This window comes from Psychrobacter sp. SCQQ22 (assembly GCF_015864605.1).
GTDB classification, from domain to species: domain Bacteria; phylum Pseudomonadota; class Gammaproteobacteria; order Pseudomonadales; family Moraxellaceae; genus Psychrobacter; species Psychrobacter fozii.
Window position 1 is genome coordinate 173014 of the sequence record NZ_JADYWZ010000004.1, and the last position, 57671, is coordinate 230684.

The window sequence follows — 57671 nt, forward strand, 5'->3', positions numbered from 1 at the left end:
TAAAGGGCAAGAGGTGAATAACATTAAGCTGGGCAATACCTTGTCTAGTGATCAGCTGGTCGCTGAGAAGTTTGACTACATGCTGTCGAATCCACCGTTTGGGGTAGATTGGAAAAAGATATCAGGTGAGATCAAAGACGAGCACGAGCAAAAAGGATTTGACGGCCGATTTGGGGCTGGCTTGCCGCGTGTGTCTGATGGCTCGCTATTGTTCCTCATGCATCTGATTAGCAAGATGCGTCCGATCACTACTGATGACCAAGAAGCTAGTAATGGTCAATATAGCAATCAGGGCAGCCGTATCGGTATTATCTTAAATGGCTCGCCGCTATTCACAGGCGGCGCAGGCAGTGGCGAGAGTGAGATTCGTCGCTACATCTTAGAGGCCGACCTACTAGAGGCCATCATCGCCCTGCCTACTGATATGTTCTACAACACGGGTATCGCTACCTATGTATGGGTATTAAGCAATAAGAAAGCGCCTGAGCGTAAAGGTCACGTGCAATTGATCGATGGTAGCAATCTATACAGTAAGATGCGTAAATCACTGGGCTCTAAGCGTAATGAGATGAGTGAAGACGATATCAAAACCATCACCAAAAGCTTTGGTAACTTTGAAGTGGTTGATGCGCGTGTGCTAGATAAGCCTGAAGAGGTGAAGTCTAACCGTGGCCGTCAGTCTGCTAATCCTAAAGCTGAGCCTGCTAAGACCTTTGCCAGTAAGATATTTAAAACCCATGAGTTTGGCTATCGCCGTATCACCATTGAGCGTCCGCTACGTCTATCCGCTCAGCTATCTGACGATGCCATCGAAACCTTACGTTATGCCTCTAAACCGTTTGATATGGTCATGCCAGCGCTGTATGAGGCATTTGGTCGTAACTGGACGGCTGATAGCGACACCGATTCTGATACAAGCAACTATGGTGACTTATCAGCGGTCACCCTAGAAGCACGTGCGATGATTAAGGCGGACTTTAGCGAGCTAAAAGAAAAGCAAATCAAAGACGTGCTGGCGGCTAAGCTATGGCAAACGCAACTTACCCTAATGAATAAAGCCAAAGCCTTACAAGCGGCTATCGGTGAAAACCAGTTTGATGATTTCAATGAGTTTGAAAAAGTGCTCAAACAAGCGTTAAAAGAGGCTGATGTGAATCTTGATGCTAAAGAAAAGAAACAGCTGATGGATGCTATCACTTGGAAAAACCCTGAAGCAGAACCCGTCATCAAAAAAGCGGTCAAGGTTGAAAGTCCGCTCTATGGTGCGTTTAGTTATACCGATCCTTCCAGCAAGACCAAAATCGTTGAGTTCCAAACAGACAGCGATTTACGTGATTATGAAAACGTACCGCTTAACCCTGACGTGACGACCACTGAGCTGATCGAAAGTTACTTCGCCCGTGAAGTACAGCCGCATGTGCTTGATGCGTGGATCAATAGCGATAAGACAGATGCTATCGATGAAGAGATCGGCATTGTGGGCTTTGAGATACCGTTTAACCGTCATTTCTATGTGTATGAGCCGCCGCGCGCGCTTGCTGAGATTGATGCAGACTTGGATGCGGTCAGTAGCGAGATTATGCAGTTGTTGGGTGAGGTGCATTCGTAATGGCGAAGTATCAACAATATGAAGAGTATAAGGACTCTGGGGTTGAGTGGTTGGGTCAAGTTCCTAGCGAGTGGAGTGTTTCACCACTTAAGCTTTATCTAAATACACGAAAAGGAGTTGCTTTTAAGTCAGCTGATTTCACTGATATAGGTATAAGGGTAGTAAAAGCAAGTGATATTAAAGATAAGACTATTCGTCAGTCAGAAGTATTTTTGCCATCTTCTTTTTCCGAGATATATCCTAAATCTGTACTGAAGGAAGGAGAGATAATAATAAGTACTGTAGGAAGTACTCCAGATGTTAAAAATAGTGCCGTTGGGCAGATTGGTATATTGCCATTCGAGCTTGATGGTAGTCTGTTAAATCAAAATACGGTAGTGCTTTCACCTAAGAATAATGTCCTAAGTAATTTATTTCTATTCTATCTTATACAAACTGATGTTTATAGAGAGCATTTGGATTTAAACGCTCATGGTACAGCCAACCAAGCTAGTTTAAATATTTCGGATATACTGAATTTCACTTTTGCGCGTCCTACTATTCAAGATCAAGCTCAAATCGCCAACTTCCTCGACCACGAAACTGACCAAATCGATACCCTAATCGAAAAGCAGCAAACCCTTATCCAACTGTTAAAAGAAAAGCGCCAAGCCGTCATCAGCCATGCCGTGACTAAAGGCTTAAACCCTGACGCGCCGATGAAAGATTCTGGGGTGGAATGGTTAGGGGATGTGCCGGAGCATTGGGAAGTAACCAGAATAAAATATATTACCTCTATGTTTGAACAGGGTTGGAGTCCTCAATGTGATTCTCATCCAGCGACAAGTGATGAATATGGCGTTTTGAAAGTAGGCTGTGTTAACTATGGCAGTTTTCACTCAATTGAGAATAAAGCTTTGCCGCCTGAGTTGCAGCCAAGATTACAGTACTTGATAGAAAAGCGTGACTTATTGATTTCACGTGCAAACACGAAAGAACTTGTTGGAAGTGCGGCAGTAGTTAATCAAGACTACAACAATCTACTTCTATGCGATAAGTTATATCGTTTGCGATTCAATTCGAATATACAGCCTGAGCTCATAGCACTATACCTTTCTATTGAGCCTGTCAGAGAACAGATTGAGCTACAAGCTTCAGGGGCTAGCTCTTCTATGCAAAATATTAGCCAAGATGTTATTAAAGAGCTGCCATGCTTCTTATTACCAAATGAAGAAGCCTATGAGCTATTGAGTTATTTTAGTGAAAAAATGAAGGTTTTTGATAACCTAGTTTCAAAAGCACAAAAAGCCATCCAACTTATGCAAGAACGGCGTACCGCCTTAATATCTGCCGCTGTCACGGGCAAGATTGATGTAAGGGGTTGGGTTGCGTCTGATAGTAAGTGATAAAACGCTTTACAATATTAACAATAAAAATTAACATTTGTAAGCTTTTAACAACTCTACTAAATAATCATGGATTAACCGAAGGATTCTATTTATGAAAAAAACCATAGCGATACTCATGATGAGTGCCGTAAGTCTATCAGGTTGTGCAGTAATGAATGCGATAGATGCGTCTAATGAACGTTCGCAAAATAGAGCCTTAGATACTATTTATCCTACTCATGCAGAACGTGATGCCATACTCAAACGCGCCGCTACTGAGAGTGTCGTGGATAAAAACATCATCGGTAATACTTGGCTGCAAGTCAGTGTAGATGACAAAGGCAGAACGTACTTTGTCGATACTAGCGTTAGAAATACTAAAAATACGGCCACATCAGAGGTCAAAGTGCTCGATGTTGACCAAAGCTATAAAATTGCGACTTATCAGTTTTTTTGTTATCAAGGCTATGGACGTAAACTATTCGGTGACAGCTACACAGCCGACCATCAAAAGAAATTTCAGCTGATTGGTTTTGGTCCTGGTGAAGACTATGATAGAAGGCCTTATTCTTTTGAAGAACCTTATGCCAAAGCTCTTTGCGCCCTTGGCGGGTTTTCACGTGATGCGACTTAAGCCCTCGTATCGAGCATGTCATTTACTATAACTTTTATTATTAAACAGTCGGCAGGTGCATTCTATGCACCTTTAATTTAACGATATTCGATTGACGCTTGAAAATCACCCTATAGATTCAATGGCTATCAAAATAATTAAAGGGCATTAATTTATGAAAGCAATGACTGTAGCAGCTGTGCTGACCCTAATGGCAGTCACCACTAGCACCCAAGCTGAAGTCTATCAATGGCAAGATGATTTATGCGATATGAAAGGCGAGTTCAATAATAGAAAGTATAGCGCCAAGCAAATCGAGAACTCTCATTTCATGTTAAACAATTTGACTAGCGTACAGCTTAGTAGTTCTTCTCCTCTGTACCCTAGAGACATAGACCAAATATCAAAGTCAGACCTAGACAACTTAAATCAAGAGTATCAGGCACGCAAGCGTAAGGTTGAGCAATTAGAAGTCGTACCACAAGCGCAAACCTACAAGCGTGAGCTGTTAAAGTCCATCGATGGCGAATATGTCCTTAATAAATTAACCATTCTGGCTTATTTAGATCCCTTGCAAGCGATGAGGCTGAGTCCGCCGATGTGTAAGCAGTATCTTGCGCCCTTTTTCAAAGATGAAGCCGCTGTGCAGAATAAATGGCAGGAGTTCGTCGAAGAGCAAATTCAGGAGCAAACACTCTTTAGTAATGATGACGGTAAATATTCACGCAATTTGATTACAGAGCGTTATCAGCGACAACAAGCCAGCGACCCCGAAAACTATGCCAAAATAAACTTACTGACCTATGGCTTTAGTAATTGCGTGAATGATCAGATCTATCATGCTGACTCTGAAAAAGTCTTTAAAGACTCTCAAAAACTGAATGAAACGTTATTTGGTAAGAGCCTAAAGATGGTGTGTGAAGAGCCGTAGCGGTTGATTTAAGTGTGCAAAGATAGAGACTTTAGGTTTGACCATTATTAGTGATAATTGAAAGGTAATAAGTGAGTTTATGAGAAAGTTAATATTAATGTTATCAATATTTGGAATATGTGCATCCCAAATGAGTGGTGCGGCCGAAACTGCTTCTTCAAAATATAGTTCTAGTCATAATATCTATAGTACGAACAGTGGGGCTCATATATACAGCAACGAAGAAACTTCTAAAGCGATTGATAATTTAAGTGCTCATGCAAAGCAAAAAGACTATCAATTTGCCTTAAATAGCCGCGTATCTGATGAGAATAAATACTCTGACTCTAAGGATAGTTTGGCTGATATGAAAAAATGGGCAAACCAAGGCAATGTAGAATATCAAGCTAAGGTTGGCTGGATATATTACAAAGGTGAAGGCGTTCGTCAGGATCTAGTATTATCAAGAAAAATGTTCCAAAAAGCAGCGTATCAAGGAAGTATCCAAGGTCAAGGAATGCTTGGTTTTTTTTATGAAAAAGGCTTAGGTGGACTTCGCCAAAACCGAGCTACAGCAAAGGAATGGTATGGAAAAACTTGTGATGTGGGTTATCAATATGGCTGCAATCAATATAAACGATTAAATGAACGCGGTTATTAGTGGACAATTGTTTTATTTTTATGCTAGCATCGTCCAGCATGCTTTTATACCAAAGATGCTAGATGATATAGCAACTATACATAGTATTGGTTTTTTAAAAATAGACTGTATAAAAAGGTTAGATGATGTTTGGGTTTTTAAAATCTAAATCTGCCAAAATGGCAGGAAATGTTCAAAAACTTTTTCTTAAAGATAGTTATCATGAGGCTATTGAGTTGGCTGATAACTTATATTGTCAATACATTGATAGCGAAGATTCACAAGAGCGCGCCCATGCCAAAGCTGCTTTAACATGGAAAACAACAAGCCTTATTATGCTTGAAGAATATCAAAATCCTATATCAGTTTGTGAAAAAATTATTGATATTTATACTCATGGGAATCTTCCTGAAGATATTCATGATGGCTATAATAAAAAAATTATAAGAGCGGCATATACTGATAAAGCCAGAGCACTATATGGATTGAAAGAATACAATAAATCTTTAAAAATTATAGACTCGGTAGTGGATGAAGGGATTGATTGTACCGATGAATTGACAGAGGTTGCAGTACTTGAAGCATTATTATTAAAGTATGAGATTCTTCAAATGGATCCGAATCTTTCTAATAGATTGATAGTACTAAATAAAATATCTTTTCGTTTTCAGCTGAGTGATAACCCTAAAATTTTGGAGCAAGTTATTCCTGTCGTTAGAGACATGATGCTTATATTTATAACACTTAAGGATATTAAAAACCTACTCATTGTCCGTCGTATTCTTGAAAATATTAGTATCAGATCAAAATCTGAAGAGGTTCCAGCTTTTCTATCATACATAGATAAATTTGAAGAATCGTTTAAAGAATAGAAATAGCAGTTATCGGCTATATATAATATATGGAACATACAAAAGGTTTTGCCAGCGCTAGCTGTATATTGCTGATATTTTGTCTGCTATATTTATATACCGTTTAACAAAAGTAAAAATAAGAAAATGCCATGAGCCGCGACGTCACCTAAGAATCTGTACTCCAAACTGATGATGTCTGTTATACCGCGCAAGGCTAGCAGTTGAATCAGTTCTCAAAAGATATTTCACGCGCTACCAATATTAAATTTAGCGGATAGAAAGGCCTAATCTTATCAATCATGATGAGGTTAGGCCTTTTTTGCTTAATAACTAAGGATAGCTTTCTATGTATCTCGTCAATTGTGCGTTATTTTGATACTATTGCTAAAGCTAATTTTATATCAACTATAGTTAGGAAAATAATATTTTTCTAGCGCTTAATTGCTGATGTAATGATCTGAAGATTTCTTTAATTCGTGAAGGATGTTTTACATTCTAAAGAATATTTCTGCATCAATAAGGATAAATAATGTTTTGGTCTGCAAAATCTAAAGCTTTAAGAATGGCAAAAAAATTATTAAAACTAAATAGACTTTGTAAGCTTGAAGCTGCTATTGAAGTAGCTGATAAGCTGTATAGCCAATATATTAATAGTGAAGATCAACAAGAACGTAGTCATGCTAGACTTGCTCTAGTAGGAAAAACGCCAGGTTTGTTCTTGCTTGGTAGATATAGAGAAGTCATAGTACACGCTGACCACACTATCAAAGTTTTTACAGATAGCAAACTATCTGAAGATATAGAAGGAGAGGTTGTATCTGATTATTATATTAGAGAGCTCAACAGAAGTAAGATAAAAGCACTCCATGCTTTAGAAGAATATGATAAAGCACTCTTACTTATAGACTCAGTTTTAGATGACTTTATCACTCACACACATCATGGTACAGAGTATATAACCACTGAGATTCTATTATTAAAAGCCGATATTTTTAAAACAAAAAAATATAATATCAATGATAGGCTGGCTGTGTTTAATCAAATCATTGATCGCTATCGTAAAAGCAAAGACTTTAATGTTTTAGAAAATGTTCTGCATGCCCTTACTGAAATTCTGATTGTATGTGTTGAACTTGATGACCATGAAACGGCGCTTACTATTAGTCAAACAGCTAAAGAGCTTGATAGTAGAGCTGATGAGGTTAAAGTTCAAAGAATAATAACAGGTGTGGAACAGTTTGAAGTGTTATTGAATGAGGATAAAAAAGAATCAACGAGCTAAGTTGTAGCATTAAAATGATTATGTACACCTATAAACTCAAAAAATCGCCTTTTAAAGAAAAAGAATGAAAATATCAATCCTAAAACTAAAGTCTACCTTGAAGATAGTGCTATTCAGCATAGTACTTGCAAGCTTCTCGCCATTAGCGCAGGCAAGTAACTCGGCTGCAAGTCAGGTACTCATCGATGATGGCTCTATTGCCACTCAATATGAGATAGGTGCGATGTATGCCGCAGGTGAAAAGGTGCCTCAAGATTATGCCAAAGCTGCTGAATGGTTTCATAAGGCTGCCGACCAAGGGGATGCAGTGGCACAATGGAATCTAGGTGCTATGTATAATTCAGGTGTGGGAGTGAAGCAGAATAGTTTCAAAGCGTTTCAATGGTATAAAAAAGCGGCTAATCAAGGCGAGCTGATGTCACAGTACTTCTTGGGAGTTATGTACGAACATGGCCGAGGTACGGAGCGGGACTATGATAAGGCTTATGAGTGGTATCAAAAAACAGCCGTCCAAATAAAAGCAACCCTTCAAGATAACTTTGACTACTATTATGACAACGATACCGCAACCAGCTACGCTAATATTGCAGCGCTCAACTTATTAAAAAAATCAACCAGTCAAAACAATCTAGGGGTGATGTACTTAAAAGGTAATGGTGTGCCACAAGACTACGATAAAGAGTTTAAGCTGCTACAAAAATCAGCGATTCAAAATAACAGTTATGCTCAGCGTAATATGGGAATGCTTTATATGAGCGGTGATGGTGTTGATCAAGATCGCGAACAAGCCATGAAATGGTTTCATGAAGCATGCGGTAATGACGATCCTATGAGCTGTAATATTTATGAAGCTTTATTTTTGATGGATTATGAGGTTATAGCTTCCTTAGTGATGTCACTAGAGAATTAAAAGCCATTGTATATGAGATTGATGATTTTATAAGGAAGTTGCTATCACTTTACAAAGCCCCTATCCAGTTACAAAGCGCTATAAGCAGCTATTTTTGGCGCTGATTTACAGCCCTGTAGCTGCCTATATTTTCACTGCTTATACGACTTATCAGTCTTATGAAAAGCAGGATAAAGATTTAACAATTTCTGTAGCATTTTTTACGGGTATTGCTGGTGATATGTTTAGTGATATAAAGTTTATATTCTTGATATATGGGGTAATCCCCTTATTTTCGTTACTACCTATATTATATCTAGTGGTCCCTTACAAGGTTTTAAGCTCAGAGAGAGAAATCGTTGGAAAATATAGAACGCTGTTATTGACATTATCGCTATTGGCATTTTACTTATTCTCTAGGCAATTTGCATATTTTATAGCTATTTCATCTTGAGCTTAATTCTAGAATAATCTTTAAAAACAATAAACCTAAACGGACTCAACATGACCAACGCGCATAATGTCACTTACGAATCTGTATTCCAAGCCGATATTGTCACTCAGATGCACGCGCACGGCTGGCAAGTAGGTCATGCCAGCGGCTATACGGCAGAGACCGCGCTATATGAACAAGACGTGCTCGACTTTGTGCAGAAGACCCAGCTAAAGGAGTGGGAGAAGTTTTGCCGTACCTTTCCTATCGACTCTGATCGCCACTTTATCACTGCATTGGTTAAGCAGCTTAATAAAGCAGATGAGCACTCTACCGATCAATCCTCACGCACTTATGGCACACTTGGCGTATTGCGTCATGGTCTGAAGATTCGTAACGCGCGTTTTGACCTATGTCAGTTTAAGCCTGAGCACAGCCTTAACCCTGAGATCATGGCACGCTACGAGGCCAATATCTGCCGTGTGGTTCCTGAGGTGGTCTATAGCTCTCATACCAGTATAAAAGACAAGACAGACGGCAAGGTCGCTAAGCGTAACCGTATCGATGTGGTGCTGTTCGTCAATGGCTTGCCCGTCATAACGATGGAGCTAAAGTCGGAGTTTAAGCAAGCGGTACAAAATGCTATCACTCAGTATAAGCGCACCCGCCTGCCTAAAGACCCAGATACTAAAAAGCCTGAGCCGCTGCTGACGTTTAAGCGTGGCGCACTGGTTCACTTTGCTGTCAGTCAATATGAAGTCTATATGACGACTAAGCTGGCAGGAGACAGTACTTATTTCTTACCGTTTAACAAAGGCACCAGTGACGGCGGCGCAGGTAATGATACGCCTAAGGATCTCAGCCAATATGCCACTGACTATCTATGGAATGAAGTGCTCACGCCAGAGAACCTGCTTGCCATCCTCGGTCACTTCATGCACTTGCAGATCGATGAGGAAGAGGACGCTATTGGGCGAAAGTCCAAAAAAGAGACCATGATGTTCCCGCGCTACCATCAGTGGGATGTGGTGACCAAACTGGTCAATGCCGCCATTGATGAAGGCGCGGGTCAAAAGTACCTCATTCAGCATAGTGCAGGATCGGGCAAGTCTAACTCTATCGCATGGACTGCCCATCAGCTATCCACCTTATATAACAGTGACGGCGATAAGCAATTTCATTCAGTCATCGTTATCACCGACCGTACCGTGCTTGATGACCAGTTGCAGGACACTATCTATCAGTTTGAACATGCCGATGGCGTGGTCGGTAAGATCAATAGAAAAGAAGGTGACGGCTCAAAGTCTGAGCAGCTTGCCAGCGCATTGGTCAACTCACAGCCGATCATTATCGTGACCATTCAAACTTTCCCGTTTGTACTCAAAGCCATTGAAGACTCAAGTGTGCTCAAGTCGCGCCGTTATGCCATCATCGCCGATGAGGCGCATTCCTCACAAACAGGCTCTACCGCCCGCCAGCTCAAAGAAGTGTTGGTCTCAGGTGATATAGAGAACAGCAATACTGAGAATGATGCATCGCTATCGAGCGAAGACATATTGGAAGCCACACTTGCCGCCCGCCGTAGCAGTCCCAACCTCAGCTACTATGCCTTTACTGCTACCCCTAAGCCAAAAACCATTGAGCTGTTTGGACGCTTACCTAACCCTGACTTGCCAGCCTCTAAAGATAACCTGCCAGCCGCTTATCATGTCTATTCCATGCGTCAAGCCATTGAAGAAGGCTTTATCCTAGATGTGCTTAAAAACTACACCAACTACAAAGTGGTCTATCAGCTTAAGCAAAAGCTGGCCGCCGCTGATGATGAAGTCGATGCACGTCGCGCCAAGATTAAGCTCAATAACTGGGTGCGCTTGCATGAGCATAATATCGCGCAGAAGGTTAAGATCATTATTGAGCACTTTAATGACAATATTAAAGGCTTATTGGGCGGGCAAGCCAAAGCGATGGTAGTGACAGGTTCCCGTAAAGAAGCGGTACGCTACAAGCTAGCCTTTGATAACTATATTGCTGATTACGGTTATAGAAATATCAATGCCATGGTCGCCTTCTCAGGGGAAGTCACCTTTAACGATAATGACCCTGACAGCGGCGCATTACTTGGCGAGAAGTTCACTGAGCACAATATGAATATCGGGTTAAAAGGCCGCGATCTACGAAAAGCTTTTGACAGTGATGACTATCAAGTGATGTTGGTGGCTAACAAGTTCCAGACAGGCTTTGACCAGCCCAAGCTGTGCGCGATGTATGTTGATAAAAAACTGACGGGTGTGGATTGCGTACAGACCTTATCGCGACTTAACCGTACCTATAAAGGCAAGGCAGAAAGCGGCACGTTTGTACTCGACTTTTTTAATGATCCTGACGATATTCTTGAAGCCTTCCAGCCATACTATGAGACCGCAACCTTAGCGGATGTGTCTGACCCTGATCAGGTGTTTGACCTTTATGAGAAGCTGCGTGCATCTCAAATTTTCTTATGGCATGAGGTCGAGCAATTTGTTGAGGCCTTCTATAGTAAGAACAAGTCTAACGCGGCCATTAGCAATATCTGCAAGCCAGCAGTTGAGCGTTGGCAGAAGAAATACAAGCTGGCACGTGAGCAAGCACAGCACGCCAAAGTGATGCTTGAGCGTACCAAAGCAACGGGCGATGTGGTACTGATGACCAATGCTGAGAATGACTACAAAGGTTTTAAGGCCGATCAAGATGCGCTAGAAATATTCAAAAAGGATTTAGGGACATTTACCCGCCAGTATGAGTTTATGTCACAAATCGTGGACTATGATGACAAAGAGTTAGAGAAACTGAGCCTATATGCGCGTAACTTACAGCCGCTACTACGTGAAAGCGTGGACAGTGAAGATGACGTTGATCTAAGTAACATCGTCATGAGTCATTATCGCGTCTCAAAGCTGCATCAGCAGGACTTAAAGCTACAAGAGGGCAAGTCTGAGTATCAATTAGATGGTGGCAGTGGAGCGGGTACAGCAACACCCAAAGATAAACAAGAGGCGCTATTGTCTCAGATTATTGATAGATTAAACGAGGTTTTTGCTGGTGAGGACTTTACCGATAAGGACAAAGTGAACTTTATGAATACCATTTGGGATAAGGTCACGGAGAACGAGATTGTGGTCAAGCAGTTCACCAATAACAGTGTTGATCAGATTATGCTGGGTGGTTATCCCAATGCTGCCGAGGACGCTATGTTTGATGCCAAAGGTACGTTTGAAGACATGACCATGCATCTACTGTCTAACCCGAATCAGTTTAAGCAATTCATTCGATTGATGCTTGATACGAAGTTGGGTGCTGAGGCAGCGATGTAATATCTCAGATTCTTTTTAAGAAGCGTTCTCTCGCTATAATCGTACCAAGGTGGTTCCATTTTTCCAGCTTTTTTTTGGTTCCAAAATTATTTCTGGTTCTGAGCTGAATCATTTTCCATGACTGGGCTAAGAGTGGTTTTTTATGTTGGAACCAAAGAGAAAACAGGCGTGTTTTGGTTCCAGATTTCCACAATTTGACTGTTTTGGTTCCAATATTTTGTAGCGAATAATGTCACTTCACAGCAAGATTAATAGTACGGACATGCTGGCTAGTTGGCGTAATATCGACATAATTATCAAATGAAACTGCTTCCATTTCTATGATTTTTTTTGCTTCCACAAGATTTTTTGCTTCCAAGCCAAACTGCCCTATATGATTGGTCTAAGCGTGGTTTTTTTATGTTGGAAGCAGTTTATTTTAGGGTCTTTTTGCTTCCACTTTTTTATGTTTATGCTATTTTTGCTTCCAATATTTTTCACTAATACCATGAGAGTACAAACAGTAAAAAAGGCAGACGATAAACGCCTACCTTTGATTATTTTTGCTGTGACCTAGTTTTTTGTATGGGACAGACGGGACAAGCGGGACAGCCCCCATAGTCATTAGCTTTCAGTCGTCCCGTTTATGTTTTTCACTACGGGACAGAACGGGACGGGATTGTTACAATATGACACCCTGTCCCGTTTGTCCCGTTTCCGTTTTTGCTTTCGGGACAGCTCTACCCCTTACTGTGTAATGGCTGTTCCGTCTGTCCCGCTTGTCCCATCGGTTTTTAAGGTTCACAACAAAGTATGTTAGCAGTAACCGCGTAAACAGACGGGCGAACCTTGCCACTAAATAGAGTATTAGGGGTTTTATAAATTTTACGGTCACCCTGATTTGAAAGTAACAAGCCTGCTTCATCTAACACCTGCAATACTTTTCTTTTACTAAATGGCGCACATACGCTGTTGAAAGTTTCTTTAGAAAAATAATAGTCCCCTGTGTCCTCGTTGCGATAGCCCACACGGTTGGGTGTTCTTTCCTCAAAGTTGGGGCGGGTGCCGGTGGTCTGGAAACAAGCCTGAAAGCGACTTGACCCATGCTGTTCAATAAACGCCTTGATATGGTCTATGATTTGGCGCTGCTCATACTCACCGTCACGCCCATAGTTATCAAGCCAATTATCCAAGCACGTCATAACGGCTGTGGTTGCTTGTCCTACTTGCCAGCCTGTGATGTCTGCCTGAGTTGCCATCTCGCCAGCGGCAGCCACAATAGCGAATCGTTTAGCCACTCTATGCGCTTGTGGAGCAAGGTCGCTATACTTACTCACAAAGTCTGTTACAAGCTGCTTAGCGGTGGCTGTGGTCGCTGCCTTATCAGTGGTGATATGTTCAAGCCATGCTATGCCAGCTGTTCCATAGTAGCTATGTGATAGCTCGTTGATCTTATCGGCTTGGGCTGCGCCTGTGGGTGCCAATACCAAACTATCAAACGTCTTTAAGCCTTTACCAGCATCAGCATCGATATGAGCCACTCGAACCTCAATACCTGCATTAGTCTTTTGTCCTGCTTGCGCCATGATGTTTTGCAGCGACTCCTCACCATTGGATAAAAAGATAATGCGCCATTCTTTGGCTATGCGGTTGTGTCCTGTAGTCGTGCTACGTCCTTTACCTTGACCATTACCTAGCATATAAACGGCTTTGCCTACTATTTTGGGGGCACATTCGCTCATCTCATCGAGAGGCAAGAAGCTGTCGTTATGCTCGCTGGCTGTGCCCTCAAGTGCGTTATCAGTGCTGCGCCATGTCTTAACATACTTATCAGGATTACCCCATACACTAGCAGCCAACTTAAGCGACAATGACTTGCCCATGCTTGATGAGCCTAAAAGGTGAAAACCACCCCCGTCAGATTCTAATAGCGCGAGTAATTGACCTGCAAAAGCGCAAGCAATAGAGAAAACAAAACGGCTTTGCTCTGCTAGTGGTCTGCATAACTCATCACGCCATTGAGCTAATGTCCCTTGCTGGGCTAGGGTGCTGTTAATGCTATTTGCAGACTGATAGACAATAAGTTCTTTACCATCACCACCGATAGCGCCATTAGGTAAGATATATTGCTCACCATCCCAGCCTAGTCTATCGACACACCGCGCGCGTTTGTAGATTGGATAATCTTGTAAGTAAGCGTCTAAGTAGCTGCGCTGTTTGGGGTTGGTAGTAATGTTCAAGCCTTGACTGGCTAATTCTTTGCGGTATTCACGGGCATCACCTTGCAATAAAGATAACGGCATTGCCCATTTATGCAGCTCGTTATCATCATCAGGCCACTGTAATAACCGCCCCCATGTACCGCTGCTTATGTCCCGTGTCTTAGCGATAATCTCAATGGGTGAACAAACAAACGCCTTAAACTTAAAGGTTATATTTGCTGGGTCGTCATCGTTATACTTCACGAAAAACAGCCCATCGTGGTAGAGCTCAAAACGCCCATCACTGTAGGTCATCGGTTCATTCAGCTGGGGATCATCGCGCCATTCAGGATAATAGGCAGTGTCTTGTAAGTTGATTAGCTGGGTGTCATCGGCTGCCAGTATTGCTTCATAGCTGTCAGCTTGCAGCATAGTGACGATATGAGCCACAGTAACCAATGCCCTAGCATTCACGCCTGCCAGTAGAGTTATCATCCCTTTGTTATCTATGGTCATCGGTATGGTGACCTGTGATCCGCTGCTCCAATGCTGCACCATCTTTTTAAGGCATTGCTTTGTTTTATGAGGGCTAATGATGATCGTTTTATCACTAGCCATTAGGTGCATATAAATATCAATACCATCATCTAGGTTATCAAGTGCTATCACCTCATTGGCTGTGTTTGGCTCACCAATGACGATAGCGCCATACCCTGTAGGATCAATAACAATAGGCTTTGCTTTGCTGTTTGGTGTGTAGAATACTGCGCCTACTGTATTACCTTGTTTGTCGGTGATTGCTAGTGCTATCGTGCCAGCTGTCGCTTCGGTTTTGCCAATTTGTTCACCATGATATATAGTGGTGTTGTCTGTAGAAAATAGCAGCCGTTCAGGTTCTATCATGCTGTATAGCTTGGTTAGAAATGGACAGTTTGCTAGCTGTCCTTCTGTAGGTGGCTTGCAACCTTGTAATAGAGTATGAGCGCCTATGTTGTCAGCATGGGCTTTTTTATTTTCTATCGTTTGTGGTGTAGTGGTCATCTTTTACCCCTTTCTGGCAACTGGTTCGGCTTGCGTGTAGCTTGATATTTCTTGTAGTAGCTCTTACGCTTGGCATACTTGCGGCTTTGCTTTGGTGGATAGCTTCTCACTGTGCTACCTCCTTGCCGTAACGAGTCAGTGCTAAGATTTGATTGGTTTTCTCTAATCTTGCATTTAATAGATTTATCCATGTATTGACAGAGTCATTTGTTAAACGTGACATGGTTACAACGGTATGTGGTGGTATCTTGGCGTAGTGAACAAGTGCTAGCAGATGCCCAATATCATTCAATACAGTGACCACGCCTTCGATATCACAGGCAATATCTGATAGATCGTGTGCTGATATCACAACGACCTCTGTGTCGTTGTCGGTAGTTGTATCGATTATTTCACGCTGGCTATTTTGACCGATAGACAAGGTATTATCAGGTAAGTTGCTGAGAGCTTCTAGCTTATTTTTATAGTCATTGCTACTCATGGTTTGACTCCTCCACTGCAGGTCGTGAGATAAGCTGTACTATGATCTCCGCGCTTAAATCGCTGGCGTGTTCGCTGATAATGAATAAGGCAGATCTTATAGCTACTATTACAGCCTTTGACTCTGGATCATCCACTTTAATGAGATTCAGTGTATCGGCTAGCCTGTCACAATCGTTGGAATAGTCTTGAATGTGGTCGTTTGCTACTGACAGCATTTGACCATGGCGTGTGAGGAGGTGGGATTCTAATACTTTAAGAGATTGACTCATACTGTCACCTCGTCATTACTAATCGCGGCGTGAGAATCTATCCAGCCGTTAATATCAGATAAAAGCCATAGGCTAGCACGGCCAATTTTAATGGGTGCTGGAAATTGATTTTGACTGATTAAGTGGTAGATATGTTTAGCAGAGAAACCGACGATACCGCGTGTCGCGTTTTTAGCAGACACAGTTCGCTGTTGTCCTGATTGAGTCGTATAGGTCTTCGCAATGCGTTCCGATTGGTTAGCAAGGTCTGCCATTCTTAGATATTGATCGGTGAGTTTCATAATATTTACCTCATAGCGGTTAAGGGAATGGGCGGTAATGCCCTGCTATGAAGTGAATGTTAAAGGGTGGGATATGGTGGCGGGCAATGGTGCCTAGTTAAGGCAGTGGTATCTGGTCAAGGTGCTATCTTGTTTAATCTTGACTTAATTTATCAGTATGAATAATATTAATACTTCTCAATGCTTGAATAAGCGCTGGTGCTCGAGCCTTTGGCTCTAAAGGCGTTAGAAGAGTTCTGATCCTATCTTTCAAGTTACCGTCTCTTAATTTCAAGCTGTTAGTTATCTTATTGAATTTCCCAGTATTGAACTGTGTAATGTGTTCGATATCGTGAACCTGATAGTATTCTTTCCATATACCCATCGCTAAATGTAGTTCGGGAGGATATTGGTTTTTATTCATTGCTTGCCAGTCATACAAGTGTTTATCAGTTGGTATGGCTGTTTGCTCATTTAACTGGTCATTAAGCTTATTTATATCTTGCTCTTGTTGTTTGATTTTAGTGTTGGAGGCTGCCAACTCTTTGATAAGTTCGTCATTGGTCTTAGGTTCACTATGCGCTACCGTTGGGTGGCCAGATGTTCCTATATCTATTGATAGCATTGATTTGCTCAACTCATTAGGTAAGCTTAAAATATCATTGCTTAAATCAAGGAGCTTTATATATTCAATATTAAGAATATCTTTCTTATAAAAGTAGGAAATTATAAATTCATCATCTGTTTTTAATTCATTAATCCTGTATAACCTATAGTCATCAGTATAGTCTTGTTTAATTATTAAATCTGATAAATGGAACTCGTTGTAATAACCACTAATATCATTTTTACAATATATTCTTATATCGTATTGAACATTGCTACAATATCTACCTAGATAACCGATGACTTCATTGAGCGTATTACCAGTATGATTAGCTATTAAATCAATAAAATCACTAACGCTAATATAATTATCATCTTCAGCTTCTATGATTTTTTTTAGATCCACAATTGCACCCACACACCCTCAAAATAAAATAGGAGAAAGGCACTGACAGCTTAAAGGTGCGGTGACTGTCGTTCAGATATTAATCCTAGCCTTACATTTGTAATGACAGCGCATAACGCTATCAATTTTTATATGTCAGAGTAATACTGAGAATGTAATATTAGGTTATTTGGCTGGCGAGCTGAGCCAATAAATCAGGCGATATACCTTGAGCTTGCAAGCTTTTTATTAACGTTTCTTTATCATGTAACTCTATATCCGTGGCTTGTACCCTGCGACTGCTTATCTCGCTCGATACCTCACTAGGCGTTAAAAGGTCAAAGCTAACCGCTTTTCCAGCTCGCAAGTCGTCTAAGTGGTCTGCCCAACGGTTCATCATAATTTGACGTTCTGCTAAGTGGGCTGAGAGGTCGTATCGTTTTTTAACACTGGATTGTTCAAGGTGGGCTAACTGGACTTCAATAATGTTTTCTGGAAACTGCAGCTCATACAATCCTGTGCTCGCAAGCTGTCTAAATCCGTGTCCCGTCATTTTAGGGTAGGGATCACCTGTGTAGCCCATGCGCTTTAGTGCTTGATTAAACCATACTTCGCTATATGGATTACTGCGCTCAAAGTTGTAGAAAACATATCCTGTCCGCTCAGTTAAGGGACGCATACGCTCGATGATAGCCATAGCTTGTGGTGATAGGGGGATAATGTGATCCTGACGCATCTTCATCTTGTGCGCTGGCACTCGCCAAACGCTTTTATGATAATCAATCTCTGACCATTCAAAAAACCTCAACTCTTTTGTTCTAACAAAACACAGCGTCATTAATTGCATGCCAGCGACGGTCTGTTCATGAGCATTTGGATTATCTACACTGTATTGATCAATATTACGTAGTAGCTCAGGGAATTGGTGTTGCTCCACTGCTTTCATGCGCTCAGCCTTATGAGGTCTTAGCGCTCTACTGCGTCCATGAGCAATATTAATAAGATCATAACCTAGCGTGTTGATAGCATACTCAAAAACCGAACTGATAAACGCCACGCACTTGTGTGTTGTGTCAGTCGTCCACTTACCTTGCTTTTCAAAATACGTCTGAATCGCTAATCTAGTTTTAATAACATCCTGAGCAGTAATAGCATTTATAGGATAGTCACCTATATGTGGTGAGACATGCTTGTCTAAATAGGTATGCAGCTTTTGAATATTCTTGGGCGTGGTTTCTGACTTTTCATTGATATAACTGTTAGCAATAATTTTAAATAAATCTTTCTGCTCAAAGTTATTTTTATGATGGTTTTTTTGGTCGGTAGGATCAATACCGTCGTCAAGTGATGATTTAGCTTTATCACGTGCTAATCGTGCTTGTTTTAATGATACTTCTGGTTTAAAGGAGGAGTCGATGTCTAGCTTGGCTGGTTTGTAAATACCTATCTGATAGGTTTTTTGCTTAGGTTTGAGATCTTTATTAGATTGATAGCGATAAGCCATTTGCCAAAATAGGGAGCCATTTGGATGTTGTATTAGATATAGATTATTGCCATCGCCGTGGCGTGTAATTTTACTAGGTGGTGATTGTTTGGCAATAGATTTTACGCCAGCATCCGTCAACTGGTAGTCTTTTCTCTTTGTCATGACTTGGCCTTAAAGGCGTGGAGAGGTTTTAACAACAAAACCTAAGAGAATTTAACAACAAATAACGCTCTTGTTGAATATTTAACAACATATTTAACAACAGTGTAGTGGTGCTGCTAGGTAATGACAAGTGATGCAGGAAGACGTAATGTAAGTAAAATCGGGGGCTGTAGCGGATTGGGGTAATGCGAGGTTATGTCTAAATACAATAATTGGTGCGCCCACCAAGACTCGAACTCGGATCGATCGCTTAGGAGGCAACTGCTCTATCCTGTTGAGCTATAGGCGCATTATGGAGTGACATTGTAGGAAAAAGCAGTCATAAAAGCAATCAACAAAATATAAATATAGATAATTTATTATTACTCGCCATTGCTAAGGGCATCAGCGACATTGGTTGATCCAGTTTCTGATACCTGTTGTGTACGTGATGTTGGATTAAATAGATCATTGACGCTGTTTTTATAGCCTTCAATATTATAATAATCGTATTCTTTTAAGATATCTTGTCCTGTGCTTGAAAGTAAAAAGTTGCGGAACGTAATAGCAGCCGTGTTATCTGTCAAAATAACCCCTTCAAGCGTTTGCTCATCTTTTAACGCATAACTAAAAGAATTCAGAGTACGTGCTTCTATATTGATATTACCATCAGTATCTTCCTCATCTTCATGACTAAATAGATTTTCTTTACTGGTCTCATCTGCATTGTTGGTAAGGATGTTACTTTGCTTGATTTTATCTTGAGCAGCTTTAAGCTCTGCTTGTAACGGTGCGAGTCTTTCTGTCGATAATCTATCATTAGCGATAATCATATCGACATCAAATACAAATTTTGACGGCTTGCTAGTATCATTATCTACTAAAGTTAGGATGTCACTTGCAGAGACGTAGTTTGCCACGACCTGTATGTGGGAATATCGAGACTCGAATCTAGCAATGATATCGTCTAGAGGTATCTGTAGACTTTTTTCCGCTTGCAAGTATACAGCACTATCATTCAGTGACTTTGCATCATCTTGAGTAGTGGTAGCTGTCGATTCATTTTTGTTTGCCATGATTGGCAAAGGATCTGTATTTTTACGGTTACTGGTATACAACCAAGCAAATATTGCAATGAAGATGACGAGTAGTAGTAAAATCAGCCCAGCTAGCAGCAGTTTGTAGTCTTTCATGTATGACTGCTCTTTTTTTAATTATTTTACGGGATTAAATAAAAAATTGTGATGGATTTATAATATATTTTAGATCTTTTGGTGCAACACCTCATCTGCTAAATCTGCGAGCATGTCTGCGAAAACATCTGTTTCTAAAGGTAGCGTTGTTTTTTGCTCGTTATTGTCACTACTTAGCTGACTTTCTGTATTTGATGGCACAGGAGGGGAGTTTGAAGGCAAAGCAGGTTGATTGTCAGTTGTTCTCGCGGGTGTTGTTTGGTGCGCAGCCAAAGGCGACTCACCTGAGGTAAGTTTTTCTGTCAGCCATTTAAATCCATGTGCTTCCCACCATGCTTCAAAGCGTGGTAACGTGCTCCCGCGCACAGCGACTGGCAAGTTTAATGTGCGAAGCTTTTGTGCCAGTATAGGATCGCTAATGGCTTGATGGATACTGAGATAGAGCGATTTGCTATCATCAGTATAAGGTTGTCTGTTTTGCCATGATCTGTCATCGATTTTCATACGTGGCAATTGCCACAGTTCACCGCGATAGTAAACGACGTACAAACGTCGCTTAGGGTGAACAAAAATGGCATCAATAGGACGCAAGGGCATAATATTTCGTTATCCCGCTGATAAAAAAGGTTGAGGGTACATAAACTATAACAGCTATTTTAACAAAAACGACGATAGTCTTTTTTGATCTGCACAATTGGACGGAAAACGACACTAAATGTCGTGAACAATTGTACTGCTAGCATATATACTAGTAAACTATAGCTATCAATGGCACACTGATCATCAGCGTATTTCCATCATTTCTATGACTCAATAATCATTGATAGTTGTCGTTATTTTCATGCTATATGAAACTGCAATGTTAGCAGAAGCAAATGTTGACCACGACTACGAAATATAGATTCACCAGTGTTGTTCAACAGACCCTATTATAACAAGTTTATTTTAGCTAAATTTTTGCTAAAACGATAGATACCTCAAGACCTTCAAGCAAGATTCGTTCGTTTTGCGCTTCCATACTTCCAATCAGATTAGTGTCTATGTTTACCATTATTCAATCGCACCGCACCGAAAACCTTGTAGATCAACTGCTTATAGAATACCAGTCCAAGGATCAGCCTGTATTTGAGCCTTTTATTGTCATTGTACCGTCAATGGTATTGGGCGATTGGTTGGACAAGACGATTGCCAGCCGTGCTGGTATTAGTACGTTGGTGCGTACTAAGTTCTGGGGTCAGTATCAATGGACGCTGATGCAAGATGTATTGACTCGCCATAATACGTACTTACTGGCGCAAAACCCTGAAGCGACAACTCTAAACGTGCCGGAAGTGGCGGTGTTGTCACCAACAGTGATGCAATGGCGACTGTTTGGGTACTTAACTTACTATCAAGAGTCGATTGTTACAGATGAAAAACATCCGGTTCATCCATTACTGGCATCTTTGATTGATGACCCACAGGCAAGTGCTCAACAAGACAGTTTACAGCAAGGCAGTGTGCTAAAAGGCAGTGTGCGACAGGATAAGGCGCAACAAGATGCCCGTATTTGGCAGTTGGCAAGCGATTTGGCGAGGGTGTTTAACCGCTATTTGACCCACCGTGAGGATTGGTTGGCGCTATGGTCGCACAACGAGCCACTGAATGTAGATGAGTTGATAGCAGATAAAGATGCACTGTCACTGCGCTTTGATAAATATGCGCGTGGCACGCCTGAGTGGTTGGTCGAGCATTATGTTGAGTTGGAAGTTGCCCAAAGATTCTTGTGGGCGCATTTATTTGCTGATGTTCATCTACACCGTGTGGCACTGGAGCGTGCGTTCTGGTCGGCCTTAAAAAATAACAAGGCGAATGAGCGCGACCAGTTGCCAACCATACTGCGTATTTTTACCATCCAGCAACTGCCACAGACCGAGTTAGACTTTCTACAGCGCCTGTCGCAATACATGAATATCACGCTACTGCATTACAATCCATCAAAGCTATTTTGGGCGGATATCGTCGATAAATCATGGTTGCAGCGTCAGCAGATTATCAACCCTGAAAGCGTGTTTTTGCGTGATTATGGTCACAGTTTGTTGTCTCGTCTAGGGAAGCAATCGCGTGATGCTTTTGCCATGCTTGCCAACTTGTCTGGTAATGAGCAGTACGACGATGCGCTGGTTGAATGGCAAGATAACTTTGATGAGACGCTGAGCATTGGTTCTAATAATGGGGTTGCTGCTGAGTACATCGATGATACTAGTAGCGCTCAGAATAGTCCAAGTTTGTTAAAGCGTTTACAGAACGATGTGCTGATGCTGGATGAGCAATCGACCCAGCAAGCAACGGCCGCTACAGTCTCGCAAGCAGTAAGTAAGCAACTAGAGTCAAGCTTTGATGAAGAGAAGCCAGCAACGGCTTGGTATGAAGATGAAGCATTAGAGAATAAGCGCTTTGAGAAAGACCGTTTTTGGGCAATCTCTTCCCAAGATAACAGCCTAAGCATTCATTCTTGTCATAGTTTACAGCGTCAGCTTGAAGTGTTGCGTATTATGATCGGCCGTTGGTTGAACGAACCTATCAAACTGGGTGAGAAAAAACGCCATATCTCTGACATTGTTGTGCTGCTACCCGATGTTGAGCGTCATCATGCATTGATTGGTTCTATTTTCGTCAATGGTAAGGGTCAAGACGGTTTGACTTTGCCTGCTAAAGTGACTGGTGTTGTTGATGCCGATATTCGCCAGTTATGGGAAGCCATTATCGGTTTTTACAAACTATTGGGTAGTCATAGTGCCCGTTTTGAAGCAGCTGAAGTCTTAGACTGGTTGATGTTGCCGCCCTTGTTTGAAAGCTTTGGACTGACTCATGAGCAAATGAGCCGTGGTTGTGACTTGTTGGTAGAGGCGGGCTTTATTCGCGGTTTTGACGAGCTGCATCTTAAGCAAACTTTGGACAGTAATGATTACGACTATCGCTTTAGCTTTGCACAAGCACTAGACAGATTGACCCTAGGTTTGGTCATGCCAGAAGCTGAGTTGAGCGACTGCTTGTATCCTTTAGATGAGGATGAATGGCCAAGCACTGCTTTACCAGAAATGACCTTACCGCTACCACAAGTGAGCCTAAATGATGCGCTGATCGTTGAAGCGCTTTGCCGTATTTACACTGGCTTGGTCGCACGACGTGATGACCATACACAAAAAATGAAAGCGGAAGATTGGCTCGATCAGATTGAGACACAAGTTATCCATCGCTACTTTGGCGACGTGGACCAAACGCGTACCATGCGTGCCATTTACAACGCGATGAATGGTTTTAAATCAAGTCTACGAGCCAATCGTCACTATAGGCAATACGCTAGTGGTGATATCGACAACAGAGAAGTAGAGCAGAGGCTGGCAGGTGTGGAGCAATTGCCGCTCAAGCTGAGCTTTATGCTAGACAGTATTGAAGCAGAGCTTGAAAGTCAGCAAGTCAGTGCGGAGCCGACGGGTGTGATTACCTTTGGTCGATTCGGTGCACTAAGAAACGTGCCGTTTGAGCTGGTGGTGATGCTCAATATGGATCTCTCTGAGTTTCCTGGGCGTGATCGTGACAACCGCTATGATTTGATGAAAGCGACTAATGCACGCCGCGGTGACAGAGTTAGTGAAGATGATGACAATGGCGCATTTTTAGATGCGCTATTGTGCGCGCGCAGTGCATGCTGGATGTTCTACAATGGTCAAAGCTTGACGGATACCCATGAGCATCTGCCTGCCAATCCAGTGAGCGAGCTATTGCAATTCCTACAAGGCGAGGTGCAATGGCAGGTGAACTCGCTTGAGACCTTGCCTGAGAATATTGATCCCACTACCGAGAGTCTTAAGCGCTATTTGCCTAAATTGATTAAGCAGTGGTTAGTGACTGAGCATCCTGCACTGCCTTTTCATGAGAGTCTGTTTGAGACAGAAATTGAAGGCGCTGATATTTTTGAGCAAGCGTCTCCTGATATTGATGACAATGCTAATGCTAATGCCAACGTTAATGCCAACATTACTATCAATGCTCAGGAGACTAACTCTGTCGATATGATTGACGAGCTGGATGCTTTATTAAATACAGCCATGCGCAGAACCAAGCTGGCTCAGAAAAAGCAGTTTCCGCCTGCGCCGCTTTGGCAAGCGGTGTTTGATACCTTGAAAGGGCGAGTATCTAGTGAGCCTATGCAACTGGTCGGCTTACCCACAAAGTCACAGTATGAGTCAATCGCTCAAGTGCTTGGTCAAGGCTTGGGTCAGCTAGGTCAAGTAGACAATCAAACCTTGTCTGCATTGGTCGAACTATTGGCGCTAGATACGGTTGTTGATGCTAGCGATGTCAATAGCATGACCGAGGCGCTCATCCAAGATTTATCTGATAGCGTATTTAACATCGGAGAGATAGATATTGAAGGGGTGTTGGCTTACCAAGTGCGCCACCCTGCCAAAGCGTTCTTACGGTCTCAAAAAGTGCATGTGGTGCAAGGTGAAGAAGCGCTGTCGCAGCAAGAGCCGCTATTTCTAAACAGTTTAACTACCTATGAAATCAAAGATCATTTGATTAAGCAGTTGGTTACTGATGAGAATAAGAAAAATGATAGTAATGTAGCGGCTGAAACCATCATTCCAATCCTGATGTATCAAAAAATCATGCCCGCTGGTGTCGCTCGCCAAACTACATTACCCAATCAACAAAAGAAACTGCAACAACAATGCTTGGAATTTAAAGAGCAGTTAATTGCTAATGGCTTTGATGAGAGCAGTATTATCAATGAGGGTGAAGCAGATAGCGCCATTATATTACAGCTATTGACGCCAACCGCCGAACATCCTGTTCAGATAGAACTAAAAAGTATACTGAGTAACATGGATAATGATTCAAGTAATCAGACGAATATAGAGGGTATAGAAATACTGTTTAAGCTGTTGCCGAAAGTCATTAAGATAAAGGGCTCAGTACCTATATTAGCACCCATATCAATTATTCAGGCGGGTGTGCCTTATGCTCAGCAATCGCCTAAGCAATGGTTAAATATACTGCCCAATTCTGCTAGCCCTAGGCATTTGCTCAAGTTTTGGTTATCACATTTGTATTGGCAAGTGGCCAGACGTACCACTGCCGAGCAAGTGGCATTAAATGATGGCGTAAGTATTTGGCGCTTCAATAAGGCCAGCTCACAAGTTGGTAACTATAAAGATGTAATCGCATTTAAACTAAGCCCAATTGTCTATGAAGACGCTGTGATTGAGTTGATAAAATGGGCGTTTTTTGGCAAGCTAACGGGTCAAGTGCCTATTACATTACTGCCAGAATATGCACTTAATTACCTTGATAAGTGCGCAAAAGTCGAAAAGGGGGTTAGCTATTGGCCAAAACGTGCCGACTTCTCCGACTGGTTAAGACCTAACTATAACTCAGACACGGTATATGATACTTGCTCGCAGCATGCCATTTGGCAATACGTACTGCGAGACCAAGATTCATTCAAAGCGCTATCGGCAGCGTTGACTACATTAGCCCAGCCACTGTATGAGCCGATGTTTAATGCGTTAACTAACTTAGATAGCTAACAGTTTAGAGTAGTTTCTTTTTGCTCTCTTGTTCTAATTAATAATAATTAAAAGTATGCACCCATATGACAGACTTTACCGACCCAGCTAATACCATTGACTCGTCGACACAACAGAATTTATTTAATGAATATTTAGATGAGCTACCTCATTTGTCTGCTGTACCTGAACGTAAAGCCGATGTCATACCAGCAATCGATGTTGACCTAACGGGCAAGCACCTAATTGAAGCCTCTGCTGGTACTGGTAAGACTTGGACGCTGACTGGTATCGTACTGCGCCTACTGATTGAGGCGCGACGTGCCCCAGAGCAAATCATAGCCACGACTTTTACTCGAGCTGCCGCTGCCGAAATGCGTCAGCGTATTCATGATCGTTTGGTAGATTTTTATCAGCTATTACAATGGGTCAATAGCCTAAGTGCTGATACTAGCAACAAAGAGAGTCTCTATCCCAATATACTACAAGTCATGCCTGAGGGTAATAAAGATGCACAAGCAGGCAGTAATTCAGACGTAGACGCAAACGTTGAGACAGGCATTGATGATTTAAATCAAGATCTTGCTGCTGATAATCAAGCAATTGCTGAGCAACGTAAACAAGCAAAGAAAGATCGTGAGGATTGGCTGATTAATCAGGCCAAATATGTGCGTTTAGATGGCATCATGCAAGATCCTATCAACTTGCATCTTGTCGGTTATTTGCTAGATCACGTGTACAGTTACCCAATGGCGGAAGCTATCAGGCGTACGGCACTGGTACTCACCACATTGGATAAGCTATTTGTAGGTACACTTGATAGCTTGGCGCAAAAATGGCTGACGGAGTACAGCAGCGAAACTGGTCACCAGCAGGGCATGGGGATTATTGAAGACAGCAGTATTGAACAGGTGACTGACAGTATTATCCATGATGAGCTGCGTCAGTTTCAAAGCCGTTTGTATTATGAGCAGCCTAAACTTTACGCGCTAATGGATCAGCAAGGTAAGCTAACTGCGGTTGGCGATCATAAGAAATATGTTACTCGCTCGCTCAACTTTATCTCTGCGCCGATTGATGAGATAAGGCATGAGAAAAGCTTTGACTTTGAGGCATACGAAAAGCTAATCAATGAGTTTTCTCAGTTAGATTTAGCAGATATCCAGCCTTACTTAAATCCTGACTATAGAAAGTCTCAAGGGTTTCGTGGTGGTTCTAATTTAACCAAACAGTTTGATGCCATTATTGAAGTGCATCAAAAAATATCGGAGTATCAGCTGACATTTAATAGCTATTTAAATGAGAGCGAGAATAAGATTTTGACATCATTGCAAGATGCCAGATATCCAGATGAAGATGGCAAAATCAAGAACTTTAATAAGAATAAAGAAAAAGAGCACCAGACGCTTTTTGAGTTAGAGACCATTAGTAAGTTAATGGCTATCTTAGACATGCTTGATAGTTTAAATCAGCATATTTTGTTGGTATTAGCCAATCTTAACCGTCATATTGTGCTGGCTGTGCGCAATAGGCTACCAGTCATTTTGGAAGAGCGCGGCGAGACGACCTTTAGTTTGCAGATGGTACGCTTAAACCAAGCATTAACTGGTCGTCAAGGAGATAAGCTGGCGCGTTATATTCGTCATCATTATCCTGTGGCATTGATTGACGAGTCGCAAGATATCAATGGCGAGCAAGCCATTATGATTGAAAGCATCTACTTGCCAAAGAATAAGCGTAAACAGTCGGACAGTGACAAGCAATCAACCACTAAGAAAGCCAATCATGAATTTCTGCTATTGGTTGGTGATCCCAAACAGGCTATTTATGGGTTTCGTGGTGGCGATGTGGCCAACTATAACTACATGAAATCCCAGTTTGATAAAAGTGCTCTTTGGACGCTTGATATCAATCGCCGTTCAAATGCCGGTGTGATTAACGCATTGAACTGCTGGTTTGGTATGGCTGATGCAACAACTGCTGAGAATAAGCTGTCGCAATTGGGTACTGGTATTCACTACCAACATATCAAAGCGGCAAAACCGGAATATGAGCTGTCTTGGTTTAATGCGTCAAATAGTCTGGATGATGTGCTGGTGACAGAGGTGCTTTCTGCTCAGCCAGTGAGCTTATTGCACCTGCCTTATGACAAGGACAAAGAGTTTGATTACGATGAACATGAAATAACAGCTCGCCATATAGCCACTTTGCTTAATAGTGGTCAGACACTTAAAGGTAAGCCGATTCAGCCGAGTGATATTGGGGTGCTGGCACGTGCCAAAAAAGATCTGAAACGCGTTGAAGATGAGCTGGTAAAACTTAATGTGCCGACCTTGACGACCAGTGATGTCAGCATCTTTGAGACTATCATGGCAGAAGATGTGGCAGCATTGTTGAGTGCTATGCTATATCCGTATCGTCATGACATGATTAATCGGGTGTTGACCAGTCACCTATATGGACTGAGTATCAAAAACATCAAAGCCATGATGACGGATCATGAGTCAGGCATTACCGAGGGTAGCCGTACGCCAAGCGCCCATGCAAACAGTTCTAATTTGAAAAATCTCTCAGCCAATGAAGCTACTGATACTAAAAAAAGCTATCAAGACTTTATTACCTATCTAAAAGAAGGTGCACAGCGTTGGCAGCACTTTGGCATCTTATCGGCGCTACATTATTTATTAGATAAAAGCCCTGTACAGCCGAAAGGCGTTTGGCAAGCCCTAGCTGCTCATCCAGAAGGTGACCGTCATATCATGGACTTGCGTCATGTGATGGATATCTTGGCGCAGTATGGTCTAGGTATGGGTGAGCATGAGCTACTGGCGTGGTTCAGGCAGCATATAGATGCAGCGCCCAACAGTGACTGGGCTAAGCAATATCCGCTACCGACAGAGTCTGGCGTACAGCTAATGACCATTCATAAGTCAAAAGGGCTTGAGTTCCCTATTGTCTATGTATTGGGAATGGGTGACGCCAGTAGGAAGTCTGGGAATAAGGAAGACTATGGGCTATATCTATATAATGCGCAACAAGCGCCTTCAGTGCTAGTGCGGCAGTCGATAGAAGTACAGCAGTCGACTGATAATCAATCAACGGGTAATCAGCGCCGCTTCTCACCGTTGCAAGGCTCTGCCACGGTTGAGGGTTACTATACTGATATCGAAACACAAGAAGGTTTTGATGAGATAAGACGGCTTGGCTATGTGGCATTTACTCGGGCCAGCGAGCAGCTTTATGTTGTGCTACGAGATCCGAGTAACAAGACAGGGTTTGAGCTAAAGCCAGTGTTCTATTGGTTTGAATCGTCAGAAGCAAAGTTTGAATTACCTGATAGACTCAAAGGTACCATAGGCATGCTCAGAGGGCATAAAGTTAATGAGTTCTATGACAATAACTACGCAAGCAATGATGCTAATTCAGCAGGCGTAAATGATAACGTTCAGCTAGCCGCAACCAAATCAAGTGCTTATAAGCCTGTGACAGAGGCTATTGAGTACGCGCCCTTTGCAGAGGTGATGAAAACCAATTATTTTTATGGTTGGGCTAAGACCAGCTTTACCGCTTTGGCACGTCAGCTAGATGAATCTACACAAGCAATGGCGATAATGGATGAGCGTATTGATGATGCGATAGACATTGATATGACAGAGTCTTCTGTTTCAGACCTCTCTTCACTGAATAGTAAAGAGTCTCTCGAACAAGACGGTGAACTCAGTCTCAAGTCAGAAGATGATATCCGTTTTACCTTTGTAAAAGGCGCCAATGCTGGTACGTTTTTGCATGAGATATTTGAACAAATAGATTTCACCAATAAAACCCAGTGGTCTCAGGTTATTGATAGAGCCATTAGTAGCTATCAGTTACCGCTGATATATAGCAGTGCTGAACAACAGAGCCGCAGATCACAAGGAAGGAAGCGAGGAGATGGTGATGTATTTGATCTTGAGTCAATAGATACAACGAAGCATGAGGCATTAATCAATTGGATTGAAGAGGTGCTACATGCACCGCTACTATCTTCCAACCAACCTTTGATATCTCTTAATAAAGGTAAGCGATTTGCTGAGTTAGAGTTCAACATGGGGCTGTCAGAAAGGTTTAAAGCACAGGATATCAGTAAGCTTTTTCAACAGTATTTACCTGATGAGACAGATAAACATGTCACTCTAGTGCCACAAAATAAAGCGCATTTGTATCGCTATCTACGCGGTGAGATTGACCTAGTATATGAGCATGCTGGCAAGTATTATGTGGTTGACTATAAGAGTAACTTTTTAGGAAATAGCCTAAGCGATTACAATGAAGATACGCTCAAGAAAGCAATGTCCAAAGCAGGGTATTGGCTACAAGCAGCAATCTATCAAGTAGCATTACATCGGTTCCTAGCCATGAGAATCAGTGATTATACGGGTAACGAAGATAAGTACTTAGGCGCTGTAGAGTATGTGTTTTTACGCGGCGTATATGATCCGAATGCTAAAATCGCTGACACTATATCTCAAGATAATAATAAGCCTAGCAGTAACAATTTAGAGAATCATAACTGCTATGGATTGGTTACTTGGGATATTCCTATCGACTTTATCAAAGGTTTAGACGCACTATTTGGCCTGCCGGATTAATAAACTTTATATAACACTCAAATGGGCAAACATTGTTATAACATTTAATCAGATTAAAAAGAGACCAGGACACGATGAGTAATAATAACAACAAGAGCAAGTCAGCCATTAGCTTACAAGAGAGCTGGGCAAGTAATCTCAGTGATTATATTTTGCTGCGCCGTCAGCAAACACATGTAGCATATGACGCGGTAGATGCAAAGACGAATGATGAGAGCAAAAGAATCAATAAGTCGGGAAATAATGACTTATTCACTGCTCTATTCGTTATTTTAGCAGCTCATTTGGAAGAGGGTCATACCGTATTGACCATTGAGGTAGCTGAGCATGACACGCCGCTACAAGGTCAAATTAATGGTGAATTGGTCGCACTATATGCGTGGCAGCAGAACTTACTAGAGATACTGGCAACACCCATCCTTGCGCTGATTGATACTCAGATAGACACCCAACCAAACGACGACGCTACAACGGAGACATCGCTATTTGTATTGCTAAATACTTTGTTTGGTCAGCGAGCTCAGTTATGGGCGCAGCTAGCACTCAGCAACCATGAAAAAGAGATGCTAATCAAACGGTTTGATGCGATTGCTACGTTATATCAGCGTTTGAAAAATAGTGACTCAGTTGCTTTTGTTCAGTCAATTCATGAGAATACTTTATTTGCTAATGTTGATGCGAATACTGATAGTAATAATAAAAATAGCCTAAGTAAAAATAAACCTATCATATACCAAATACAAAAAATCGAGACAAAAATATCGCTCACCTTTTGGTTACACCGTGCTTGGCAAGCAGAGTTTAATTTAGCAAAAAATATCAACAATATCTTAAATCAGCAAGTAAGTCCTTTACAGATAGCAATACCTGAAAACCTTCATGAGAACCAAGTGAAGGCAATCAATGTCGCTAATAATAATGCGTTTAGTATTATTACTGGTGGTCCAGGCACAGGTAAAACCTACACTGTTGCTCAATTGGTCATTGCGCTGCAGCAAGCGACAGAGAGTGGGAGGGATGGGGCTGAGCATATTCGATTCAGTACGGACAGTGCCAGTTTGGCATTGGCCGCACCAACTGGTAAAGCTGCCCAGCGAATGCAAGAGTCTCTGCAGGCGGCTCTAGACGCAGCGAATGTAGAACTACAGTTGCAAGAAGCCAAAACCATTCATCGTCTGCTAGGTATCGGCCGAACAGGTAGACCTCGCTACAATGCTGATAATCCATTAGGTGAAGATATTATTATCGTTGATGAAGCATCGATGCTCGGGGTTGAGTTGGCCAATTATCTTGTGAGTGCGGTAAAACCAGGTGCAAGGTTGATACTATTAGGCGATGCGAACCAGTTAGCAGCGGTAGATGCAGGGGCTGTACTGGCTGATCTATGTCGTATTCCACTACTACAAGCCATTCATGCAGAGCTAACAGAAAGCCGCCGATTTAGCGCTGATTCAGGTATCGGCAAGCTGGCCACTCAAATTAATAAAGTAGAGGTAGATACGCAAGCAATTTGGCAATTATTAAGACAGGATGACGCACTGAAATTTCAGTATGTAAACACGTTGCAAGCGGAATTTATATTAGATAATCAGATAAAAAATAGCCTAAGCAAAGAAGAAATTATTTCAAAAATATCCCAAAATTACCATCCATACGTAAATAAAATTCAAAATTTACTAGAAAGTCCAATAGAAAAATCTATGCCAGAATCAGTAAAAAATACTGTATCTCTATTAATGGAGACATTTAATAAATTTAGAGTCTTAAGTGCTGGTCATAATGGCGAGTGGGGCGATCATTATATTAATAATTATCTCACTCAGTGGCATCTGGCTGAGCTAAAACTACCATTGGGTCAAAACACATGGTTCCATGGTCGACCTGTTATGGTTTTACAAAATAACTATGAGCTTGGGCTATTTAATGGTGATATTGGTTTTTGCTTGCAGACCAGCGATGATAGAAGCCGACTAGAAGTGTTTTTTGAGAATAAAACACAAGGAATTGCGGTTAATTTACTAAATGAAGAGGTAATCGCCACCGCATATGCGATGACCATTCATAAATCACAAGGATCTGAGTTTGATCATGTAGCGATTACTTTTGATAATAGTCATGCAAGATTACTGAGTAAAGAGCTTATCTATACAGCAGTGACCCGTGCTAAACAACAAGTGACCCTTTATAGTACCAAGCAGGCTTTCGAACGTGCTGTCAAAACACCAACTGAGCGCCATACAGGTTTGGCATTACAGTTTTCTAAGCTTTAATAGATAAGTATTACAGGACATGAAAGTACAAAATATAAAAAGGGGGATTAAAGTTGCATACCTTTGATAGTGTGCTAGATCATATCAATAAAATCATTTATGAGCCTCACCAATTAATTGTATCCTCAATTAAACAGGAGGCACAAAACGCTGAATACGCAGCAGGATTATTTACCTTATCATCTCGATCGGCTATTAAAACAGCTAGAGGTAGAGTGGCTAAGCAAACACCGAATAAAGTAGGACAGTTCGTTACTTTTTGGGAAAAGGACGCCAAAGGCATTAATCAACCTTTCCAATATGATCAGTCACCAGACTTGTTAGTAATCACGACATTTAAAGACAATCATACATTTGGGCAGTTTGTTTTTCCGAAGTATATCTTACTGAGACATAATATTCTTCAGTCTCATTCTACAAAAGGTAAGATGGGCATAAGGGTCTATCCTAGCTGGGATAAGCCAACCAATAATACTGCTGTAAAGACTCAGACTTGGCAACTCGATTATTTCTTCACGGTTACGGATACAGGCGTACTACCAACAGAAAAAATACGGGCATTGTATATTGTATAGTCGGTGAACGACTAAACCGCTACGGCGTTCCTCATCCTTAGATGTACTACTTGTACTATCTACAGTCGGCTGCCTTGCACCCATTTTAGAGTGCTTTGACTATATGAGTTATAAAATATAAGCAATAAAAAAAGCATCCAATTCGGATGCTTTTTTAGGACTTAAATGTTTTTAAGCAATTAAGACTAAGAGTTAAACTTTCTCTTCTTTGATAGCATAAATGCCTGGCAAGTGACGCAAGTAACCATGGAAATCCATACCACAGCCATACACGTAACGGTCAGCAACGTTGATACCAACAAAATCAACGTCAAACCCTTCAACTTTACGATCGTGCTCTTTGTTGAGCAAAACGCAAGATTCAAGTGACAAAGGTTTTTCTTTGCTTAATTCTTCGACGACTGTTTTTAAGGTAATACCTTCGTCAAAAATATCATCAATCAGTAATACGTGCTCACCCTCGATGCTAACATCAGGTTTGTATTTCCAATCTAACTCATTAGTACCTTCGTTATCGCGATAACGTGTCGCATGGATATAATGCATGCGATGGTAAAAGGTTAGGTGAGTCAATAATTGACCCGCTGGGATAAGTCCGCCATTCATAACGACCATAACGATTGGGTTTAGACCAGCATAATGCAGGTTAAGTTGAGCAGCAAGACGTTCGTAAGCAGCAGCAACTTCGATACTGCTGATAAGGCACTCTGAATTGCGTAGTGTTTTTTCGATTTCTTGGTTACTGATTTGGGTCATCGGATGCGCCTTCGGTAAAAAGTGCCGCTTATTTTAGCAAATTTTAGTGAAATTTCCCAATAGCATATGACTTTTGGGGCAAATTTAATCTAATACTGGGGCTTATTCTGGTTTTTCTACGATAAAAGGGCGGTAGTAATTCGCTAAACGGTTTAATGAGCTGTCAGGTAAGTCGGGCAGTAGCTTATTCAGTGCCATACTCATACCTTTATCAATGGCAGCTTTAGCAACTGGCACTGATTTCCGTTTAATCATACCCAGCTTCAACGTTTCGGCATAACGACTAATGAAATGCGTTAATGTTTGGTCATTCATCGTTTCGAGTGCTGTTTTAAACGCTTTTACATCTACGTGATCAGGGGTAATAGCGGAAAATCCTTTATCGATCAGTTGACCATCTGCCTCAGATAATTTGAAGCCTACTCGTGTTACCCCGTCATTATCAATGAAAGTCGCATGATCTCTCAAAAAGTGAAAGCTAGGGAGTACTTCTTCATTGTTTTCTTTACCGAGTAAAATATTGAGCAGTGTATCTGCTGTTTTTTCAACGGTAACAACTATCTTCTGCATAGAGGCTTTGCGTTCAGGATTTGGTGTAATCTCAACCAGTCCAACCAGTAGATTGTCGATCAAATCACGTGCCGTTTGATGGGTGAGTGCATCACGATAAGGGTAGTAGTCTACGGTCTCATTTGAAGCAACGACTTGTTCGGCTTCCTTCACCAATACTTTTAATTTATCTGAGGGTACGAATCCAAAATAGTGCGCCATGATGCTTCCTTTGTTCGCTGTTTCGATGGTTGCCTGATGTTATATCTATCATTAAATAAGTACTACTTTTACAGGATGCTTATTTAAACCTGTGCCGAGTATTTACTCAAAATTTATCACAATACGTCTCATTTAGTGACTTTTTATAATTGTACAGTCTAGGTTTTTTAGCTAGTAATCATATTAAAATATCGCTATTATTCTGCTACAACGGGGTGGGCTGCTCGCGGCACACTAATTTATCATATTTTAAATATTTTGATTTAAAAAGCTTGAACTCATAAGGCTATATGCCACTTGTCTAGGGAGAGATAAGATGAATAGTGCTATTGTACTACTATTTGGCGTCGCCGCCATGCTCTGCGGTTACGTGTTTTATTCAAAGTTTATCGCCACAAAAATTCTAGCACTGGACGATAGTCGTCCCACGCCAGCTCATACTATGAAAGATGGTATAGATTATGTCCCCACCAATAAATATGTATTGTGGGGACATCATTTTACGTCAGTCGCAGGGGCCGCACCGATTATCGGTCCTGCAATTGCCGTGATATGGGGTTGGTTGCCTGCCATCATTTGGATTGTGTTCGGCACAATCTTTATGGCGGGCGTACATGATATGTCGGCTATTTGGGCAAGTATGCGTAATAGAGGTCAATCGATTGGTTCTATTGCTGGTACCGTTATGGGTACCCGTGTGCGCAGTCTGATGATGATCGTTATCTTCTTGTTATTGCTGATGGTCAATGCTGTATTTGGCGTTGCTATCGCTAACATGATGATAAAAACACCATCTTCTGTATTACCAGTTTGGGGCGCGCTAGTCGTTGCCTTTATCATTGGTCAGTGTATTTATCGCTACAATATGAATTTGGTTTGGGTATCAATTATCGGGGTAACTGCGTTATACGGACTTATCTATCTTGGTCCTATGTTCCCTATTGTATTGCCTGAGACTATTTTCGGGTTACCTGATAATGCAGTATGGATTATTATCTTGTTTGCCTATGCAGCGGTTGCTTCGCTACTGCCTGTATGGATGCTATTACAACCACGTGATTATATTAATGGTTTACAGCTATTCGTCGGTTTAATTTTATTATACGCTGCGATTTTTATCGCGACGCCTGATATTGTCGCGCCAGCTATTAATACATCATTACCAATGGATACACCCTCACTGATGCCGTTGTTGTTTGTCACGATTGCTTGTGGTGCTATTTCAGGGTTCCATGGTTTGGTTGCGACAGGTACGACTTCTAAGCAGATTGACAAAGAAGGAGACGTTCGTTTCGTTGGTTACTTCGGCGCATTGGGCGAAGGTATGCTCGCACTGGGTGCCGTTTTGGCCGCAACAGCAGGTTTTGCTACGCTTGGTGATTGGGAAGCGGTTTACCAAAAATTTGGTGACGGTTCGATTGGTGCCTTTATTGATGGTGGTGCAACCATCTTGAATGCTGGTGTTGGTATTGATATGGTGCTATCGCAGACGATGCTTACAGTAATGGCTGCATTGTTTGCGGGCACTACGATGGATACTGGTGTGCGCTTGCAGCGTTATATCTTCCAAGAGTTTGGTGAGATTTACAAATTACCCATACTTAATAAAAGTGTCGTTGCAACGTTACTAGCAGTCGGAACTTGTCTATTATTAGCATTTGGTGCTGGTGGTATTGATGGTGCTGGTGGTATGGTTATCTGGCCACTATTTGGTACAACCAATCAGTTAATGGCTGCTTTGACCTTAATGATCGTAACGGTTATCTTGTTACGCAAAGGCAAGCCTGTTTGGTTTACCTTAGCGCCGTTGTCGTTCCTATTGGTTATGACCGTATTGGCACTATTGATTCAGCTTAAAACTTTTTTCACGGACGGAAATTGGCTGCTTATCATTATGGACATCATCATTTTGATAGCGACTATTCTAGTCACGTTTGAAAGTCTATCTGTATTGCGCAAAGAATGGTCGCTACACAGAGGTAAAGGCAAAATCGAAGATGATGCCTAATATCTGATACCTAATAAGTGTCAATTATTTAAGTGCCATCGAGTATTTAATTAATAGGCCAGTACATATATTGTAAAGAAACAAAAAACGCTAGCAGCCATTGCTGGCGTTTTTTGTATCAAATAGGCATGATAGATAACAAGACGTAGGAGATGAAAAAGTTATGGACGATACCAATATGTCAGATAATGCCAAGCCAAGCGATACCATATCGAACGACATGCCAGATATTAAACCATGGTGGCAACGGTTTACCGCTGGGCTAAATGAGTTTTATCATGCGCCATACCGTCAGACGATGGCACGTGCTGCACGTGATGAAGAAGATTTTTTTATGCTACTCATGTTCGCTGAGAGCCTAGGCATTGATAATCCTGCCAGCTTTTATACGCTAGAGCTACAGCCTTTATTTTTGGAAAACTTCCACGAGTGGCACACTAGAATGGGTATGGATAGATGTCCCTTTGACCACGTTGGTTGCTGCTAATGGTAGCTATATTGATTAAAAAAGAGAGATAAGTATGGCATTACATTCCTTACAGGCATTGGTAGAGCAGCTGGCAACACAACCGATTATATTTATCGGTGGAAAAGGCGGTGTGGGAAAGACCACGACTGCCGCTGCACTTGCCAGCTATTATGCAAGCCAGCAGCAAAAAACCTTAATTGTCTCAACCGATCCAGCACATAGTTTGGGCGATGTATTAAATATTCGACTGAAGAACGAAAAAACAGTGATATCACCTTATCTGGATGCTATTGAGCTGAATCCTGACACTATCGTTGACGAACACTTTGCACAAGTTGAGCGTACGATTAGAGCCTATGCCAATCCAGATATGATGCCCAAGATTCGAGAACATTTACAGCTATCAAAATCGGCACCAGGCGCGCAGGAAGCAGCGATGCTTGAGTCTATGTGTCAGCATTTGGTCAACGCCGCAGATGCAGATTATGATCACATTATTTTTGATACGGCACCAACAGGGCATACTCTACGGTTACTGGTATTACCAGAGATGATGGGTGCATGGACGGATGGGCTACTGGCACAGCAGCGCCGACAGTCTAAATTGCGCTCGGTGGCAAACCACTTGGACAGTCATAATCAAAAAAATGATAAAAACGATGTGGCAAATCCATTTGCAGCAAAAAAATCTGACCGCTGGGAGCAAGCCGTATCCGTATTAGAAAAACGCAAACAGCTGTTTCGTCAGGCAGGAGTATTACTTCATGACCGTGCACAAACAGCAATTGTGTTGGTCATGACCGCCGACGTATTGCCATTGGCTGAGACCAGACGTGCGATCAAACAGTTAGAAGACAGCAAACTTACGCCAGCAGCGATAGTCATCAATCAGCTGATAGCACCAACTCAGTCTGATGATTTTTGGCAGCGTCGAGCAGATAGGCAGCAGCAACTCATGCAAGATATAGAACAAAGCTTTACCAAGTACCCACTATATCCGATTTACCTACAGCAAACGGATGTACGTGGTACTGCTGCGCTGAGTGCTTTATTGCGACCAGTACTATAAATATTCGAGAATAACGCTGGCAGTTACTTTATTTTCTATGTTTTTAATTATGATCAGTTTGGCTAGTCGTGATTATACGACTGCAATTGAGCTGAAAGCGACCACGCCATATCTGCCCGTAACAACTGAGCTTGTTCAGACTTACCGCTACTAAGTGATGACCATTGCGGCTTGCCACGTGCTTTTTTTAACTCACTTGGTAATTTGTGCGTTGGCCATGGCGTCACTAAGTTGTCGTCTTCATTTTGTTCTGATTCAATGTTATTTTTTTCGCCTTTATATATCAGCTGGGTCGCATCTGTGGCAGCATGTCCACGATGACGTAGTGCCGTGAGTAAATCTATCGAGCGAGTGGCTAATAGTGTCAACGTAGCAGGATCAATGTATAAGCGTTTTACCCCAGTAATCCTATCAGCAATACTACTAGTATTAGACAATAACCCTCCTGCAATACCACCAATCGCTGCACCTAAACCCAATGTGGTGCCTAGTGCTGCTGCATCAACACCTAAGCCTAATAGTGCACCAGCTGCTGCTCCAGAAGTCGTGCGTATGCCGTAGCTCTTCAACAGCTCAGGGTCAAATGGATCTTGCTGATATGCCTGTAGTTCAAGTGGTGTGGCAGCAACTGCATTGTCATAAAACTTATATAAATTAAGCAAATTATGCTGCATAGCACGCTCGCTTTGGCGAACAGCTTCCTGCATTTGTGCCAACACTGGCATAGGATCGTCGCTGTCATTAATCTCACGTACGAAAGCGGCGACATTGATTAGAAAGTCAGCAATGATAATATTTGCTTCATCACTCAATTGTGCCCAATTTTCCGTTCGACGCTGCATCAGCTGCTCAAGCATCTCAGAGTGGGTAAGCATGGTGGCAAGATTTTGCCATAAGTGCATTTCATCTTCGAACTCAAAAGCAACCGAATCAAAGCGCGTGGATATATGCAAGTTTCGTCTTGCCAGCATCGTCTGCCATTCATCAATATTGGCATCTTGACTGTCCGTGAAATTAAAGACAGGCATCACAGGAATAGCGGCCCAAGACAAAATAGCCAGCTCATCTTTATACTTACCTAACACTGGCTCACGCGCATCAACGACGTAGATGGCCATATCGCTTGCCAGCAGTTGCCGAATCACTTTGGCTTCTTGGCTATAGTCATAGTTGTTTGAATGGTCTACACCTTGAGCAATATCCGACGCCAAAAACTGCTGTAAGCGCTCAATACCATCACGCCGACTGGCTGTATTATCTTCTAACCAATCCATCAATCCTGAGGCATCTTCTAGACCAGGGGTGTCATATAGTGCCACTAAGACTTCGCCAGTCTGGCTATCTGTCAGTTGCGCCTGCTCGACATGCCGTGTGGTGGCAGCCTCGTTTTTGACCTCACCAAAATAAACGTCACGTAACAAGGTACGCAAAATAGAGGTTTTACCCGTGTTGGTATGACCGACGACCGCCAATTTGAGCGGTTCACCACTGGCGATGGTTTTCTTTGTCATTCTTGGTTCTGGTGTTGATGGCTCAGTTAATAAAGGTTGAGTGTCTTGGTTTGGGGAATCAAGAGTTTCTTCATAAGCCTTGTCCGCAAAGAGACCAACTGGTTTGTCACTGTTTTTATTATTCTCATGATTGTTATTCATAATAGAATCTTATATTAATGAGGAATATTCAAAAGCGTTATGCTGCACTGGGTGGTCTGAACAATACTTTTAACTTCTGCTTAAAACCTTTGGCACGAAAGACACGCTGCCACATACGATAAAACACACCAAAGATTAAGCCAATAATATTATCGTGACTGGTTTCACCAACTGCGCCATATTGTACGGGGTTATTGATGGTATCTTCTTCTACATAAGTGCCAAACCAGCGATCAAAGATAATAAGCACGCCGCCATAGTTTTGGTCAATGTATTCGTCGTTGGTACCATGATGGGCACGGTGATTGGATGGAGTGTCAAAAACATACTCAATCCATTTGGGAAACTTGCCAACGGTTTCGGTATGGATAAAGAACTGGTAAATAAGATCAAGCGCGTAAAAGAAAAACACCCATACTGGATGCACACCAAGTAGCATCAACGGCACAAAGAACAACCACCAACCTGTGACTGAATACAGTAAGCTTTGGCGCATGGCAGTGGATAGGTTCATCTTATCATCAGAATGATGCAATACATGAGCAGACCAAAACCAATTCATCCGGTGCGAGGCACGATGGAACCAATAATAGCTAAACTCAACCGCGATAAATATAGGAATAGCCGTCAGCCACGTGACATCGATGGTAAATAGTCGATATTGATATAGCCACAAACAGATAGGTATGACGATAAGGGCTTGTACCACTAGCTCGAAACTCAAATAAGAGCCACCCAAGCTAAAGTTGGTCATCGCACGTCTCCAACTGAAGCTCTGACCATTACCACGCTTAGATTGATAGAACCATTCTGCTAGAAATAATAAGAAAAATGGCCCACCTGCCAGCGGTAATAGCCACTCTTGCCAGTGCGCAGGCAAAATATTTGTTAGTATTGGGTGCCATGACTCAGGAGAAATGGTCAAAATGGTTTGATTTAATGCCTCTTTATAACCATCCAATACCTGACCATATTGACCTAGCGTCATCAGGTCGTTATCTTCTGCTGCTGCCATACTGGACTCCTTTCCATTATGAATCATACTTATCATACCAGCGAGCTTTGAAATACTTTTCTCTAAACCTCATCATCCACCAAACCGATTTTTCGAGCAGAAAGCGCTGTCTGCCACTGCTGATAGCGAACGTTTTGGTTTTCCACTTGTTGTGGCTTTGAAACATGTAAGTCTGAAACATCGGCAGTCGAGATATTAGTGTCGCTAAGCAGTTTTACAATCAGCCCTTCTTTTGCATGACTGGCAATCTGATCAAGCTTACGCAATGTGCCACGGTCAGGCAGCGCTTTATTATGAATACCAAGTAAAACTTGTACAGGATGACTGTCTAAATACGTCTTTAACCGTGCCATATCGTCACGATCATCTAATATGCCAAAATTTTCCACATCGCCTGCAAGTATGTTATCAAGACCTGATTGCCACCAGTTATTTTGCTCGGTTGGATATTCAAGTAGCGCAACCAGCTTCTTGCCAGCACTCACGGTTGCTTTTAGCGCGACAGGGGCAGGTGCTTCATTAAAATCATCGGCGTCCACCACATGACGTTGCCAAAAATTCAAAATCTTTTGATAGTAAGGCAGTTTGATATCCAAACGCATTTTTTTACGACGAAACATCAAGGCACAAAATGCCCAAGCAAAGGCTCGCGGTACGATACCGTACATCAGCAAGCTACCAACCAATAACCCCGCCCATTGCCTTGCAACAGATAGCGGCATGGCATCTGTCACCAATCTGCTCTGTGCGATAGCGGTACTGTCCGGCACCCCGAATCCCACCATATTAGGTAGCCAGCCCAATACCTGAGTCAAAGTAATAAGCGCTTGATCAGAGAGTAAGGTCGACTCCCAACTAAAACTGTACTGGCGCACAATCAACAAAAATACAATCGCCAATAGCATCCCCGTCAATGTCGCGAGCCACAATTGATGACTAAACCGACCGAGATACCAGCGCATACCGCTATGCTGTAATTGACGTTCGTACAAGTTGACTGCTGCCTTGGTCACATCATCCTTACCACGTATTAGGTAGCTGGGACTGACAAAACTGGCGAACCAATTGGACGATTGCTTGCCTTGATTAACCAAGGTCATGGCGAGCCAGCCCAACAGCATAATGGTATGAAACCCTAATAAACAAACCAACACGTAAAAGAAGTTAACCACATTGGCCTGTAATAGCGTAAACAGCCCCAAAAATCCTGAGATGCACCACACCACGCTCATCACGACCATGATGCCTTTGATACGGCCGTCAATTTTACCCAAAACTTGTGCCAACGCACCGTTACTATCGATACGTGAGGCTCGGCGATGCAGCTTTTGGATGGGTTTACCATCTTCGCCTTGCAGTTTTTCTGTGATGAGTAGCGGGTCAGTGGCAAACACATGCTGCTGTGTCTCAAGCGTGCGTACCAACTCAGTCAATTGGTCTTGGGGTGATAGCATAATGCGATAACATCCGTATAAAAGCGTTGATTTAGAATGGTCATAATTGATTATTGTAGCGTATATATAATAACGATAGCCTCTATATCAACGATTTTATTTTTAGAAAAATTGAATCCATAAAGGTCTTATAGTTGGCGGGCTTCATTCGTAAACACCCATCCTTTAAACATTTCCATCATGGTAAAGACCATAAAAGTACGCCAAAATGAACCATGTATACGACAACAAGAACGATAAAGTTTATAAAAGCTCAGTCAAAAATAATCCAAAAAAGGAATCGTCATGAATAATAAAACCTATCTAATCATCGGTGGTACAGGTGGCATTGGTAAAGCCATGATAGAGCAGCTGACCGCCAGTACAATACAGGACGCGCTTGTCTTTGCTACTCACCATAAGAATATACCTGATTTTGAAGCACCCAACTTACATTGGATATCGATGGATGTCTGCGATGAGAGCAGTATCGAGCAAGCGGCTGACATCATTAAGCAGCAGACCACTCATATCGATTGGGTCATTAACTGTGCGGGATTATTGCATACTGACACGCAGCAACCGGAGAAAGCCCTACGTCAGATGGAGACTGAGTTTTTCTTACAGAATATGCAAGTGAATGCTTTAGCTAGCTTGCTGATTGCCAAGCACTTCAAACCGCTACTGGCAAAAGCCACACGTAGCAATGAAACGCCCGCCATTTTTGCGACGATATCAGCGCGAGTGGGTAGTATCAGTGACAATCAATTGGGTGGTTGGTATAGCTATCGTATGAGTAAAGCGGCACTCAATATGGGGATGAAAAACCTGAGTATCGAGTGGGGAAGGTCGCTCAAGGATGTGTGCGTGGTGGTCATGCAGCCAGGTACAGTCAACACGCAACTATCAGCCCCTTTTCAAAGTAATGTGGCTGACGGACATTTATTCTCGCCAGCCTATAGTGCAGAGTGCTTGTTAGAAGTGCTGAGTAATATGAACGCCACTCAATCAGGTAGCTTTGTAGATTGGGCAGGAGAGTCTATACCTTGGTAGTGATAAAGATAATCTCACAATATTGATGCTCTATGTATTAAGAGTTGAGAGTTAAGAGTTAAGAGCATCAATATTGATTTAGGTCATCAAATACAACAAGCCTAAAACAAACAAAGCCGCCATAATCAACAGTAAAAAGCTTAGTACTTTACTCGTCGTAGAGGACGCACCTGTACGTTCCTTTTTTACTTTAACTTTTTTGACAACGTGCAGAACCATTTTTACATGTTCAATATTGTCTTCGAGATAATGCTCACCCTCTGGTACAAACCCTAGAGATTCGTAGAAGCTAATCAAGTAAGCTTGTGCAGAGATGATAATAGGGCGCTTTTTACCGTATTTTTTACGGCAATGCGCAATGGCATGATTCATCATATCTCGTGCTAAACCGTCCCCTCGATGCGCGGCTAACACCAGCACCCTGCCAATAGAGGACATAGAGGTATCACTTACTTTGGTCGTCGCATCAGATGATGATAAGTTAGACCGTAACTTATTAAACTCAGGCGGGATAATGCGACAATAGGCCACCAATGCCTCGTTCTGATGCGCAATCAAATGCAAACAATCAAAATCCAGCTCATCCATATCTTGATAAGCACAGTTTTGTTCGACCACAAACACTTGTGAGCGGGCTTTTAAAATATGATACAGATCAACAGAGGTTAACTCATCGAACGTTTTAATAGAAAAGGTACAGGTCATAATTAAGCAGCTTTTAACGAATTGATTATTGAGGTTAAGTACAATATTAATGGTTAAACATTGGAACGTTTCAAGTAATGCGCATTATAACGATTTAAGTACGTATTAACCATTCCTAACCATTTAGGGTTTGACTGATTTTGTCCAAGTTTAAGCTGTCTGACATCGCACTAAAGATTTCAAAATACTTGCCGCCTTTATCATACAGCGCTTCATGCGTGCCCGTTTCTACCACTTGACCGTTTTCTATCACGACTAAGTCATCGGCATCGATGATTTGCGCGATATTGTGCGAGACCATAATCACAGTTCGGTCTTTTTTGATCAGATCTAAGCTCTTTTTGACTTGTTGACTGGCTATCGCATCTAGGCTAGCGGTAGGTTCATCCAAAAATACGATGGGCGGATCTTTTAAAAACATACGTGCCAGTGCAATACGCTGCTGTTGACCACCGGACAGCGATTTTGCCGTGCTCTCATAGCCTTTGGCCAAAGCGACAATTTGATCATGTATAGAGGCTTTTTTTGCCGCAATCACGATGTCTTCTTCACTAGCATTCATATTGCCATAGCGAATATTTTCGCTAATAGTGCCAGAAAAAATATGATTGCTTTGTAGCACCAAACCAATGTTTTGGCGTAGCTCATGAGTGTTACACTCTGCCAAATCATGTCCATCCAAATAGATTTTGCCAGCGTCCGGCTCATAAAACTTCACTAGCAGGCTGATAATGGTACTTTTGCCAGCGCCAGAGAGGCCGACCAAAGCCGTAATACGATTGGGCCTTATGGTAAAGCTCACATCTTTTAAAGCCTGCGTGCCATTGGGATAAGTGAAATCAACGTTTTTGAGTTCAATATGACCTTTTAAATCAGTGCTATTGATACCATCGATATTTTCGACTTGCTCATCGTCTTCTAGTATGTCGAAGAACCCTTCGGCATAGGTCAGTGCATTATTAATCTGATCATAGATACGGTGCAGCTGACGGATAGGGGCGGCGACATTCTGAAACAGCATGACATGAAACAAAATCATACCGATGGTCATCTCGCCTTTTAAGACAAAATAGGAGGTCAGTAGAATAATCACCACCACACCGATCTGCTCAATGAAAGTCTTTATCGCGTCATAAATGAAACCAATACTACGGATACGCAGTTGGTTGTCAGTCATGTCTTTTTGAATGGTGAAATGTTTGTCAGCCTCAATCGACTCACGGACAAAGGACTTGACCACACTGATAGAGTTAATCAGTGAGATAACGAGACCGCTTTTGGCCTCTCTGAAGTCTCGCATCTGTCGACGAAAGCCACGCAAACGTTGTGCTTGCTTTTGACTGATAAAAAAGTAAATCGGTATGATAATCAGACCGACCAGACCAATCCAAAAGTTGGTCGAAAACATAATAATAAGCGATACGGCAGCACTGGCAAACAGCGGTAACATATCGATAAAAAAGTTCTGTACCAAGCTTGTGAGACTATTCACACCATAGTCAATACGGGTTTGCAATTTACCACTATCGTTTTCGCTACTGGTATAAAACGCCATGCGATAGGTAAGGATGCGCTCGATGATGCGCTGAGACAAATCACGTGATAGATTGATACGAATCTTTTCGCCAAAAAATCGCTGTCCAAACGATATAAATATTGAGAGTATCTCTTTGGTTAAGAGCACTGCACTAATAATGCCAAGCATGCGCAGGCCTGCTTCCCAAGGCTCGGTAAGCGTTGCGATTTCAGTCAATGTATCGACAGCATAACGCAGTACAAAGGCATTGACTTGCGCGGTGAACGAGCCGAGTACCGTCAACACCAACGTTAGTATAATTAATGCTTTGTAAGGCGCTGCAAATATAGCAAGCTTTTTGAGAATATCCCACAACAACGCTCGCCGCTCAGTTTTCTTGAGCGGCGGCTGGTTGTTTAATGGGGTTTTGCTAAGTTTAGGAGTGGTCGACATTTTATTAGGTTAAAGTAAACGGTCTTAAAAAGCTATGGTGAATAACAACTATGCAGATAGCAGATGCTTAAAAAGCATCTGCTGGTACAAAGACTCCACCAACCATAATACGACGTGCTGAGCGACTCATTGATACTTTTTTTGCTTGCCAGCGACCGTCGACTTGTTCTGTTTTCCCACCGACTAGCAACGTACCTGATGGGTGACCAAAACGCACTTCATTAAACTTCTGACCACCTGCTGCTTCGTTAACCAGTGTGCCTTGTGTGGTTGCGGCTGCTGCAATGGCGACGGCTGCTGTCCCCATCATGGCATGATGCAATTGCCCCATACTCATGGCGCGTACGACCAAATCAATCTCGGCCGCATCGACCGACTTACCACTAGAGGCCGTATAGCTCTGTGCTGCACCCACCCAAGCGATTTTAGGAATATGCTGGCTGGTCTGCGCCTCGCTCACGTCTTTAAACAATCCCATCGCCACACCGCCTTTGGCGCGAATCATCTCAAGTTTGGCAAGTGTCTCGCTGTCGCTATTAACGTCACCTTGTAATTCAGTGCCATTAAAGCCTAAGTCTTCTGCCTTTATAAAAATAGTCGGAATACCAGCGCTGATAAAAGTGGCTTTGACGCTGTCGGTAGTTAAGCCACAACCAGATACATCGAAGTCATCGACCAAGTTACCAGTAGGGAACATATCGCTGGTGGCATCCACAGGGTCGATAAATTCAATTTTGACTTCAGCAGCAGGGAAAGTTACGCCGTCTAATTCAAAGTCGCCCGTCTCTTGAACTTGTACTTTGTTTTGCGTATCCAAATAAACAGGTACATGCGCAATGATGGTTTTTCCGATATTCTCTTGCCAGATACGCACTTCACAAATACCGCTATCTGCATTGTCATTGATGCTGTTATTGATCTTGTCAGCGTCAACCAGCTCCATATTAATGGCACAGGCACCAACCGCTGCGGTTAAATTACCACAGTTTCCTGCCCAATCAATCATAGGTTTGGCGATATTAACTTGTCCGAACAGATAATTCACATCATGGCTAGCATCATCTGCTGGAGATAAAATAACCGTTTTTGAGGTACTAGAGCTACCATTGCCTAAGCCATCGATTTGCTTACCATAAGGGTCTGGGCTACCAATCACACGTAGCAAAAACTTATCACGTGACTCGCCAGCGACTTGGCAGCGTTCGGGTAAATCAGAGAGTTTAAAGAATGTTCCCTTCGAGGTGCCGCCGCGCATATAGGTGGCAGGGATTGATAGTTGGGGGGCGAATGTATTTTTATTATTTGACACTTTAAAGTCCTTCTAAATATTTTGTAATGGAAATATTGATTTTAAATAAGGTCTTCGCTCACAAATCGTATTTATCGAACGACGATATAACTAAAGTAGGTTTATAGTCAGCGAATGAACTGGATTCTTGAATCCTTAATTTACTAATAGATTTAACAATATCTGGAGAAATACTTTCGGTGTACAGCGTTACAGACAAAATATCATACCAGTTTGCAGTTTCAGCATCTGTGTAGAATAAAGACCTGTTTTTCATATTAAGTCCTATGCTTGTTTGGTTCATAGCATTTTGGGTTTCGATACGAATATTTTGATCCTTAATGGCTTCAAACAATTTTAACCATTCATCTTCTAGCTTAGGGAACGTTGCTAACTTGGCTAGTTCTTTCAAAACAAATCTAGCATCTTTTTTTAACTGAGCAGTTTGTACGTTTTTCATCCAACCCTGAGAGCTAAAATATTCTAGAGTGCTTAAATCAATGGTTTCAGGCATTGTTTGTATAATTCGACATGCATTCGCAAGTTGATGATAATAAAAGAGCCATTGATAATGAGAAGAAATATGGTCTAAATTCAAATAACGGACACCGTCATATTTGAAAACATCAACTATTAAGCTCCGATATAAAAGATCAGCAATAGTTTTTGATTCCCAAGCACTGAAAGTAAGAAAATTGCAGTTGTTTGCAGCTATTCTTAATATGAGCGATAAGTTTCCTTCATTGACATAGTCACTTGACACAGTAATAAGCCTTTTTATTCATTAAACTATATAAATATACGCTAGTAATATCTAGTAGATTTTTTTAGCTAATTCAATATTTCATAAAGCTAAGTTGAAGCATAAGTTCACACTAATTGATTTAATCACTATTGAACTTGTCAATTATTTATTAGCGATAGAAAATGCTATAGTTTGTTTTTATAGAAGAATGTTATGACACTTAAAAGTTTGGATATTATGATTTTAAGTAGTACAGATAAAGCTACTATTGAGCATATTTTAAAAGACAATCCTGACTTGTCTTATGAGTTCGTACGTCAATTATTAATTGCTCAAACAGAGGTTGATGCTGGAAAAGTTAAGCCTTTTAAATTTGGTTGAAATTAATGATCTCAGTAGTGATAACGACAAGAGATAATCGTAAGATAATTATCATCGACGGCATATACCAACCGATTGGCATCATCGATGCGCCTTGACCAAAATCCTGATAGGTTTTCTTTTAGCGGTTCAGGTTTACCAATGCCTTCAAACGGATTACGCTTACATTCGGTGATGAGTTTATTAATACGTTTGAGTGTTTTTTTGTCTTGGGTTTGCCAGTATAGGTAGTCCTTCCACGCGGCATCTGTCCATGCTAGTTGCTCACTCATGATTAGACCTTTTGGATTTATTGAAGTCTTTTAGTTTAAGCATTCTCAATGTCGCTATCCGTAAGCTCATTATCTTCTGCTGTGTCAATTAGTTCACGCTTAACCGTTTTTCCAGCTTTATACTGGGCAATAGAGTCCGCTAAGTGCGCCGCATTGGCAGGAGATTTTAATAGATAGACGGTTTCCATCAGGCTATTGTAATAGTCTAGTGACATAACGACCGCATCATCAGCGTCACGGCGGGTTACGATAGTGGCGTTGGCATCATCGTTTACCGTATCTAGAACGGACTTTAGGTGCTTTCTGGCTTCTGAAAAACTAACGACTCTCATGGCTTACTCCTCTCACGACATACTTCATAACTTGTACAATATATCGTACATATTACGCTATTGGTGAAGCAAACTCAACATTTAGCTATTTTTCAACATTAAGATATAAGTAAGAAAGCTCAGTGTGTAGCGTGCAAACCATTTTTTGAACTAAGGCTTTAACATTAGCAAATAAAAGCCGATGTCATATAAACAGGTTATACAACATCGGCGACTTTTATACTTTGCTACTTATCACACTAAAAACTACAGGATAGCCTTAGACAATATCGAGCGTACCTTCGATAAACTCTTTAGCAAAGCGTTGTAGCATACCGCCAGCGTTGTACATTTTTACTTCGTCAGCAGTATCTAAACGGCAGATAATTGGCGTCTCAGTGGTACTACCATCAGCACGATGGATTACCAACGTCATTAACCCGCCAGCAGAGACTTCGCCCGTTACATCAAAGGTCTCCGTACCATCGATATTTAATGTATGGCGAGTAGCGCCTTCTTCGAACTGTAATGGTAATGCACCCATACCCACTAAGTTTTGACGATGAATGCGCTCAAAATCTTCGGCAACGACCACTTCTACACCAGCGAGACGAACACCTTTGGCAGCCCAATCGCGGCTTGAGCCTTGACCATAGCCGTCACCTGCGATGATGATGAGCGGCTGCTCACGGTTCATGTAGGTCTCAATCGCTTCCCACATACGCATGACTTGACCTTCTGGCTCAACACGCGCCAGTGAGCCTTGGATAACCTCACCATCTTCATCACGCACCATTTCATTCAATAGCTTAGGGTTGGCAAAGGTAGCACGTTGTGCGGTTAAATGGTCACCGCGATGGGTGGCGTATGAGTTGTAATCCTCGGCAGGCAAGCCCATGGTATCTAAATATTCACCAGCAGCTGATGCACCCAAAATTGCATTCGACGGTGACATATGGTCGGTTGTGATGTTATCACCCAACACTGCCAACGGACGCAAACCTGTTAGCGTATTCTTTTTCGCCATTTTTCCTTCCCAGTATGGTGGGCGGCGAATATAGGTCGTCATTTCACGCCAGTCATACAGTGGACTTAACGCTTTTCCTGTGTCTTTTTTGGCTTCATCAAACATAGGGATATAAACAGCATTGAATTGCTCAGGCTTAACTGCTTTGGCTACAATAGCGTCAACCTCATCATCATCAAACCAAATGTCTTTTAGATAGACATCATTGCCGTTCTGATCTTTACCCAATGAGTCTTTTTCGATATCAAAGCGAATGTTACCAGCGATGGCGTAAGCGATAACCAGTGGCGGCGATGCCAAGAATGCTTGCTTGGCATATGGATGGATACGACCATCAAAATTACGGTTACCAGATAGCACTGCCGTGGTAAATAAGTCGTTATCGATGATTTCTTTTTCGATATCAGGGTCCAGTGCGCCACTCATACCATTACAAGTCGTACAAGCAAAGCCAACCACATCAAAGCCGATCTCTTGTAGCTCCGGCATCAGGCCTGCTTCTTCTAGGTACATTTTGACCGTTTTTGAGCCGGGTGCTAATGATGATTTTACCCAAGGTTTTCGTAACAAGCCTTTGGCATTAGCGTTACGGGCGACGAGGCCTGCTGCTACCATGTTGCGTGGGTTTGAGGTATTGGTACAACTGGTAATTGCGGCGATAATAACCGCGCCATCTGGCATCATGCCATCTTTTGGTTCAGGTAATTTATCACCTTCACCGTGAGCGATACCTTTGGCAACCAAATCAGTGGTCGATACACGCGCATGCGGACGCGAAGGGCCTGCCATATTACGTACGACTGCTGATAGATCAAACTCAAGCACGCGTGCGTATTCGGCTTTTTCCATGCCGTCAGCCCATAGGCCCGTTTGCTTGGCATACTGTTCGACCAATTTGATCTGAGCCTCAGAACGACCGGTTAGGCGTAGATAGTCGATGGTTTGCTCATCGATATAGAACATCGCTGCGGTGGCACCATATTCTGGTGTCATGTTGGAGATAGACGCACGGTCGCCCACGGTTAATTGGCGTGCACCGTCACCGAAGAATTCAATATAAGTAGATACCACACCGGCATCACGCAAAAACTCAGTCATCGCGAGTACCAAATCCGTACCCGTAATGCCTTTTTGCAGTTTGCCCGTTAATTTGACACCTACATAATCTGGTAGGCGCATATATGATGGGTTGCCCAGCATGACGCTTTCAGCTTCCAATCCGCCTACGCCGATGGAGATAACCCCCAAGGCATCAACCATTGGGGTGTGGCTATCCGTACCAACCAAGGTATCGGCAAAAGCGACTTCTTCACCCGCTTTGTTTTTTACCACTTGTACGACAGGTGACATTTTCTCTAGGTTAATCTGATGCATGATGCCATTGCCCGGTGGCACGACATTCACATTGTCAAAGGCGTACTGACACCAGTTGATAAAGTGAAAACGGTCATCATTACGGCGCTCTTCAATGGCACGGTTTTTCTCAAATGCATCTACTTCAAAGCCTGCATGCTCAACAGCCAATGAATGGTCAACGATGAGCTGAGTCGGTACGATTGGGTTTACTTTAGAGGGGTCACCGCCTTGTTCCGCGATGGCATCACGTAGGCCAGCCAAATCCACAAACGCAGTCTGACCCAAGATGTCATGACATACCACGCGGGCAGGGTACCAAGGAAAATCGAGGTCTTGTTTGCCTTCGATATGCTGCTTTAGGGCATTGGTTAACTCTTCTGGTGGGCAACGACGTACTAGGTTCTCACACAATACTTTTGAGCAGAATGATAGCTTGTCATACGCGCCAGCTTCGATGTTTTCGACAGCCTCACGGGTATCAAAGTAATACAAATCAGTATCGGGCAGTGGCTTTTTAAAGGGTTCATTCATTGGTTGTACTAGTGCATTGTCCATAAGTCACCTTTGGCTGTTGGCTGGTTGGAATATTAGAGCAAGTTTTCCATTAATTTAGTAATACGGTCTTAAAAATCTTTATTATTTTATATTGCACTTAATGTTCGAATATATTTGCTTGGCTTCTTGATTAGAATCAAACCCACCAAGAATAAAACTTTCTCCTATAGCGGCTTGGATCTGACTAACGTTTACTATCCTATTATCTACAATTAAGGCCATATATTCAGAAATATGGTGCTGTGCTATTCCACTCAGCTTTATGCCCGTTTCAAAATCAATAGTGAAATAAATACTTAGTTGGTTACCTTCATCAGGGTATAACTCAACTCTTTCGATATCATCAAATTTAACTAATGGGTCACCCACAATAACGGCTGTATCCTCATTTGGCTCATGTATGGTTGAGTCTATAAGATAAAGACCATTATTCGTTGTTTCATCAAACTGACTAACATTTATGCAATCAGTGCTATCTTGTAGGTTTTTAGTGCTAGTGCATGCTGTTAAAGACAACAAACAGGCTATAGTTAATGATATTGTTGTTTTCATAAGCTGAAATTCACGAGATATAATATGATCTCACCTCAATTCGTTTTCAGTTTCGACGAATTGAAGTGAGTGTGAAGTAATAATCTTAACGCGCGCTCATCTCTGGTACTGGACGTAACTCTTCACCCGTATATTCTGCACTTGGGCGAATGATACGGTTATTGGCTCGTTGCTCAAATACATGAGATGCCCAGCCTGTTAAGCGAGAGCAAACAAAGATTGGTGTGAACAGTTTGGTAGGGATGCCCATGAAGTGATAGGCCGATGCATGGAAGAAATCAGCATTACAGAACAGTTTTTTCTCGCGCCACATGACTTCTTCACAGCGTACTGATACAGGGTATAGCACTTCGTCACCGACATCCGCGGCTAGTTTTTCAGCCCAACCTTTAATCACAACATTACGTGGATCTGACTCGCTATAGATCGCATGACCAAATCCCATGATCTTGTCTTTGCGTGCCAGCATGGCCATCATCTCTGTCTCAGCTTCATCGGCTGAACCAAAGCCTTCAATCATATCCATCGCTGCCTCATTAGCACCGCCATGCAAGTGACCACGTAATGAGCCAATCGCGCCTGTGATACAAGAATGAATGTCAGATAAAGTAGAAGCACAAACGCGAGCGGTAAAGGTTGAAGCGTTGAACTCATGCTCTGCGTACAAGATAAGAGACACGTTCATAACTTTTGTATGTAGCTCGTTTGGTTTCTCACCTTTTAGCAGATGCAAAAAGTGGCCGCCGATGGTTTCATCATCCGTTTCGGTTTCGATACGCACATTGTCGTGCGTAAAGCGATACCAGTAGTTGATAATCGATGGGAAAACAGCAAGCATGCGATCGGTTTGATCGTTTTCTTCTGCAAAGTCCATTTCTGTCTCAAGGTTGCCAAGCATAGAGCAACCAGTACGCAATACATCCATTGGATGTGCAGTCGCTGGGATACGCTCCAATACGTCTTTTAGTGCTTGTGGCAGACCACGTAAGCCTTTTAGTTTGGTTTGATAAGCATCAAGCTCACTTTGGTTTGGCAAGTTGCCATAAAGTAGCAAGTAGGCCACTTCTTCAAAGATGCATTTGTCTGCCAGTTCTGACACGTCGTAACCGCGATACGTCAGACCTGAGCCTGATTTTCCAACGGTAGATAGAGCTGTTTTACCAGCGACTTGACCACGTAGACCTGCGCCTGAAAGTTCTTTCTGTGCTGCCATGATTAAATTCCTTTTGTGGGTAGCTTTTTTGGGTGAAAAACGGTATTTATGATAATGAATTTATTGGTTAATAACTGACTATAGCGCCAGTTGAGCGTTACGCAGGCTGTTCAGGCTGTGGGCCGCCTAAGTCGACATTGCAACGCTTAAATTCGGCTTCGATAGGCACGTTTAGCACTTCCATTGCGCTGCCTTCGCCTTCTGCATTATTAATCTTCATATACTTAACGCCAAGCGGTGACTCCATAAACGTTTGAATTTCCGTCATCTCTTCTGGAGTAGGTTCAGCCATTGGCGTTGCGATTTCTTCGCCATTCATGACGAGCAATTGCTCATTGCCAAAAGCAATCAACTTTTTCCCTACCTCTGACGTATAAAAGTCATCCAGCTCTTGCAGCTCTGCATCGGTAAACTGATTCTTATAGAAGCTGTCGACCTCTGCTTTACCTAAGTCTTCATCGCGCGACTCAAAGCAGCTTACTTGCTCTGCGCTGAGTGTACCGCTATTGATAATCGGTGCAAATAATAGCTTGTTGACAGTGTCTAGCGTAATTGTCGTCATTACTAAATCATTTTGGGTTTCGGGTGCAGCAGATTTATCTGTGGCAACAACTTCAGCAGTACTTGCATCACTGGTTGTGTCGTCAGCGGTTTCTGGCGTTTTATCACAGCCCGTCGTAAGCAACAACGCGGCGAGCGTGCAGCTAAAAATTGAAGATTTAACGATAGAACTAGGGGTAAAAAATGACATAAATAACCTAAAGGTAAATGAAGATGAGTTTCGTAAAGATAACAGCAATAGCAATGTGTCTTTTTGGCATTGCTAGGTGCTAATTAAGATCACTAATTAAACTAACTAGCAACTAGCTGCCAATCATTGATTATTTATTATCAGCGAATAGCTTGTCTAGCGTTTGCTCAAATTCATGATAATTCAAGAAATCATACAATTCCATACGAGTCTGCATAGTATCGACAACTTTGTCTTGCGTACCGTCGTTTAGTAAATGCTGATAGACATTCAATGCCGCTTTGTTCATCGCACGGAATGCTGATAGCGGATACAGCACCATATCGACTCCAACGCCATGTAGCTGACCAGTAGTATATAAATCAGTCTGACCAAACTCAGTCATATTTGCTAGCACAGGAATGTCTAGTACATCGGTAAACTTACGATACATCTCGATATCGGTTAACGCTTCTGCAAAAATCATATCTGCGCCAGCCTCTTGAAACGCGACAGCACGTTCAACAGCGGCATCTAGACCTTCTACAGACAAGGCATCTGTACGCGCCATCACTACAAAGTCAGGATCAGTTTTGGCATCTAGTGCCGCTTTAAGGCGGTCGACCATTTCTGAGATACTAACGATTTCTTTGTTAGGGCGATGACCACAGCGCTTTTGTGCCACTTGGTCTTCGATATGTACCGCTGCCACGCCGGCCTTTTCCATTTTTCTAATGGTTTGGGCAATGTTAAAGGCGCCACCAAAGCCCGTATCGATATCAACTAGTAGCGGTGTGTCAACGGCATCGGTAATGCGGCGGGCATCTTCTAGGACGTTATCAAGACTGGTCATACCCAGATCAGGCAAGCCAAATGACGCATTGGCCACGCCAGCACCAGAGAGATACAGCGCTTGATGACCAACTTGGGTCGCCATCATCGCAGTATAAGCATTAATAGCACCAGCAATTTGTAGTGGTTGGTTATTATCGTTTTTTTGTTTTAAGGCACTACGGAAGCGCGCGCCAGCAGATGATAAAGTCATGTTGTAATCCTTACTTGGAGGGATGATATTCTCTTTATTGTTATCGATTATACCCAATTATCAGTCACTGGGAAGGGGGTTTTTACTGTTATTAATTACATAATATAAATTATATATTAAACAAAATTAATAATATTCGTATTTAAAATAATAGTATCCATAAATCAATGGTTCATATGCATTACTATTCATTTTAGTAAAACGACTTCATTGATTAACCTTTAGTATTTACATTTACTTACAAAGATAGGCTAAGTACTTATCACGCTTTATAAATATTACGCAAGAAAAAAGCCCTAATAGCAAGGCTAGCAGGGCTTTATAAGTGATTAGACGTACTCTAGATAGGCATCTAACCAAAGAGGCCGGCAAGATTGGCTAAGAATAACAAGGCAACGCCACCTAGGAACAGTAAGCTTATAATTGAATAAACATTCATACCTGCTGATAGTTTTTTATGTTTTTTGACCAATGAATAATTTAACCAACCAAAGATAGGCGCAGACACAAACGCTGATATCATGGCGAACTTCAGCATGGCACCCAATTGTCCAGTGAAGAAAGTGATAATCACTAGACCACCACCGATGGCATAAGTCGTCCAAAAGGCGACTTGTTTTTTATTAATTTCGCTTTCACCTTTCAGTAGACGCCAGCACTCAGCATTGGCACGGCCATAGCCGTCAGCACAGGTAATCGTCGTGCCGAACATACACATAAAGGCGATAAAAGCGACCAGAAGCCTTGACCATTCACCGATGGTAGCCGTATACATATTGATGAGCTGATCAATATAAGCGACGCCTGCGGTTTGAATTTCTTGACCAGAACCATACTGAACGAATACACCTAATGATAAAAAGAACAACGCTAAAATAGCAGAAACCAAAAATCCCACATTAAAATCAAGCAAACCTTGCTTGAGAGTGGTGTTGTCAGCTTTTCGCTTCGCAGATGTCCACATTGAGGTAATGGCAGCAAACTCAAGCGGCGCTGGCATCCAACCCATGAGCGCCACGATAAAGCCTAACGTTGCTAAATTCCAAGGAGAGGTAGGAATAAAATCAGGCGTCATCACCGTCGGCTTGCCAGCAGCAATCAGTACCGCCAATACTGTGGCGGAGACCAAAGCAATCATAATCCACTTAGTCACACCATCCAGTAGTTTATAATGTCCAGCAAGTAGAAAGAACCAAGACACTCCCACTATGATCAATGACAGCACCATCGTTGATAGACCAAGAGACGCGGGTAGCATAAAGCCTAGTATCACCGCAGCAAGCAGAGTCACCGCTCCTGTACTAATCACCGCAGATAGGATAGACAAGATAAAGTAAATCCACAAATATGCTTTTGAGCGTTTGGCATAACCTGCGATCAAGCTTTCGCCCGTATCGTAGACATAATCAGTGCCGAAACGAAAGAAAGGATACTTAAACACATTAGCTAAGATAATCATGATAGCCAACTGCCAGCCATAGATAGCACCAGCCTGCGTAGAGGAGATAAGATGCGAGCCACCAATAGCAGCAGTCGCCATTAAAATACCAGGACCAAAAATGCGCCAGCTAAAGCCTTCTTGGGCAGTGCTGGCCATGTCGGAATTGTTGAGTTGTTGTGTGGTCATGAGTCCCTCGAAATAGTTAAATAGCTAGCCATCACGTCCTGTGATGTACTGCCAGCAACCATTACAGCAATGTGTACAAAAAAATAAGCGGTGACTGTATCACACCTTGTACTGCTCGTAATAATGATTATTTTTACGGTCAATACCAATAGATAGTTAACGATTGACCGTTTTTTACTGGGCGTGATAGCGAGATTAGCACTTAACAGTCAAGGTTGACAATACTCACATAAATTTCTGCTGACGATAAGTAATACCGCGCTGCTCATAAACGTGATAAATCGCACTGAGTAAGTCAGGAATACTAGGGTGAACGAAGTCTTTGAGCGTATGTAGATAGATAGGGGAGGTAACATTCTCATGCACCAAGCTTTGATAACTAATTTGCTCGGTGCGCACCGTTTTTAGGCTGGCAGGTACGAGGGTAATACCTTCACCAGCAGCCACCAAACCCAGCGCTACCTGTAAGTCACTTACTGTTGTGGTCATAAATGGTGAAATACCGTATTGTGCAAACAAATGTAGTAATGGCTCGGTAATAGGTGTATTAAGTGTGGACTGCTTGTTGGTTGTACGGTTGTTTTTTGTATGAGCGGTCAACTTTACGCTCTGTGCGTTTGATGTCGATACGGTTGTAGCTATTGGTAAAT

Annotated in this window: 42 protein-coding genes, 1 tRNA gene and 1 pseudogene (2 of these 44 only partly in view); 18 read left to right on the plus strand and 26 right to left on the minus strand. The window is 42.2% G+C overall.

Going from position 1 to position 57671, the window contains the following annotated elements; all coding sequences use genetic code 11:
- The 9 genes and pseudogenes from I6E84_RS07225 to I6E84_RS07265 form a co-directional block, all read left to right on the plus strand.
- A pseudogene (locus tag I6E84_RS07225) lies at positions 1 to 1609 on the plus strand (type I restriction-modification system subunit M); it begins 770 nt to the left of the window's first position.
- Complete coding sequence (locus I6E84_RS07230) at positions 1609 to 2994, plus strand: restriction endonuclease subunit S (protein WP_197217154.1); 1386 nt, start codon at positions 1609 to 1611, stop codon at positions 2992 to 2994. Before I6E84_RS07225 ends, I6E84_RS07230 begins: the two are co-directional and overlap by 1 nt.
- Positions 2995 to 3088: 94 nt before the next feature.
- Complete coding sequence (locus I6E84_RS07235; protein WP_197217155.1) at positions 3089 to 3610, plus strand: hypothetical protein; 522 nt, start codon at positions 3089 to 3091, stop codon at positions 3608 to 3610.
- Positions 3611 to 3764: 154 nt separating this feature from the next.
- The gene (locus I6E84_RS07240) at positions 3765 to 4520 is read left to right on the plus strand and encodes a hypothetical protein (RefSeq protein ID WP_197217156.1); all 756 of its coding nucleotides are present in this window, start codon (positions 3765 to 3767) and stop codon (positions 4518 to 4520) included.
- A 79-nt stretch (positions 4521 to 4599) separates the two neighbouring features.
- Positions 4600 to 5160: a tetratricopeptide repeat protein gene (locus I6E84_RS07245; RefSeq protein WP_197217157.1), complete on the plus strand. Its 561-nt coding sequence runs from the start codon at positions 4600 to 4602 to the stop codon at positions 5158 to 5160.
- A gap of 125 nt (positions 5161 to 5285) precedes the next feature.
- Entirely contained in the window at positions 5286 to 6011 is a 726-nt protein-coding gene (locus tag I6E84_RS07250; RefSeq protein ID WP_197217158.1) for a hypothetical protein, read from the plus strand.
- A 511-nt stretch (positions 6012 to 6522) separates the two neighbouring features.
- Positions 6523 to 7275: a hypothetical protein gene (locus I6E84_RS07255; RefSeq protein WP_197217159.1), complete on the plus strand. Its 753-nt coding sequence runs from the start codon at positions 6523 to 6525 to the stop codon at positions 7273 to 7275.
- Positions 7276 to 7339: 64 nt separating this feature from the next.
- On the plus strand, positions 7340 to 8185 hold the full coding sequence (locus I6E84_RS07260; protein WP_197217161.1) for a tetratricopeptide repeat protein: 846 nt from the start codon (positions 7340 to 7342) through the stop codon (positions 8183 to 8185).
- Positions 8186 to 8668: 483 nt separating this feature from the next.
- On the plus strand, positions 8669 to 11947 hold the full coding sequence (locus tag I6E84_RS07265; protein WP_197217163.1) for a type I restriction endonuclease subunit R: 3279 nt from the start codon (positions 8669 to 8671) through the stop codon (positions 11945 to 11947).
- A gap of 773 nt (positions 11948 to 12720) precedes the next feature.
- Here the strand turns inward: I6E84_RS07265 and I6E84_RS07270 are convergent.
- The 8 genes from I6E84_RS07270 to I6E84_RS07305 form a co-directional block, all read right to left on the minus strand.
- The gene (locus tag I6E84_RS07270) at positions 12721 to 15168 is read right to left on the minus strand and encodes a DUF927 domain-containing protein (RefSeq protein WP_197217165.1); all 2448 of its coding nucleotides are present in this window, start codon (positions 15166 to 15168) and stop codon (positions 12721 to 12723) included.
- Between the two features lie 106 nt (positions 15169 to 15274).
- Positions 15275 to 15649 carry a hypothetical protein gene (locus I6E84_RS07275; protein WP_197217166.1) on the minus strand — a complete coding sequence of 125 codons (375 nt, stop codon included), beginning with the start codon at positions 15647 to 15649 and terminating at the stop codon, positions 15275 to 15277.
- 267 nt (positions 15650 to 15916) lie between these two features.
- Positions 15917 to 16201, minus strand: a complete 285-nt coding sequence (locus I6E84_RS07280; protein ID WP_197217168.1) for a helix-turn-helix transcriptional regulator — start codon at positions 16199 to 16201, stop codon at positions 15917 to 15919.
- 133 nt (positions 16202 to 16334) lie between these two features.
- Positions 16335 to 17204 carry a hypothetical protein gene (locus tag I6E84_RS07285; protein ID WP_197217169.1) on the minus strand — a complete coding sequence of 290 codons (870 nt, stop codon included), beginning with the start codon at positions 17202 to 17204 and terminating at the stop codon, positions 16335 to 16337.
- Between the two features lie 148 nt (positions 17205 to 17352).
- The gene (locus tag I6E84_RS07290; protein WP_197217170.1) at positions 17353 to 18819 is read right to left on the minus strand and encodes a tyrosine-type recombinase/integrase; all 1467 of its coding nucleotides are present in this window, start codon (positions 18817 to 18819) and stop codon (positions 17353 to 17355) included.
- Positions 18820 to 19032: 213 nt separating this feature from the next.
- A tRNA-Arg gene (locus I6E84_RS07295) sits at positions 19033 to 19108 on the minus strand.
- A 73-nt stretch (positions 19109 to 19181) separates the two neighbouring features.
- Entirely contained in the window at positions 19182 to 19991 is an 810-nt protein-coding gene (locus I6E84_RS07300) for a hypothetical protein (RefSeq protein WP_197217171.1), read from the minus strand.
- Positions 19992 to 20060: 69 nt separating this feature from the next.
- Positions 20061 to 20588, minus strand: a complete 528-nt coding sequence (locus tag I6E84_RS07305; protein ID WP_197217172.1) for a hypothetical protein — start codon at positions 20586 to 20588, stop codon at positions 20061 to 20063.
- Between the two features lie 443 nt (positions 20589 to 21031).
- Here I6E84_RS07305 and I6E84_RS07310 point away from each other — a divergent pair, with 443 nt between their 5' ends.
- The 4 genes from I6E84_RS07310 to I6E84_RS07325 all read left to right on the plus strand — a co-directional run bounded on the left by I6E84_RS07310 (position 21032) and on the right by I6E84_RS07325 (position 33019).
- The gene (locus I6E84_RS07310) at positions 21032 to 25567 is read left to right on the plus strand and encodes an exodeoxyribonuclease V subunit gamma (RefSeq protein ID WP_197217173.1); all 4536 of its coding nucleotides are present in this window, start codon (positions 21032 to 21034) and stop codon (positions 25565 to 25567) included.
- Positions 25568 to 25632: 65 nt separating this feature from the next.
- Positions 25633 to 30174 (plus strand): UvrD-helicase domain-containing protein, encoded by a 4542-nt coding sequence (locus tag I6E84_RS07315; protein WP_197217175.1) that lies wholly within the window; start codon positions 25633 to 25635, stop codon positions 30172 to 30174.
- Positions 30175 to 30248: 74 nt separating this feature from the next.
- Positions 30249 to 32444, plus strand: a complete 2196-nt coding sequence (recD, locus tag I6E84_RS07320; protein WP_197217177.1) for an exodeoxyribonuclease V subunit alpha — start codon at positions 30249 to 30251, stop codon at positions 32442 to 32444.
- A gap of 53 nt (positions 32445 to 32497) precedes the next feature.
- On the plus strand, positions 32498 to 33019 hold the full coding sequence (locus tag I6E84_RS07325; protein ID WP_197217179.1) for a MepB family protein: 522 nt from the start codon (positions 32498 to 32500) through the stop codon (positions 33017 to 33019).
- Between the two features lie 192 nt (positions 33020 to 33211).
- Here I6E84_RS07325 and I6E84_RS07330 read toward each other — a convergent pair whose 3' ends face one another.
- Positions 33212 to 33775 (minus strand): hypoxanthine-guanine phosphoribosyltransferase, encoded by a 564-nt coding sequence (locus I6E84_RS07330; protein WP_110923410.1) that lies wholly within the window; start codon positions 33773 to 33775, stop codon positions 33212 to 33214.
- 102 nt (positions 33776 to 33877) lie between these two features.
- Positions 33878 to 34546, minus strand: a complete 669-nt coding sequence (locus I6E84_RS07335; protein WP_197217180.1) for a hypothetical protein — start codon at positions 34544 to 34546, stop codon at positions 33878 to 33880.
- 316 nt (positions 34547 to 34862) lie between these two features.
- On the opposite strand from I6E84_RS07335, the gene I6E84_RS07340 reads away from it, so the two are divergent.
- The 3 genes from I6E84_RS07340 (at position 34863) to I6E84_RS07350 (ending at position 38092) form a co-directional block, all read left to right on the plus strand.
- A complete protein-coding gene (locus I6E84_RS07340) occupies positions 34863 to 36554 on the plus strand; it encodes a carbon starvation protein A (RefSeq protein WP_110923412.1) in 1692 nt (563 codons plus the stop codon).
- Between the two features lie 220 nt (positions 36555 to 36774).
- Positions 36775 to 37041: a cory-CC-star protein gene (locus I6E84_RS07345; protein ID WP_110923532.1), complete on the plus strand. Its 267-nt coding sequence runs from the start codon at positions 36775 to 36777 to the stop codon at positions 37039 to 37041.
- 34 nt (positions 37042 to 37075) lie between these two features.
- Positions 37076 to 38092, plus strand: coding sequence for an ArsA family ATPase (locus tag I6E84_RS07350; protein ID WP_197217182.1), 1017 nt, complete (start codon positions 37076 to 37078; stop codon positions 38090 to 38092).
- Between the two features lie 62 nt (positions 38093 to 38154).
- Here the strand turns inward: I6E84_RS07350 and I6E84_RS07355 are convergent, their stop codons facing one another.
- From I6E84_RS07355 to I6E84_RS07365, 3 genes are all read right to left on the minus strand, one after another.
- Positions 38155 to 39603 (minus strand): DUF3482 domain-containing protein, encoded by a 1449-nt coding sequence (locus I6E84_RS07355; protein WP_413786944.1) that lies wholly within the window; start codon positions 39601 to 39603, stop codon positions 38155 to 38157.
- Between the two features lie 178 nt (positions 39604 to 39781).
- The gene (locus tag I6E84_RS07360; protein ID WP_197217186.1) at positions 39782 to 40759 is read right to left on the minus strand and encodes a sterol desaturase family protein; all 978 of its coding nucleotides are present in this window, start codon (positions 40757 to 40759) and stop codon (positions 39782 to 39784) included.
- Between the two features lie 62 nt (positions 40760 to 40821).
- Positions 40822 to 42213, minus strand: a complete 1392-nt coding sequence (locus tag I6E84_RS07365; RefSeq protein WP_197217188.1) for a DUF2868 domain-containing protein — start codon at positions 42211 to 42213, stop codon at positions 40822 to 40824.
- A gap of 285 nt (positions 42214 to 42498) precedes the next feature.
- On the opposite strand from I6E84_RS07365, the gene I6E84_RS07370 reads away from it, so the two are divergent.
- Positions 42499 to 43245, plus strand: a complete 747-nt coding sequence (locus tag I6E84_RS07370) for an SDR family oxidoreductase (RefSeq protein WP_197217190.1) — start codon at positions 42499 to 42501, stop codon at positions 43243 to 43245.
- A 78-nt stretch (positions 43246 to 43323) separates the two neighbouring features.
- Here I6E84_RS07370 and I6E84_RS07375 read toward each other — a convergent pair whose 3' ends face one another.
- The 4 genes from I6E84_RS07375 to I6E84_RS07390 all read right to left on the minus strand — a co-directional run bounded on the left by I6E84_RS07375 (position 43324) and on the right by I6E84_RS07390 (position 47970).
- A complete protein-coding gene (locus I6E84_RS07375; RefSeq protein ID WP_197217192.1) occupies positions 43324 to 43950 on the minus strand; it encodes a GNAT family N-acetyltransferase in 627 nt (208 codons plus the stop codon).
- Positions 43951 to 44065: 115 nt separating this feature from the next.
- Positions 44066 to 45919, minus strand: a complete 1854-nt coding sequence (locus tag I6E84_RS07380) for an ABC transporter ATP-binding protein (protein ID WP_227681340.1) — start codon at positions 45917 to 45919, stop codon at positions 44066 to 44068.
- Positions 45920 to 45986: 67 nt separating this feature from the next.
- Positions 45987 to 47228, minus strand: a complete 1242-nt coding sequence (gene prpF / locus I6E84_RS07385) for a 2-methylaconitate cis-trans isomerase PrpF (RefSeq protein WP_197217195.1) — start codon at positions 47226 to 47228, stop codon at positions 45987 to 45989.
- A gap of 58 nt (positions 47229 to 47286) precedes the next feature.
- Positions 47287 to 47970 (minus strand): hypothetical protein, encoded by a 684-nt coding sequence (locus tag I6E84_RS07390; RefSeq protein ID WP_197217196.1) that lies wholly within the window; start codon positions 47968 to 47970, stop codon positions 47287 to 47289.
- 195 nt (positions 47971 to 48165) lie between these two features.
- Here I6E84_RS07390 and I6E84_RS07395 point away from each other — a divergent pair, with 195 nt between their 5' ends.
- The gene (locus tag I6E84_RS07395) at positions 48166 to 48333 is read left to right on the plus strand and encodes a hypothetical protein (RefSeq protein ID WP_197217339.1); all 168 of its coding nucleotides are present in this window, start codon (positions 48166 to 48168) and stop codon (positions 48331 to 48333) included.
- Positions 48334 to 48344: 11 nt separating this feature from the next.
- On the opposite strand, the gene I6E84_RS07400 is transcribed toward I6E84_RS07395, so the two are convergent.
- The 9 genes from I6E84_RS07400 to I6E84_RS07440 all read right to left on the minus strand — a co-directional run.
- The gene (locus I6E84_RS07400) at positions 48345 to 48605 is read right to left on the minus strand and encodes a Txe/YoeB family addiction module toxin (protein WP_037025847.1); all 261 of its coding nucleotides are present in this window, start codon (positions 48603 to 48605) and stop codon (positions 48345 to 48347) included.
- A gap of 35 nt (positions 48606 to 48640) precedes the next feature.
- Positions 48641 to 48937 (minus strand): type II toxin-antitoxin system Phd/YefM family antitoxin, encoded by a 297-nt coding sequence (locus I6E84_RS07405; protein WP_197217198.1) that lies wholly within the window; start codon positions 48935 to 48937, stop codon positions 48641 to 48643.
- A gap of 259 nt (positions 48938 to 49196) precedes the next feature.
- Positions 49197 to 51830, minus strand: coding sequence for a Fe/S-dependent 2-methylisocitrate dehydratase AcnD (acnD, locus tag I6E84_RS07410; protein WP_197217331.1), 2634 nt, complete (start codon positions 51828 to 51830; stop codon positions 49197 to 49199).
- A gap of 105 nt (positions 51831 to 51935) precedes the next feature.
- Positions 51936 to 52406, minus strand: a complete 471-nt coding sequence (locus tag I6E84_RS07415) for a SecDF P1 head subdomain-containing protein (protein ID WP_197217199.1) — start codon at positions 52404 to 52406, stop codon at positions 51936 to 51938.
- Between the two features lie 85 nt (positions 52407 to 52491).
- Positions 52492 to 53619: a 2-methylcitrate synthase gene (prpC, locus tag I6E84_RS07420; protein ID WP_197217200.1), complete on the minus strand. Its 1128-nt coding sequence runs from the start codon at positions 53617 to 53619 to the stop codon at positions 52492 to 52494.
- 97 nt (positions 53620 to 53716) lie between these two features.
- Complete coding sequence (locus tag I6E84_RS07425; protein WP_197217201.1) at positions 53717 to 54370, minus strand: DUF2059 domain-containing protein; 654 nt, start codon at positions 54368 to 54370, stop codon at positions 53717 to 53719.
- 130 nt (positions 54371 to 54500) lie between these two features.
- Positions 54501 to 55394, minus strand: a complete 894-nt coding sequence (gene prpB, locus I6E84_RS07430) for a methylisocitrate lyase (protein ID WP_197217202.1) — start codon at positions 55392 to 55394, stop codon at positions 54501 to 54503.
- A 352-nt stretch (positions 55395 to 55746) separates the two neighbouring features.
- Positions 55747 to 57021 (minus strand): NRAMP family divalent metal transporter, encoded by a 1275-nt coding sequence (locus I6E84_RS07435; RefSeq protein ID WP_110923426.1) that lies wholly within the window; start codon positions 57019 to 57021, stop codon positions 55747 to 55749.
- 225 nt (positions 57022 to 57246) lie between these two features.
- Positions 57247 to 57671: the end of a LysR family transcriptional regulator gene (locus I6E84_RS07440; protein WP_110923427.1), read on the minus strand. 589 nt of this gene lie beyond the right edge of the window; the window shows 425 of its 1014 coding nt (coding positions 590-1014); the start codon falls outside the window, past its right edge — the gene reads right to left on this strand; its stop codon occupies positions 57247 to 57249.

Bases quoted from the DNA above. Each gene is read 5' to 3' on its own strand.
- I6E84_RS07230 (WP_197217154.1), top strand. From the start codon at position 1,609: ATGGCGAAGTATCAACAATATGAAGAGTATAAGGACTCTGGGGTTGAG.
- I6E84_RS07235 (WP_197217155.1), top strand. From the start codon at position 3,089: ATGAAAAAAACCATAGCGATACTCATGATGAGTGCCGTAAGTCTATCA.
- I6E84_RS07240 (WP_197217156.1), top strand. From the start codon at position 3,765: ATGAAAGCAATGACTGTAGCAGCTGTGCTGACCCTAATGGCAGTCACC.
- I6E84_RS07245 (WP_197217157.1), top strand. From the start codon at position 4,600: ATGAGAAAGTTAATATTAATGTTATCAATATTTGGAATATGTGCATCC.
- I6E84_RS07250 (WP_197217158.1), top strand. From the start codon at position 5,286: ATGTTTGGGTTTTTAAAATCTAAATCTGCCAAAATGGCAGGAAATGTT.
- I6E84_RS07255 (WP_197217159.1), top strand. From the start codon at position 6,523: ATGTTTTGGTCTGCAAAATCTAAAGCTTTAAGAATGGCAAAAAAATTA.
- I6E84_RS07260 (WP_197217161.1), top strand. From the start codon at position 7,340: ATGAAAATATCAATCCTAAAACTAAAGTCTACCTTGAAGATAGTGCTA.
- I6E84_RS07265 (WP_197217163.1), top strand. From the start codon at position 8,669: ATGACCAACGCGCATAATGTCACTTACGAATCTGTATTCCAAGCCGAT.
- I6E84_RS07270 (WP_197217165.1), bottom strand. From the start codon at position 15,168: ATGACCACTACACCACAAACGATAGAAAATAAAAAAGCCCATGCTGAC.
- I6E84_RS07275 (WP_197217166.1), bottom strand. From the start codon at position 15,649: ATGAGTAGCAATGACTATAAAAATAAGCTAGAAGCTCTCAGCAACTTA.
- I6E84_RS07280 (WP_197217168.1), bottom strand. From the start codon at position 16,201: ATGAAACTCACCGATCAATATCTAAGAATGGCAGACCTTGCTAACCAA.
- I6E84_RS07290 (WP_197217170.1), bottom strand. From the start codon at position 18,819: ATGACAAAGAGAAAAGACTACCAGTTGACGGATGCTGGCGTAAAATCT.
- I6E84_RS07300 (WP_197217171.1), bottom strand. From the start codon at position 19,991: ATGAAAGACTACAAACTGCTGCTAGCTGGGCTGATTTTACTACTACTC.
- I6E84_RS07305 (WP_197217172.1), bottom strand. From the start codon at position 20,588: ATGCCCTTGCGTCCTATTGATGCCATTTTTGTTCACCCTAAGCGACGT.
- I6E84_RS07310 (WP_197217173.1), top strand. From the start codon at position 21,032: ATGTTTACCATTATTCAATCGCACCGCACCGAAAACCTTGTAGATCAA.
- I6E84_RS07315 (WP_197217175.1), top strand. From the start codon at position 25,633: ATGACAGACTTTACCGACCCAGCTAATACCATTGACTCGTCGACACAA.
- recD (WP_197217177.1), top strand. From the start codon at position 30,249: ATGAGTAATAATAACAACAAGAGCAAGTCAGCCATTAGCTTACAAGAG.
- I6E84_RS07330 (WP_110923410.1), bottom strand. From the start codon at position 33,775: ATGACCCAAATCAGTAACCAAGAAATCGAAAAAACACTACGCAATTCA.
- I6E84_RS07335 (WP_197217180.1), bottom strand. From the start codon at position 34,546: ATGGCGCACTATTTTGGATTCGTACCCTCAGATAAATTAAAAGTATTG.
- I6E84_RS07340 (WP_110923412.1), top strand. From the start codon at position 34,863: ATGAATAGTGCTATTGTACTACTATTTGGCGTCGCCGCCATGCTCTGC.
- I6E84_RS07345 (WP_110923532.1), top strand. From the start codon at position 36,775: ATGCCAGATATTAAACCATGGTGGCAACGGTTTACCGCTGGGCTAAAT.
- I6E84_RS07350 (WP_197217182.1), top strand. From the start codon at position 37,076: ATGGCATTACATTCCTTACAGGCATTGGTAGAGCAGCTGGCAACACAA.
- I6E84_RS07355 (WP_413786944.1), bottom strand. From the start codon at position 39,603: ATGACAAAGAAAACCATCGCCAGTGGTGAACCGCTCAAATTGGCGGTC.
- I6E84_RS07360 (WP_197217186.1), bottom strand. From the start codon at position 40,759: ATGGCAGCAGCAGAAGATAACGACCTGATGACGCTAGGTCAATATGGT.
- I6E84_RS07365 (WP_197217188.1), bottom strand. From the start codon at position 42,213: ATGCTATCACCCCAAGACCAATTGACTGAGTTGGTACGCACGCTTGAG.
- I6E84_RS07370 (WP_197217190.1), top strand. From the start codon at position 42,499: ATGAATAATAAAACCTATCTAATCATCGGTGGTACAGGTGGCATTGGT.
- I6E84_RS07375 (WP_197217192.1), bottom strand. From the start codon at position 43,950: ATGACCTGTACCTTTTCTATTAAAACGTTCGATGAGTTAACCTCTGTT.
- I6E84_RS07380 (WP_227681340.1), bottom strand. From the start codon at position 45,919: ATGTCGACCACTCCTAAACTTAGCAAAACCCCATTAAACAACCAGCCG.
- I6E84_RS07395 (WP_197217339.1), top strand. From the start codon at position 48,166: ATGACACTTAAAAGTTTGGATATTATGATTTTAAGTAGTACAGATAAA.
- I6E84_RS07400 (WP_037025847.1), bottom strand. From the start codon at position 48,605: ATGAGTGAGCAACTAGCATGGACAGATGCCGCGTGGAAGGACTACCTA.
- I6E84_RS07405 (WP_197217198.1), bottom strand. From the start codon at position 48,937: ATGAGAGTCGTTAGTTTTTCAGAAGCCAGAAAGCACCTAAAGTCCGTT.
- acnD (WP_197217331.1), bottom strand. From the start codon at position 51,830: ATGAATGAACCCTTTAAAAAGCCACTGCCCGATACTGATTTGTATTAC.
- I6E84_RS07415 (WP_197217199.1), bottom strand. From the start codon at position 52,406: ATGAAAACAACAATATCATTAACTATAGCCTGTTTGTTGTCTTTAACA.
- prpC (WP_197217200.1), bottom strand. From the start codon at position 53,619: ATGGCAGCACAGAAAGAACTTTCAGGCGCAGGTCTACGTGGTCAAGTC.
- I6E84_RS07425 (WP_197217201.1), bottom strand. From the start codon at position 54,370: ATGTCATTTTTTACCCCTAGTTCTATCGTTAAATCTTCAATTTTTAGC.
- prpB (WP_197217202.1), bottom strand. From the start codon at position 55,394: ATGACTTTATCATCTGCTGGCGCGCGCTTCCGTAGTGCCTTAAAACAA.
- I6E84_RS07435 (WP_110923426.1), bottom strand. From the start codon at position 57,021: ATGACCACACAACAACTCAACAATTCCGACATGGCCAGCACTGCCCAA.